Origin of the sequence: Pseudoalteromonas sp. CR1, assembly GCF_019392235.1 — a bacterium.
Classification (GTDB): domain Bacteria; phylum Pseudomonadota; class Gammaproteobacteria; order Enterobacterales; family Alteromonadaceae; genus Pseudoalteromonas.
In genome coordinates this window covers 57,672-115,196 of sequence record NZ_JAHXRM010000016.1, presented here as the reverse complement: position 1 = coordinate 115,196, position 57,525 = coordinate 57,672, and the positions used below count along the sequence as shown (strand labels likewise).

Annotated in this window: 50 protein-coding genes and 1 riboswitch (1 of these 51 cut by a window edge); of the genes, 19 read left to right on the top strand and 31 right to left on the bottom strand. The window is 39.9% G+C overall.

Annotated elements, in window-relative coordinates:
• Positions 1 to 574 precede the first annotated feature (574 nt).
• From nqrM to KZZ04_RS14440, 11 genes are all read right to left on the bottom strand, one after another.
• Entirely contained in the window at positions 575 to 787 is a 213-nt protein-coding gene (gene nqrM / locus KZZ04_RS14490; RefSeq protein WP_058404997.1) for a (Na+)-NQR maturation NqrM, read from the bottom strand.
• A 101-nt stretch (positions 788 to 888) separates the two neighbouring features.
• On the bottom strand, positions 889 to 1,917 hold the full coding sequence (locus tag KZZ04_RS14485; RefSeq protein WP_219423038.1) for an FAD:protein FMN transferase: 1,029 nt from the start codon (positions 1,915 to 1,917) through the stop codon (positions 889 to 891).
• 113 nt (positions 1,918 to 2,030) lie between these two features.
• Positions 2,031 to 3,254: an NADH:ubiquinone reductase (Na(+)-transporting) subunit F gene (gene nqrF / locus KZZ04_RS14480; RefSeq protein WP_058552184.1), complete on the bottom strand. Its 1,224-nt coding sequence runs from the start codon at positions 3,252 to 3,254 to the stop codon at positions 2,031 to 2,033.
• A gap of 17 nt (positions 3,255 to 3,271) precedes the next feature.
• Complete coding sequence (gene nqrE / locus KZZ04_RS14475; protein ID WP_006791490.1) at positions 3,272 to 3,880, bottom strand: NADH:ubiquinone reductase (Na(+)-transporting) subunit E; 609 nt, start codon at positions 3,878 to 3,880, stop codon at positions 3,272 to 3,274.
• A 10-nt stretch (positions 3,881 to 3,890) separates the two neighbouring features.
• On the bottom strand, positions 3,891 to 4,523 hold the full coding sequence (locus KZZ04_RS14470; protein ID WP_006791491.1) for an NADH:ubiquinone reductase (Na(+)-transporting) subunit D: 633 nt from the start codon (positions 4,521 to 4,523) through the stop codon (positions 3,891 to 3,893).
• Entirely contained in the window at positions 4,523 to 5,272 is a 750-nt protein-coding gene (locus KZZ04_RS14465) for a Na(+)-translocating NADH-quinone reductase subunit C (protein ID WP_010556997.1), read from the bottom strand. Before KZZ04_RS14465 ends, KZZ04_RS14470 begins: the two co-directional genes overlap by 1 nt.
• On the bottom strand, positions 5,265 to 6,479 hold the full coding sequence (locus KZZ04_RS14460; protein ID WP_006791493.1) for an NADH:ubiquinone reductase (Na(+)-transporting) subunit B: 1,215 nt from the start codon (positions 6,477 to 6,479) through the stop codon (positions 5,265 to 5,267). Before KZZ04_RS14460 ends, KZZ04_RS14465 begins: the two co-directional genes overlap by 8 nt.
• A gap of 1 nt (position 6,480) precedes the next feature.
• Complete coding sequence (locus KZZ04_RS14455; RefSeq protein WP_219423037.1) at positions 6,481 to 7,824, bottom strand: Na(+)-translocating NADH-quinone reductase subunit A; 1,344 nt, start codon at positions 7,822 to 7,824, stop codon at positions 6,481 to 6,483.
• Between the two features lie 509 nt (positions 7,825 to 8,333).
• The gene (gene fabV, locus KZZ04_RS14450) at positions 8,334 to 9,527 is read right to left on the bottom strand and encodes an enoyl-ACP reductase FabV (protein WP_219423036.1); all 1,194 of its coding nucleotides are present in this window, start codon (positions 9,525 to 9,527) and stop codon (positions 8,334 to 8,336) included.
• A 111-nt stretch (positions 9,528 to 9,638) separates the two neighbouring features.
• On the bottom strand, positions 9,639 to 9,950 hold the full coding sequence (locus KZZ04_RS14445; protein ID WP_058404993.1) for a BolA family transcriptional regulator: 312 nt from the start codon (positions 9,948 to 9,950) through the stop codon (positions 9,639 to 9,641).
• Positions 9,951 to 10,028: 78 nt separating this feature from the next.
• Complete coding sequence (locus KZZ04_RS14440) at positions 10,029 to 10,622, bottom strand: alpha-ketoglutarate-dependent dioxygenase AlkB (RefSeq protein WP_219423035.1); 594 nt, start codon at positions 10,620 to 10,622, stop codon at positions 10,029 to 10,031.
• Positions 10,623 to 10,663: 41 nt separating this feature from the next.
• Here KZZ04_RS14440 and KZZ04_RS14435 point away from each other — a divergent pair, with 41 nt between their 5' ends.
• Genes KZZ04_RS14435 through KZZ04_RS14420 form a run of 4 tightly spaced genes read left to right on the top strand, consistent with a single transcriptional unit; the run spans position 10,664 to position 14,418 of the window.
• Entirely contained in the window at positions 10,664 to 11,806 is a 1,143-nt protein-coding gene (locus KZZ04_RS14435; RefSeq protein WP_219423034.1) for a methyltransferase, read from the top strand.
• 2 nt (positions 11,807 to 11,808) lie between these two features.
• Entirely contained in the window at positions 11,809 to 12,369 is a 561-nt protein-coding gene (locus KZZ04_RS14430; protein WP_219423033.1) for a YajG family lipoprotein, read from the top strand.
• 2 nt (positions 12,370 to 12,371) lie between these two features.
• On the top strand, positions 12,372 to 12,992 hold the full coding sequence (locus KZZ04_RS14425) for a peptidylprolyl isomerase (protein WP_138527562.1): 621 nt from the start codon (positions 12,372 to 12,374) through the stop codon (positions 12,990 to 12,992).
• Positions 12,993 to 13,038: 46 nt separating this feature from the next.
• Positions 13,039 to 14,418: an MFS transporter gene (locus KZZ04_RS14420; protein WP_219423032.1), complete on the top strand. Its 1,380-nt coding sequence runs from the start codon at positions 13,039 to 13,041 to the stop codon at positions 14,416 to 14,418.
• Positions 14,419 to 14,491: 73 nt separating this feature from the next.
• Here KZZ04_RS14420 and KZZ04_RS14415 read toward each other — a convergent pair whose 3' ends face one another.
• On the bottom strand, positions 14,492 to 14,731 hold the full coding sequence (locus KZZ04_RS14415; protein ID WP_006791502.1) for a helix-turn-helix domain-containing protein: 240 nt from the start codon (positions 14,729 to 14,731) through the stop codon (positions 14,492 to 14,494).
• Between the two features lie 450 nt (positions 14,732 to 15,181).
• On the opposite strand from KZZ04_RS14415, the gene KZZ04_RS21260 reads away from it, so the two are divergent.
• On the top strand, positions 15,182 to 15,370 hold the full coding sequence (locus KZZ04_RS21260; RefSeq protein ID WP_058404988.1) for a hypothetical protein: 189 nt from the start codon (positions 15,182 to 15,184) through the stop codon (positions 15,368 to 15,370).
• Positions 15,371 to 15,416: 46 nt separating this feature from the next.
• On the opposite strand, the gene erpA is transcribed toward KZZ04_RS21260, so the two are convergent.
• Positions 15,417 to 15,755 (bottom strand): iron-sulfur cluster insertion protein ErpA, encoded by a 339-nt coding sequence (gene erpA, locus KZZ04_RS14410; RefSeq protein WP_006791504.1) that lies wholly within the window; start codon positions 15,753 to 15,755, stop codon positions 15,417 to 15,419.
• A 323-nt stretch (positions 15,756 to 16,078) separates the two neighbouring features.
• On the opposite strand from erpA, the gene KZZ04_RS14405 reads away from it, so the two are divergent.
• From KZZ04_RS14405 to KZZ04_RS14385, 5 genes are all read left to right on the top strand, one after another.
• Positions 16,079 to 17,761 (top strand): chloride channel protein, encoded by a 1,683-nt coding sequence (locus tag KZZ04_RS14405; RefSeq protein ID WP_058404987.1) that lies wholly within the window; start codon positions 16,079 to 16,081, stop codon positions 17,759 to 17,761.
• A gap of 15 nt (positions 17,762 to 17,776) precedes the next feature.
• The gene (locus KZZ04_RS14400; RefSeq protein ID WP_219423031.1) at positions 17,777 to 18,211 is read left to right on the top strand and encodes a CopD family protein; all 435 of its coding nucleotides are present in this window, start codon (positions 17,777 to 17,779) and stop codon (positions 18,209 to 18,211) included.
• Positions 18,212 to 18,328: 117 nt separating this feature from the next.
• Entirely contained in the window at positions 18,329 to 19,345 is a 1,017-nt protein-coding gene (locus tag KZZ04_RS14395; RefSeq protein WP_006791507.1) for an aspartate carbamoyltransferase, read from the top strand.
• A 33-nt stretch (positions 19,346 to 19,378) separates the two neighbouring features.
• Positions 19,379 to 20,659 carry a glutamate-1-semialdehyde 2,1-aminomutase gene (gene hemL, locus KZZ04_RS14390; RefSeq protein WP_058404985.1) on the top strand — a complete coding sequence of 427 codons (1,281 nt, stop codon included), beginning with the start codon at positions 19,379 to 19,381 and terminating at the stop codon, positions 20,657 to 20,659.
• Between the two features lie 180 nt (positions 20,660 to 20,839).
• Entirely contained in the window at positions 20,840 to 22,681 is a 1,842-nt protein-coding gene (locus tag KZZ04_RS14385) for a methyl-accepting chemotaxis protein (protein WP_219423030.1), read from the top strand.
• A 56-nt stretch (positions 22,682 to 22,737) separates the two neighbouring features.
• Here KZZ04_RS14385 and mrcB read toward each other — a convergent pair whose 3' ends face one another.
• The 4 genes from mrcB to KZZ04_RS14365 all read right to left on the bottom strand — a co-directional run bounded on the left by mrcB (position 22,738) and on the right by KZZ04_RS14365 (position 28,228).
• Positions 22,738 to 25,080, bottom strand: a complete 2,343-nt coding sequence (mrcB, locus tag KZZ04_RS14380; RefSeq protein WP_219423029.1) for a penicillin-binding protein 1B — start codon at positions 25,078 to 25,080, stop codon at positions 22,738 to 22,740.
• A 143-nt stretch (positions 25,081 to 25,223) separates the two neighbouring features.
• On the bottom strand, positions 25,224 to 26,453 hold the full coding sequence (locus KZZ04_RS14375) for an ammonium transporter (protein WP_058404982.1): 1,230 nt from the start codon (positions 26,451 to 26,453) through the stop codon (positions 25,224 to 25,226).
• Positions 26,454 to 26,462: 9 nt separating this feature from the next.
• Positions 26,463 to 26,801 carry a P-II family nitrogen regulator gene (locus KZZ04_RS14370; RefSeq protein ID WP_004587162.1) on the bottom strand — a complete coding sequence of 113 codons (339 nt, stop codon included), beginning with the start codon at positions 26,799 to 26,801 and terminating at the stop codon, positions 26,463 to 26,465.
• 203 nt (positions 26,802 to 27,004) lie between these two features.
• Positions 27,005 to 28,228 (bottom strand): response regulator, encoded by a 1,224-nt coding sequence (locus tag KZZ04_RS14365; protein ID WP_058405100.1) that lies wholly within the window; start codon positions 28,226 to 28,228, stop codon positions 27,005 to 27,007.
• A 398-nt stretch (positions 28,229 to 28,626) separates the two neighbouring features.
• On the opposite strand from KZZ04_RS14365, the gene KZZ04_RS14360 reads away from it, so the two are divergent.
• The gene (locus KZZ04_RS14360) at positions 28,627 to 30,138 is read left to right on the top strand and encodes a S10 family peptidase (RefSeq protein ID WP_058404981.1); all 1,512 of its coding nucleotides are present in this window, start codon (positions 28,627 to 28,629) and stop codon (positions 30,136 to 30,138) included.
• Between the two features lie 74 nt (positions 30,139 to 30,212).
• Here KZZ04_RS14360 and KZZ04_RS14355 read toward each other — a convergent pair whose 3' ends face one another.
• Together KZZ04_RS14355 and KZZ04_RS14350 are read right to left on the bottom strand one after the other, a co-directional pair.
• Positions 30,213 to 30,905, bottom strand: coding sequence for an START domain-containing protein (locus KZZ04_RS14355; protein WP_058404980.1), 693 nt, complete (start codon positions 30,903 to 30,905; stop codon positions 30,213 to 30,215).
• Positions 30,905 to 32,428 carry a CYTH and CHAD domain-containing protein gene (locus KZZ04_RS14350; RefSeq protein WP_058404979.1) on the bottom strand — a complete coding sequence of 508 codons (1,524 nt, stop codon included), beginning with the start codon at positions 32,426 to 32,428 and terminating at the stop codon, positions 30,905 to 30,907. Before KZZ04_RS14350 ends, KZZ04_RS14355 begins: the two co-directional genes overlap by 1 nt.
• Before the next feature lie 214 nt (positions 32,429 to 32,642).
• Between KZZ04_RS14350 and KZZ04_RS14345 the strand changes: the two genes are divergently transcribed.
• A complete protein-coding gene (locus tag KZZ04_RS14345) occupies positions 32,643 to 33,251 on the top strand; it encodes a TIGR04211 family SH3 domain-containing protein (RefSeq protein ID WP_058404978.1) in 609 nt (202 codons plus the stop codon).
• A gap of 120 nt (positions 33,252 to 33,371) precedes the next feature.
• Here KZZ04_RS14345 and KZZ04_RS14340 read toward each other — a convergent pair whose 3' ends face one another.
• The 3 genes from KZZ04_RS14340 to KZZ04_RS14330 form a co-directional block, all read right to left on the bottom strand.
• On the bottom strand, positions 33,372 to 34,436 hold the full coding sequence (locus KZZ04_RS14340) for a DUF21 domain-containing protein (protein ID WP_058404977.1): 1,065 nt from the start codon (positions 34,434 to 34,436) through the stop codon (positions 33,372 to 33,374).
• A 21-nt stretch (positions 34,437 to 34,457) separates the two neighbouring features.
• Positions 34,458 to 35,810: a magnesium transporter gene (locus tag KZZ04_RS14335; RefSeq protein WP_138527554.1), complete on the bottom strand. Its 1,353-nt coding sequence runs from the start codon at positions 35,808 to 35,810 to the stop codon at positions 34,458 to 34,460.
• Between the two features lie 258 nt (positions 35,811 to 36,068).
• On the bottom strand, positions 36,069 to 36,551 hold the full coding sequence (locus KZZ04_RS14330; protein ID WP_058404975.1) for a winged helix-turn-helix transcriptional regulator: 483 nt from the start codon (positions 36,549 to 36,551) through the stop codon (positions 36,069 to 36,071).
• A 168-nt stretch (positions 36,552 to 36,719) separates the two neighbouring features.
• Between KZZ04_RS14330 and putA the strand changes: the two genes are divergently transcribed.
• Positions 36,720 to 40,523 carry a bifunctional proline dehydrogenase/L-glutamate gamma-semialdehyde dehydrogenase PutA gene (gene putA, locus KZZ04_RS14325; protein WP_058404974.1) on the top strand — a complete coding sequence of 1,268 codons (3,804 nt, stop codon included), beginning with the start codon at positions 36,720 to 36,722 and terminating at the stop codon, positions 40,521 to 40,523.
• A gap of 118 nt (positions 40,524 to 40,641) precedes the next feature.
• On the top strand, positions 40,642 to 41,835 hold the full coding sequence (locus KZZ04_RS14320) for an HD-GYP domain-containing protein (protein ID WP_058404973.1): 1,194 nt from the start codon (positions 40,642 to 40,644) through the stop codon (positions 41,833 to 41,835).
• Between the two features lie 47 nt (positions 41,836 to 41,882).
• On the opposite strand, the gene KZZ04_RS14315 is transcribed toward KZZ04_RS14320, so the two are convergent.
• The 6 genes from KZZ04_RS14315 to KZZ04_RS14290 all read right to left on the bottom strand — a co-directional run bounded on the left by KZZ04_RS14315 (position 41,883) and on the right by KZZ04_RS14290 (position 47,317).
• Positions 41,883 to 42,905, bottom strand: a complete 1,023-nt coding sequence (locus KZZ04_RS14315) for a general secretion pathway protein GspB (protein ID WP_138527552.1) — start codon at positions 42,903 to 42,905, stop codon at positions 41,883 to 41,885.
• 11 nt (positions 42,906 to 42,916) lie between these two features.
• Complete coding sequence (locus tag KZZ04_RS14310; protein ID WP_058404971.1) at positions 42,917 to 43,834, bottom strand: ExeA family protein; 918 nt, start codon at positions 43,832 to 43,834, stop codon at positions 42,917 to 42,919.
• A gap of 174 nt (positions 43,835 to 44,008) precedes the next feature.
• Positions 44,009 to 44,524, bottom strand: a complete 516-nt coding sequence (locus KZZ04_RS14305; RefSeq protein WP_219423028.1) for a DUF1566 domain-containing protein — start codon at positions 44,522 to 44,524, stop codon at positions 44,009 to 44,011.
• Positions 44,525 to 44,533: 9 nt separating this feature from the next.
• Positions 44,534 to 46,189: a DUF1566 domain-containing protein gene (locus KZZ04_RS14300; RefSeq protein WP_219423027.1), complete on the bottom strand. Its 1,656-nt coding sequence runs from the start codon at positions 46,187 to 46,189 to the stop codon at positions 44,534 to 44,536.
• Positions 46,190 to 46,254: 65 nt separating this feature from the next.
• Positions 46,255 to 46,587, bottom strand: a complete 333-nt coding sequence (locus tag KZZ04_RS14295; protein WP_010556974.1) for a hypothetical protein — start codon at positions 46,585 to 46,587, stop codon at positions 46,255 to 46,257.
• Between the two features lie 22 nt (positions 46,588 to 46,609).
• Complete coding sequence (locus tag KZZ04_RS14290; protein ID WP_138527549.1) at positions 46,610 to 47,317, bottom strand: DUF2982 domain-containing protein; 708 nt, start codon at positions 47,315 to 47,317, stop codon at positions 46,610 to 46,612.
• Positions 47,318 to 47,564: 247 nt separating this feature from the next.
• Here KZZ04_RS14290 and KZZ04_RS14285 point away from each other — a divergent pair, with 247 nt between their 5' ends.
• The 3 genes from KZZ04_RS14285 (at position 47,565) to msrA (ending at position 52,335) form a co-directional block, all read left to right on the top strand.
• On the top strand, positions 47,565 to 48,617 hold the full coding sequence (locus KZZ04_RS14285; protein WP_219423026.1) for an efflux RND transporter periplasmic adaptor subunit: 1,053 nt from the start codon (positions 47,565 to 47,567) through the stop codon (positions 48,615 to 48,617).
• A 3-nt stretch (positions 48,618 to 48,620) separates the two neighbouring features.
• Positions 48,621 to 51,719, top strand: a complete 3,099-nt coding sequence (locus KZZ04_RS14280) for an efflux RND transporter permease subunit (protein ID WP_219423025.1) — start codon at positions 48,621 to 48,623, stop codon at positions 51,717 to 51,719.
• A 79-nt stretch (positions 51,720 to 51,798) separates the two neighbouring features.
• On the top strand, positions 51,799 to 52,335 hold the full coding sequence (gene msrA / locus KZZ04_RS14275; RefSeq protein ID WP_010556971.1) for a peptide-methionine (S)-S-oxide reductase MsrA: 537 nt from the start codon (positions 51,799 to 51,801) through the stop codon (positions 52,333 to 52,335).
• 45 nt (positions 52,336 to 52,380) lie between these two features.
• On the opposite strand, the gene KZZ04_RS14270 is transcribed toward msrA, so the two are convergent.
• Both KZZ04_RS14270 and KZZ04_RS14265 read right to left on the bottom strand, forming a co-directional pair.
• Complete coding sequence (locus KZZ04_RS14270) at positions 52,381 to 54,207, bottom strand: TonB-dependent receptor (RefSeq protein ID WP_219423024.1); 1,827 nt, start codon at positions 54,205 to 54,207, stop codon at positions 52,381 to 52,383.
• A gap of 32 nt (positions 54,208 to 54,239) precedes the next feature.
• A riboswitch (cobalamin riboswitch) is annotated at positions 54,240 to 54,403 on the bottom strand.
• Between the two features lie 176 nt (positions 54,404 to 54,579).
• Positions 54,580 to 55,062 carry a YajQ family cyclic di-GMP-binding protein gene (locus tag KZZ04_RS14265; protein ID WP_219423023.1) on the bottom strand — a complete coding sequence of 161 codons (483 nt, stop codon included), beginning with the start codon at positions 55,060 to 55,062 and terminating at the stop codon, positions 54,580 to 54,582.
• Positions 55,063 to 55,215: 153 nt separating this feature from the next.
• Between KZZ04_RS14265 and KZZ04_RS14260 the strand changes: the two genes are divergently transcribed.
• Both KZZ04_RS14260 and KZZ04_RS14255 read left to right on the top strand, forming a co-directional pair.
• Positions 55,216 to 55,566, top strand: coding sequence for a VanZ family protein (locus KZZ04_RS14260; RefSeq protein ID WP_058404964.1), 351 nt, complete (start codon positions 55,216 to 55,218; stop codon positions 55,564 to 55,566).
• On the top strand, positions 55,559 to 56,461 hold the full coding sequence (locus KZZ04_RS14255) for a ketopantoate reductase family protein (RefSeq protein ID WP_219423022.1): 903 nt from the start codon (positions 55,559 to 55,561) through the stop codon (positions 56,459 to 56,461). Before KZZ04_RS14260 ends, KZZ04_RS14255 begins: the two co-directional genes overlap by 8 nt.
• Before the next feature lie 46 nt (positions 56,462 to 56,507).
• Here the strand turns inward: KZZ04_RS14255 and thiI are convergent, their stop codons facing one another.
• On the bottom strand, positions 56,508 to 57,525 hold the 3' portion of the coding sequence (thiI, locus tag KZZ04_RS14250; RefSeq protein ID WP_219423021.1) for a tRNA uracil 4-sulfurtransferase ThiI. Its footprint extends 440 nt past the window's final position; only the last 1,018 of its 1,458 coding nucleotides appear in the window; its start codon lies off the right edge, out of view; it ends in the stop codon at positions 56,508 to 56,510.

Sequence of the window (57,525 nt, the reverse complement as noted above, 5' to 3'; positions counted from 1 at the left end):
ATCTTCACACACAATATAAAGATTTTGGTTTTACACTGCGTGGCAATTGTAGGGAAATAAAAACAACCCAAGTTAAGTCACCACCGAACTTGAGTTGCCTTTCACACTGACAACATCTTCACACACAATATAAAGATTCTTTTTGTTAGTAATACACTAACGAATTCTGGCCATTGCCTATAAACACGCTTTTACTACACTAGAGCTACTAATTAAGCCCTTAACTGTGTTTGTGCGTTAACTTTAGAGTTATTACTCAAATTTCACAAGCGATAAAAATAAACCTGATAGATGAAAAAAACTAAACTATAGACCTTAGTCTAATAGCCATGCTTTTAAGTTACTAAATATCTACTTATAAGGTACTAGATAAATCTTTATGTTATTAGGCATAGAACAACTCAACGCTTTAGCATAAATCTAAGTAAGTTATTGTTTTATAACTGTAATTTATAAATAAGCCAGTCTGTTTCTTATTAAATAAAATGAACTTTTCAAATTGAACTTGTATTAGCCTCTGAAAAACAGGCACAAAAAAAGCGCTATAAAAGCGCTTTTTGTTCTAAAAAAATATTTAAATTATTTGGTTTTCTTTCCAAGCTTGCTCTTTAGCTAAGCGCTTTTTACGCTTGTCACAAGGATCATCGCAATCACAGGCTTTGTCTATACCCACCGAACCTAATCCACCACAGCTACTCGCCATTGATTTTTTTTGCACGATCATACCTACAGCCATTGCTGTAACAATTAAAATTAGTAAGCCAAAAGTAAGAAAAAAAAGTGACATTGCTTAGCCCCTATTGATCAGCAATAAATTAAGCTCAAACTATTTTTGAGCAGTTGATATTATATACCCAACCTCTATGGAAATAAACCAGCTTTAAACACTTACAAGTAGGGTTCAAATGCAGGACTTGAATACGTAACTAAGCCATCAGGCGATTTAGCAATCAAATACACAGCCAAATTATTATCTTGTGCATAAGCTTGCGCTTTTTCCATCCCCATAACGGTTAATGCAGTTGCTAAGCCATCTGCGGTCATTGCACTTGGGTGTAATACCGTTACAGAAACTAGGTCGTGCTTCATTGGCATTCCCGTAAGCGGATCAATCAAGTGCGTGTAAGTTTCGCCATCCATAATATAAAAGATGCGGTAATCACCAGAGGTTGCAATTCCCATTGTGCCAGGTAACAAAATACGGTGCACTTCACGCTTACCAGGCTCTGCATCAGGTTGCTCTATTGCTATTACCCATCCTTGACCATTCGGCTTTTCACCAGATATACGAAGCTCACCACCAATTTCAACCATGTAGTTAGTAATACCGCGTCTTTCTAATAATTGCGCAACTTTATCTATGCCGTATCCTTTTGCTGTTGCAGAAAATGATAATTCAAGCCCATCAACTGTTTTTGCTAAGCCTTGTTCATTTAAAACAAGCTTATCTACACCAATGTTTGCAATCATTGCCTGAAGCTCACTATCGGTTGGTCGGTTGGTCGGCTTTTTATCAGGGCCAAATCCCCATAAATCAATTAATGGTCCCATTGTTACATCAAGTGTATTGGTAGATTCACCGATCCGAATTGATTCGCTTATAACAGCCCTGAAGTCTTCACTTATTGGCATAAATTGATTTGCTGGCAAGCGATTAAATGTATTTATCTCCGAGTCTTTAATGTATGTAGACATAGACTGGTTTACGTTGACTAATACAGCATCTATTTGTTCTTGTATTTGAAGAGCAGATATTTCCTCTTGCTCGTCATAGTATTTAATATGATAGGTAGTCCCCATGGTTTTACCTTCTAAATAGGTTTCCTTTGGAACCGATTCTGCGCATCCAGATAACAGTAAAGTCAGCGTAATAATAAATAAGGCGATTATGCCCTGGGGAGTATTTACTTTGTTCATAACAACCCTACTTAATAGGTTAAAAATTAATAAATAATAATAAAAAAGCCTCGTAACACACAGTGCTACGAGGCTGATATTTTAACCAAAACTAATCTGTTTTGATATGCGTGTTAGCCACCGAAATCATCTAATAAGATATTTTCGTCTTCAACACCTAAATCTTTAAGCATATTGATAACTGCCGCGTTCATCATTGGAGGACCACACATGTAGAACTCACAATCTTCCGGCGCTTCGTGCTCTTTAAGATAGTTCTCAAATAACACGTTATGGATAAAGCCAGTATAGCCTTCCCAGTTATCTTCAGGTTGTGGATCTGAAAGCGCTGTGTGCCAAACGAAGTTATCGTTTTCAGCAGCTAGGCCGTCAAAATCTTCAACGTAGAACATTTCACGCTTAGAACGCGCACCATACCAAAAACTCATCTTACGCTTAGAATTTAAACGTTTAAGTTGATCAAAGATATGTGAACGCATTGGTGCCATACCTGCACCACCACCTACAAACACCATTTCAGCGTCAGTTTCTTTAGCGAAGAACTCACCAAATGGACCTGAAATAGTAACTTTATCACCTTCTTTAAGTGACCAAATGTACGATGACATTTTACCACAAGGTAGGCTTAGGTTTCTTGGCGGCGGCGTAGCAATACGCACGTTAAGCATGATGATGCCTTCTTCTTCTGGGTAGTTAGCCATTGAGTAAGCACGAATTGTTTCTTCGTCTACTTTTGACTCCAGGTCAAAGAAACCAAAATGATTCCAGTCGCCACGATACTCTTCAGGAACATCGAAATCTGCGTATTTAACATGGTGAGCTGGTGCTTCTATTTGGATGTAACCACCCGCACGGAAAGGCACTGATTCGCCATCTGGAATTTGTAGCTTCAGTTCTTTAATGAACGTTGCTTTGTTATCGTTAGAGATAACTTCACAATCCCATTTTTTAACACCGAAAATTGACTCTTCAAGTTCAATTTCCATGTCATTTTTAACATTTACCTGACACGCTAAACGACAACCTTCGCGGGCTTCACCTTTAGAAATGTGATCAAGTTCAGTTGGTAGAATATCGCCGCCACCTTCTTTTATGTGAACACGACACTGGCCACAAGAGCCACCGCCACCACAAGCAGAAGATACGAAAATACCCGACTCAGATAGTGCACCTAATAGCTTACTACCTGCTGATGTTTTAATGGCTTTGTCTGCATCGCCATTAATACCGATGATGATATCACCGCTTGCAACTAGTTTAGACTTAGCACCAATGATGATTAGAACTAGTATTACAACGATAGCGATAAAAACACCAACGCCTAAGAAAATATCCATGATTGACCTCGCTATTATTACAGTGAAATACCAGAGAATGACATAAAGCCAAGACCCATCAAGCCAACAGTGATAAAGGTAATACCTAAACCACGTAAACCATCTGGTACGTCTGAATACTTCATTTTCTCACGGATACCTGCAAGTAATGTAATTGCAAGCGCCCAGCCCACACCAGCGCCAATACCATATACAACAGACTCGCCGAAGTTATAGTTACGCTCAACCATAAAAGCTACCGCACCAAAGATTGCACAGTTAACTGTGATCAATGGTAAGAAAATACCTAATGCGTTGTATAGTGGCGGGAAGAACTTATCTAATGCCATTTCAAGAATTTGCACTAGTGCTGCAATAACACCAATGAAAGTTAAGAAACGTAAAAAGCTAAGATCTGCTTCTGGGTAACCAAGCCACTCAAGTGAACCTGGTGCTAATACCGCATGGTAAACCAAGTTGTTAACTGGTACAGAAATACCTAAAACAACAATAACCGCTACACCTAGGCCAATTGATGTAGTTACTTTTTTAGACACGGCTAAGAAAGTACACATACCTAGGAAGAACGCTAAAGCTAAGTTTTCAATAAAAACGGCTTTTACAAATAAACTAATATAATGTTCCACTTATCGCCCCTTACGCTTTAGCTTCTACTTGGTCTTTCTTATAAGTACGAAGTACCCAAATGAATAAACCAATGATGAAGAATGCACTCGGTGGTAAGATCAATAGACCCATAGGTTGGTACCAACCACCATTTTGTACTAATGGAATAATATCAACACCGAATAGTGAACCCTTACCAAATAGCTCACGAATGAAACCAACAGTAAGAAGTACTACAGAGTAACCTAATCCGTTACCAATACCATCAAGGAAAGACATTAATGGTGGCGACTTCATCGCATAAGCTTCAGCACGACCCATCACGATACAGTTAGTAATAATTAGACCAACAAATACAGACAGCTCTTTTGCCGTAGCGTAAGAGAAAGCCTGCAGTACTTGGTCAACTACGATTACTAATGACGCAATAATTGTCATTTGTACGATAATACGTACTGACGATGGGATGTGGTTACGAATAGTCGAGATAAAAAGGCTTGAAAACGCGGTTACCAATGTCAAAGCTATTGACATGATTAATGCATTTTTTAAACTAGACGTTACAGCCAGCGCAGAACAAATACCGAGTACTTGAAGTGCAATTGGGTTGTTAGCGAAAACTGGCCCAAACAGGACCGCCTTCATTTCTTTAGTATCAGCCATTATTTCAATGCTCCATTACGTACTTTAGCAAGGAAAGGGCCAAAGCCGTTTTCGCCGGTCCAAAAATCAACCGCGTGATCAACACCGTTAGATGTTAATGTAGCACCTGAAAGACCATCGATTTTATGCTCATCACCGCCCGCAGTTCCTTTAACGATCTGGATTGGTAACTCTTTACCTTCCCACGTTGCAGTCCACTGTGGGTTTTGAATTTCACCACCTAAACCAGGTGTTTCATTATGCTTGTAGAAGATGATGTCCTTAATTGTTTCGCCATCGCTTTCAAGCGAGATAAAACCGTACATCAAACCCCATAAACCATAACCCTGGATAGGAAGGATAATTGCATCAGTAGAGCCATCGTCTTTTTTAGAGATATAAACAGGCGCACGTTTGGTAATACGTTGAATACCAGCGATGTCCTTAATACCATTCTCTTTTAAAGATTTGCTTAGCTCTGCATCATATTTACTTTTTTCAAAGTCAAAGTCTTCTACAGGGTCTGCAAAATCACCGCTTTGCATATCTATAAAGCGTGTTTCGATTTTAGCTTCAAACGTTTCAGCAACGTTATCAACTTTGCTAATGCCTGCAGCAGCTAAAATATTGCTTTGAATATCTTTTGCCTTATTTGCTTTTTGCAAAGGACGAAGTTGTACAGATGTTAGCGATACAATGACTGCACACACCAAACATAATGAGACAACAACAGCTAGCGTTTTGCCAATTGATTCGTTATTACTAGACATTACGTGCCAACCTCCGCTTGATATTAGCTTGCACTACAAAGTGATCGAATAATGGTGCAAACAAGTTAGCAAACAAGATTGCCAGCATGATGCCTTCAGGGTATGCAGGGTTAACAACACGGATCATGATAACCATAAAGCCAATAAGCGCGCCGTATGCCAATTTACCTTTATCAGTAAATGCAGCAGATACAGGGTCTGTAGCCATAAAGAACATACCAAATGCAAAACCACCTAGCACCATGTGCCAGTACCAAGGCATAGCAAACATTGCGTTAGTTTCTGAGCCAATTGTATTTAGTATTGATGATGTGATCACCATACCTAGGAATACACCTAGTACAATACGCCACGAAGCTATACGAACGTAGATTAAGAACAAACCACCAATAAGCACAGCAAGCGTTGACGTTTCACCCATAGAACCTTGGATAAAGCCGTAGAACGCATTCCACCACATTTGCATGTTAGCGTAACCTAAGTCACCACCTAACGTACCTGCAAATGCTTGACCTAGCATAGTTGCACCAGAGAATGAATCTACTGCTGTCCATACGGTGTCACCTGAAATTTGCGCTGGGTATGCGAAGAATAAAAATGCACGACCTGCAAGTGCAGGGTTTAAGAAGTTACGACCAGTACCACCAAATATTTCTTTTGCGATTACAACACCGAAAGTAATACCTAGTGCAACTTGCCATAAAGGAATTGTTGCAGGCAAAATTAGTGCAAACAGCACTGATGTTACGAAGAAACCTTCATTAACTTCATGCTTACGCACTGAAGCAAACAACACTTCCCAAAAACCACCAACAACAAACGTTGTTGCATAGATAGGTAGGAAGAAACAGGCTCCGTAGAACATTTTTGCGCCCCAACCGGCATCAGCAGTTAAATCACCGCCTAGTAGCTGGAATAAACCTACTTGCCAAATGTTAGCTAGTTCAAAGCCATTACCAAGTGCCATAGCCGCTTGATGACCAATATTGAACATACCAAAGAACATGGCAGGGAACGTCGCCATCCACACTAAAATCATCATACGTTTTAGGTCGATGTTATCGCGAACGTGAGTTGAGCCTTTATTTACATAACCCGGTGTGTAAAAAATAGTCGCTGCTGCTTCATACAGTGCGTACCATTTTTCGTGTTTTCCACCTGGTTCAAAATGCGGCTCGATATCTTCTAAGAAAGTTTTTAAACCCATTTTAGCCTTCCTTCTCGATCGTAGTTAAGCAATCGCGTAGGGCTGCGCCGTACTCGTATTTGCCAGGACAAACGAAGGTGCATAACGCTAAATCTTCTTCATCTAATTCAAGCGCACCTAATGAAATTGCACTGTCTAAATCACGAGACAGTAAGTCACGTAATAATAGTGTTGGCAAAATATCTAGTGGCATAACACGCTCATAACTTCCAAGTGGAACCATGGCACGTTTTGAACCACCCGTAGACGTTGTCATTTTAAATAAACGACTCGGTGTAAGGTGAGACAAGAATGTACGCGTTACAGAGAATTTATCACTACCTGGTGCAATCCAGCCAAACAATTCCTTTTCGCGACCTTCAAGTAAAACAGATACTTGAACATGGTAACGACCTAAGAATGCATGAACACCAGACGACGTAGCACCGGCAAGTACAGAACCAGAGATAACACGGTTATCACCGTCTTCTAATTCACCTGCCACTAAATCATCTAATGAAGCACCTAATTGTGTTTTCACTAAACGTGGATTTTTAACGCGTGGACCTGCAAGAGAAACAACACGATCTGTGTAAATTTCACCACTAAGGAAAAGGTGACCATACGCAATAACGTCTTGGTAACCGATATGCCACACTTGCTTGCTAGCAGATACAGGGTCAAGGTTATGAATATGAGTGCCTACAAGGCCAGCCGGATGCACACCACCAAACTCATGTACTTCTACTTGAGCAATAGATGAGCTAGGAATTTGGCTACCAGCTTGCTTACAAACAAATACTTTTCCGTCGGTCAAACGCGATACAACAGCTAAACCCGCTTCAAACGCTTGCGCATTTTCAGCAATAATCACTGCAGGATCTGCAGCAAGAGGGTTAGTGTCTATAGCGGTTACAAATATAGAGCTAGGATTTGCATCCACAGCCGCTACTTTGCTGAATGGGCGAGCACGTAGTGCTGTCCATTGACCTGACTGAATTAGTACTTCTTTGGCTTTTTCACGGTCTAAGCTTGTAAGCTCAGCCTCAGAGAAAGAGTCAAAGGTGATTTGCTCACTGCCGTTTACTTCAATAACAACAGATTGCAGCACACGTTTAGCACCACGATTTATTTCTTTTACAACACCAGAAGCTGGTGCGGTAAATAGGACGCCTGGGTTCTTTTTATCTTCAAAAAGTACCTGGCCTTTTTTAACTTGGTCATCCATACGAATATGCATGGTTGGACGCATACCTATAAACTCTTCACCTAGCACGGCTACTCTTTTGACGGGTGAACCGTCGTGAATAACTTGCTGAGGTGCGCCATCTAATGGTAAATCCAGACCTTTTTTTATGTTGATCATACGCACTTGCACTACATTAACGGAAAGAAACTGAAAAATCGTACCAACCACGTCGCCATTTAAGCTACCCCAAGTTATTTCAATGTATAAAAGAAAAACTCGCTTTGGTTATTAAACAGGCAGCGCGGTAAAAACTCTTCACATATTGCCTTAATTTTAACACCATTGTGGGTGACTATGCGAGTGTATTTATGAAAATTATACGACTGAAACGCTTATTTGGTTTTGTTAGCTAGATTTAATAAAATTTAAGTTAGACCAAAGTGGTAGCTTAAGCAAAGAATGAGGTTTTTTAATTGAAAAAAGTCGCATGATGCGACTTTTAAATTAGGGTATGATGACTTTATAGGATTAAAGCTTGCTGGATCTTAAGGCGGTACCTGTTTAGCAATAATACTTATTTATGGGCAATAACCACAAAACATCAGCTCTGCATTACCGAAATTCCAAACTGGTTACTCAACATTTTACCAAGAAAGACAACAAGCCCTGACTATTCAATTAATTGACTAATCAATCATATTTGCAATTGTTTGAACTGGCTCTACGTCTTGCTCGTAATCAACTGACTCAATGCCAAAACCAAATAAGCGTAAAAATTCATTATGGTAACCAGCGTAATCTGTCAGTTCATCAATCGTGCTGGTATCTACTTTATCCCATACAGCTTGAATACGTGCTTGAACATCATCTTCAAGTTCTTTGTAGTTTTGGAATAAGTGCCCGCCGTCATCAAAACGCGGCGCTTCACCGTACAGGTTTTCGGTAAATAAACCATGAATTTGCTCAATGGTGCCCTCGTATGTTCCGTCCGCTTTCATAACTTTAAATAAAGCAGAAATATACAATGGCATAATTGGTATAGCAGAACTTGCTTGTGTTACAACCGCATTAAGTGACGAAACATACGCTTGACCGTTTAACGCTTTAGTTGATTCTTTAATCGCAGCCGTTGCGCGGTCTAAGTCTTCTTTTGCTTTGCCAATAGTCGCGTGCCCGTAAATTGGCCACGTTAACTCTTTACCGATGTAAGTATAAGCAGTCGTTTTAAAGTTATCAGCAAGTACGTCGGCTTCTTTTAAAGCGTCAATCCACATTTCCCAATCTTCACCACCCATTACTTTAATCGTGTTATCTATATCGTCTTGTGTGGCAGCTTCTACAGTAATTTCGTCAATTTCACGCTTTGACGTATTTAGATTTTTTGTTGTAACTGCATTGCCAATTGGCTTTAACGTTGAAGAGTAAACTTCACCAGTATTTGGATCGGTACGACGAGGCGACGCTAAGCTATAAATAACCAGATCAACCTTGCCTAAATCTGCTTTAATTGTATCAATTGTTTTTTGTTTTATTTCGTTTGAAAACGCATCACCGTTGATATTTTTAGACCACAAACCGGCTTCGTCTGCTGCATTTTGAAAAGCAGCTGTATTATACCAACCCGCCGATCCTGTTTTGCGCTCGGTGCCTTCTTTTTCAAAGAAGATACCCAATGTTTTAGCACCGCCACCAAATGCTGCCGTAATACGCGATGCCAAGCCGTAGCCTGTAGATGCACCAATAACTAACACATTTTTTGGCGCATTTTTTAATGCGCCTTGTTGTTTTACATAGTTAATTTGCTCTTGCACATGTTCACTACAACCTACTGGGTGAGCGTTTGTACAAATAAATCCACGAATTTTTGGCTTAATGACCATTGATGATCCTATATCTTTACTAAAAAATTAACGCTAGTTTAAAGGCTAATACTTAAAACACTGATCTGATCAGTTAAATACCGGGGTAAATAGCTGTCAAACCTCAATTAATCAATCTAATTTAGACCCACCTAAACAGTTTGGCGACGCAGGTACTTCACTATCATGCTCAGCGTATTCATCAGGAGTGTAAGTATGAATAGCCAATGCATGTATGTCATTTGCAAGTTCATCTTTTAAAATTTCATTAATTTGACGATGACGTTGCAGAAGGCGCTTACCTAAAAACTCTTCGCTGACCACTATAACTTTAAAATGTGAGTCAGTACCCTTGCTATGCATATGACTTTCGTTAATTACGTTTAAATGCTTACACGCTATAGCATTGCTGATTTTTTCTTGGATTTGTTGCTGCATTGACATATCAAACCATTATTTATAGCTAATTTATGAACTTATCATAGCAAGCCGCCCTGCCCGTTGGCTAACTAAATTACGCAACTAACCTTGTTTTATATACCTAAAGGTTAAACTTATGCGTGGATGGGCTAAGGTTGTTTGCTTTAAAATAGCATGCTGAAAATCTCGCTGACTATTGCCACTCATAACCAAACAACTACCACTGTGTAATTTTAGATCCGTTATTTTATTACTGGCCTTATCTTTTAGCTTTAATACTCGCTCTGCCCCAAGTGATATGCACACAATTGTGGGTTGCTGAGCCAACTCTATCTCATCATCACTGTGCCACCCCATCGTGTCGTTGCCATCACGATAATAATTAACTAACAACGAATTAAAAGGCTGGTTTAAATGTGCCTCTAATCGTTTTCGCATTGCCATTAATATACTTGGCCAAGGTTCAGTTATTAACTTACTATTTGAATAGCCGTATTCAATTTCATGATCGCTAATAAAACATTGTAGTCGTGGGATCGGCCCTGTTTTAGCGTAAACAGTGACTTCTGGCTGCTGCCAGTTAAGGTTTTTTTGTAGATAGTAAAATAAATCGAGGCTTTTTTGCGCGCTAAGCGCCTTTGTTTGATAAGAAAAGCCATTTGGTAACTGTTGGGGGTTGGCGTTTTGCCGTTGCATGTTAGAATTTACCTACATTAGTTTACTGATACAAAACCACTATGACGACCCAAGCCCAGCTAGGCGATAAAACTTTTACTCTTGAACGCTTCCCTTTGGATCAAAAAAACCGCAGCTTACAAGCGTGGGATTCGGGCGATGAGTACCTTATCAATTATGTTAACGAACATCATCCTGATTGTCGCTCATTGCTTATTTTAAATGATAGCTTTGGTGCCCTTGCCTGTAGTTTTAATCAATTAACGGTTTGTTCAGTTAACGACTCTTATATTAGCCATCAAGCGGCGGCGTATAACCTACAAGAAAACAAGCTATCTACAACTCAATTTACGCAATTGGATAGCTTATCAGCGTTACCGGAGGGTATTGATTTAGTATTAATAAAAATACCTCGTAATGTTGGCTTTTTACAGTTTCAACTAAGTGAGTTAAGCGAAGTTCTTGCACCAGGCACACCCGTTATTGCTGCAGGTAAAACTAAAGATATTCATAACTCGACAATTAAGGCTTTTGAACAGTTTATTGGTGAAACTAAAACAAGCTTAGCTGTGAAAAAGTCACGTCTCATATTGAGCAGTGCAAAAGGCGGTTATAAAGCCGCTGATTATCCTGTTTCGTGGCAGCTTGAAGGCACCGAGTTTATTATTACAAACCATGCAAATGTGTTTTCACGTGATTCATTAGATATTGGTGCTCGCTTCTTTTTTAACTACTTGCCGCAAACACCAAAAGCTAAGCACATTGTTGATTTGGGTTGTGGTAATGGCGTGGTAGGTGTTATGACCTTGGCACGCTGCCCTAAAGCCTCAGTAACGTTTGTTGATGAGTCATACATGGCGGTTGAGTCTGCACGACTTAACGTAGAGCAAAACATGGCAGAACGATTTGATGATTGCGAATTTATCGAAAATGATTGCCTAACCGGCTTTGAAAAAAACAGTGTAGATATGGTGCTATGTAATCCCCCTTTTCACCAAGCACAAGCGGTTACCGATCACATTGCTTGGCAAATGTTTAAACAAGCTAAGGACACATTAAAAGAAGGCGGAGAGCTACGTATTATTGGTAATCGCCATCTTGACTATCATGACAAGTTAAACCGTATGTTTGGTAACTGTAAGCTATTAGGTTCAAACAAAAAGTTTGTGGTTTTAAGTTCAACTAAAAATAGTGGGGTGTTGTAACAATGACAATAATAAACCGTATATTTGGCTGTGCTGCATTTTTTATTTTAGCAGGCTGTGCAAACCAACCTAGCCAAGTAATACTTAACCCAGTTTACCAAAATGGCCAAGTAAGCACTATAAATAGCAGCCTGAGCACGAGTGTTATTGATGTACGTGGCGATACATCGACCCTCACTCTAGTTGAATCAGACAAAACAAAAACATTTGCTAGCCAAGGTATTACTGAGTCAATTAAAAGTGCTCTAGACAGTGCTCTTAGCCGCAATGGTGCAAGCATTTCAAATTTAGCAACTACTCGATTTGAGCTAGATATAAATACCTTACAAGCAGTGGTTACTGAGACCTTAGTGAGCCATAAAAGTGAAGCTAAAATTGAACTGAGTGTTCGTGTAGTTCGTGCTACAAGTAATTTTACTAAACAGTATAGCGGTAATGCAGCGCTAGAAGGCCCGCTTGGACATGACAGAGCAAAAATAGAAGGTCAACTCAATAAGTTGACTGAACAAATGATAACCCGCATTGTGTCTGACCCTGAATTAATACAGTTTTTAGAAGGTTAACCATGAAACGATTTTTTATACTTTGTTTAGCCCTGTGTTTGAGCGCCGCAAGCCTAGCAGCTCAAGAGGGCAGATTTGTACAAAAAGACAATATGTTTCCACGTGTTGAAATAGTAACGTCGCTAGGCAGTATCATTGTTGAGCTAGACCGTTCTCGGGCCCCTATTACAGTCAATAACTTTTTAACTTATGTTTCAGATAAAAGTTATCAGGGTAGTATTTTTCATCGCGTGGAACGCGACGAAGAAAACGAACGCGACTTTGTTATTCAAGGTGGTGGATATGACAAAGACATGGAAGGTTTACATCAAAACGACCCTATTTTTAATGAAAGCGGGAACGGCCTGAAGAATGATATGTACAGCATTGCCATGGCATACCAAGACAGACAACCGCATTCAGGTACTCGCCAGTTTTTCTTTAACATGGATAACAATGACCATTTAAACCCAGGAAGAGACTGGGGATTTGCGGTATTTGGAACTGTAATGGAAGGATACGAAACCCTAGATAAAATTATGACTGTTAAAACAGTTTATAATGAAAAAATTGGTTATGACTTTGTGCCAGAAACACCGGTGGTTATTTTAAATATTAAAATGATTGAACCAACACCATTATAATTAATGAGGTGCAGTAAAGCTGCGCCCACTCGCCAATGAAGGCCCTATGAGCAATACTCTCTCTTTCAGCGAATACTTTTCGTATTTTAAAGATAAACGTTTAATTAATGTGTTTATTTTCGGTATTAGCAGTGGTTTTCCGTGGGTATTGATTGGCTCTGTAATGTCGGCATGGCTAAAAGATGAAGGCCTGAGCCGAAGCATGATTGGCTTATTTGGTATTGTTTTTGGCGCTTACAGCATCAACTTTTTGTGGTCGCCCTTAATCGACCGCACAAAACTGCCTGTTTTATATAAGTGGCTAGGCCAACGCCGTAGCTGGATTCTTTTTTGCCAAAGCTTTATATTTATTGGTGTATTATTACTCGCAGGGCTTGATTTAAAAGAAAATTTAGCATTAGTAGCTGCAATTTGCTTACTAATAGCAGTAGCCTCTGCAACACAAGACATTGCAATAGACGCCTTTAGAATAGACACACTAAGTGAGAACGAATCCCACAAAGCCACAGCAGCAGCGGCAATGGCCACCTCCGGGTGGTGGACTGGATACGCGTTACTAGGCGCAATTCCATTTTATATGGCGGATATTCCCTCGCTCGATTGGCCGCAAATTTATTACTTTTTAGCCGCAGTAATGCTGCTACTCATGAGTGGAGCTCTATTTGCCAAAGAGCCGGCCTCTAACCGAGAAGCCGTTCACGAAGAACTAGAACGTATATATATCGCAAAACTTGCCACTATTAATAAAACCCCAATTAATAAAGTAGTTGCCTGGTTGGTTGTCACTGTTATTGATCCTTTTAGAACTTTTTTTGCAAAAAACGGCGTTAAAACGGCACTCGCGTTACTTGCTTTTATATTTTTATTTAAAATTGGTGAGGCATTTTTAGGCCGAATGTCGATTGTCTTTTATAAAGAAATTGGCTTCAGTAACAGTGATATTGCAACCTTTTCAAAAGTAGGCACCGCAGTACTTACCATTGCCTTTACCTTTGTAGGCAGCTTGTTTAACCAAAAGTATGGCATTGTAAAAGGGTTGTTTGTTAGTGGTGTAGCCATGGCAGCTTCTAATTTAGCATTCTCTGCTATTGCATTAGTAGGTCCTAACTTAGGTTTATATGCGTTTGCTATCGTAATTGATGGCTTTACTCAGGCGTGGTCTTTAGTTGCTATGGTGGCATTTATATCTATGCTATGTGACAGAGCGTTTAGCGCAACACATTATGCGTTATTGGCATCGCTGGGGAACTTGGGTAGAACATTACTCTCGAGCTACAGCGGTGTAGTGATTGATGATTGGCTAATGGGAAATTGGTCGTTATTTTTTGTTTTAACCGCTTTAATGGTGATCCCTTCTTTACTGTTTTTGTATGCGATAAGACATAAACTGTATGAGCTTGAGAAAAACTACCATAGTAATTATTAGGCTTAATGCATCCATGCATTAATATTTTGCTTAGCACATTTAATATGCCCTAAATGAACTAAGCAATACACTATTAATCTACTTTAAGCAGGCTTAGTGCTTCATGTGGGTCAACTTCAAGCGCAGTACAATAACGAACAAACTCAACCACATCTAAACGGCGTTCTTGATTTTCAATTTTGCCGATAAATGAGTGAGGTGTTCCAAGCACTTGTGCAAGGCTTCTCATTGTGTGGCCTTTTTCATGGCGTTTACTTTTAAGCCATGTTGTTAACTTAGCGTTCTCTTCTGAAGAAACAGTTTTCCCCATCATTTTACATCTCCTACTAGACGATTAGACAACCCCACAAAAGCAGCAGTCATGATCATAGCTGTAGGCAAGTAAGCAGTAACTTATGTTTTAAATAGCAATCTATCGCTTCTTAAAGCACTGGTTGCTACTCACTCCCACCCACATAGCTAAAAAATGACGCTTAAAATGTGGTAAAAGTTTTTTGTTATTAGAATGAAATTTTGCCCGTCTCATTCTTGGATACATTATATACTATTAACACTTTGGTTAAATAGTTAATTGTCTTTTCAACTCAAAATCAACCTAGGCAAACATTTACAAACACTGAATATTTCAGCTAAGTTATCAAAATCATTAAAAATAAATTTAATATTCTTAAAATATTAGCACACAATTTTTATAACAAATTTATTTCATATTAACGTTTTATGTTTAATATTAGACAATAATCAACGCAGAAAAGGTTACATAATGTTCAGGCTTCTTTTTTTATTACCTATTATTTTATGCGCAGGGTGGTACTTTTTCTTGCGTCACAATGGGGTTCCTATTAAGCAAGGTAAGAAAGGCTTTCTATATATTTTAGCGCTGTCGGCATTTGTATTAGGTTTTTTTGTATTAATAATGCAAATAACAGAGTACGCTCCCACTAATTTATAGGCATTAAAAAAGCCGCTAATGCGGCTTTTAATATATTGTTCTGTATTTACACACTGAAGCTTGCGCCACACCCACACGTCGTGGTTGCGTTCGGGTTAGATACAAAAAAGCGCGCGCCTTCTAAGCCCTCAGTATAGTCAACCACACCATCAACTAAATATTGAATGCTCATGGGGTCAACCACTAAAGTTACGCCATTTTTAACAATTTCTAAATCGCCTGGGTTTGCTTTTTCATCAAAAGTAAAACCGTACTGAAAGCCAGAACACCCACCACCGGTTACGTAAACACGCAGTTTCAGTTCCGGGTTTTCTTCTTCGTCGATTAATTGTTTAACACGAACAGCAGCGGCATCGCTAAACTGAATTGGTAATTCTTCTGACATTTTAAAACCCTCAATATCGTAATGGTGTGATTATCCAATACCCGAGTGTTTTAATCAAGTATAGTCAATTAACGCTTTGCTCTAAGTTATATCCATAAATACATTAAAAAAATGTCTGAATATCAGTTATGTGTACTAAAAAATACAGCACTTTAATATGCAACGAGTGGCATATTAAATGAGTAATTATTTTAACTAAAAAGCCTTAGTTTTACTATTTTCCCTAAATAGTTAATTTAAGCTAATAATTTTATAAAATCACAAGGACTTAGTGGTTGGCTTTTGCTAAAATACAGCTGAAAAATGCACTGAGGAAATAATGCATGTGGCTGGAGCAGCTCAGGCGTCGACTCGCACAACCTAAAACATCTGTACAATTATGCCTATTAGGCGTAGTTGCTGGGTTAATTGCTGCATTTTTTATTATTTTATTCCGCCTAACAATTCTTTTTTTTCAAAGCTTATTTTTAGAAACACCAGACGACTTCACAACCTTACCTACACTTGAACGCGTTTTAATGCCTTTAATTGCCGCATTTTTAATTGCTTCATTTGCAGCTTTTACTGGTTTCAAACATTATCGGTTAGGTATCCCATTCGTAATTCATCGCATTAAACGTCACTACGGGCAAATGCCTTTATACAATACGCTCAACCAATTTGTTGGGGGTGCTCTGGCATTAATCAGTGGCTTTTCGGTTGGACGTGAAGGTCCATCTGTTCATATGGGAGCGACTGGAGCCAGTATTTTAGCCGATAAACTCCACCTGCCTCACAATGCCATGCGTACATTAAGCGGCTGTGGTGTTGCTGCGGGTATTGCAGCATCCTTTAATACACCTCTTGCCGCCGTTATTTTTGTTATGGAAGTGGTGTTAAGAGAATATAAAGTTCATATTTTTGTGCCTATTATGCTTGCTGCAGTAACAGGCGCGCTTGCTACTCAGTTCGTCTTTGGCGAAGGGTCAGAGCTTGCACTCATAACAATTGCTCCTTTGAGCGGCTGGCACTATCCATATTTAATTTTATGCGGCATGGCACTAGGTGCGATAGCATACAGTTTTAATCAAAACTTAATGTTAATTATTAAAACCTTTAAACCTTTAAGCATGTTCCCTCGTTTACTCATTGCAGGTTGTATTGCAAGTTTGATTGCTTATGCCGTTCCTCAAGCTATGGGCTCAGGTATGAGTGCAATCGCTATAGCGGTGGAGTCTCCTGATAACGTTCAGCTACTTACCACTATCTTGATTGCAAAATTACTAGCCACGCTATTTGCGATAGGTTTAGGTATTCCGGGTGGTTTAATTGGTCCCGTTATTGGTCTAGGCGTTTTAGTAGGAACGATGATGGCATTTTTTGCCCAGTTTATTAGCCCAGGTACTGATATCGCTGGTACCTACGGTGTATTGGGCATGGCAGGATTAATGGCCGCGACATTACATGCTCCACTTGCCGCGTTAACAACAGTGATGGAGCTTACATCGTCGCCTGAAATAATAGTACCGGCCATGCTTGTTATAACAACGGCGTATGTAACCGCATTACAAGTATTTGGTAATCGCTCTATATTTTTGCAGCAACTAGATTTTCAGGGCCTTCCCTATCATGTTTCGCCCGCCACTGAGGCACTACAAAAGGTGGGGATAATGGATGATATGGATGAAAACTTTAAATTGCTTTTTTCAAACGACAAAGAGCAAATAAAAAATACGCTCGACGCTATGGATAGCCAAACACCGCTCATTGTGTTTGACGAAGAAAACGGTTATCGCCTCGCGGAATACGATTTAAGCTTAATGTCTGACCAAGCAATAAATCTTAACTATGTAAATTTACAAGGTATAAGCAGTCAAGCAACGTTAGCTGATGCCTTTGATATGCTAAAAGACAAGCGAAGTGGCGCTTTGTACGTGCATAATCTACTAGATAATCAACAAATAATGGGCTTATTACGTTGGGATCAAATTCATCATATTTTGACCATTCGTAACAGCTTACTATAAATAATAAGGGTTACTATGAGCGCATTACTGATTTATAAAACGCTGCATATATTTTTTATGATTGCATGGTTTGCAGGCATTTTTTACTTACCGCGATTATTTGTTTACCACGCAATGAGCCAAGAGCGTGCATGTAACTCTATGCTAAAAGTAATGGAACGCAGGCTCCTTTATTTTGTAACGCCATTTGCTATTTTAACGACCCTTTTTGGTGTACTGACAATTGTTGAATATGGTCGTGAATGGTTTAAATACAGCATGTGGCTGCACTACAAGCTTGTACTGGTCATTATTTTATATTTGTATCATGCGTACTGTTTTAAATTATTAGCCGACTTTAAACACGACAGAAATACTAAAACAGATCGTTTTTACCGAATTTTTAATGAATTACCTGTTATCGCGCTGCTTATTATAGTTGCACTGGCAGTAATTAAACCGAGCCTTTAAGCGCTTTGGTACAACCAAATACCATATTAATTACATACTATTTAAAATCTAATATGCGCGATTGCGTGCCCCATTTTATGGATTATCGCGCCCTTTTGAAAAATTAGGAATAACCCCATGTTAAGTTTCCAAGGTGAACATATTCTGTCTGTTAATCAGTTAGACAGAGACTGCATTGAACGTATTTTTGCAGTAGCAAAAAAGATGGAGCCTTACGCTAAAAAGCAAAAGCAAACAACGGTACTTGAAGGCGCTATTTTAGCTAATTTGTTTTTTGAACCTAGCACACGTACACGCGTTAGCTTTGGTACTGCGTTTAACCTGCTCGGTGGAGGCGTGCGTGAAACAACCGGCATGCAAAGTTCAGCCCTTGCTAAAGGTGAGTCTTTGTACGATACAGCGCGTGTTATATCAGCTTATGCAGATGCAGTGGCAATGCGCCATCCAGACGCAGGTTCGGTTAGTGAATTTGCCGAAGGCTGTACCGTCCCTGTTATCAATGGCGGTGACGGCCCAAATGAACACCCTACTCAAGCACTGCTCGACCTACTAACGATTGAACGTGAGTTACATCGATTTGATCAAAACATTGATGGCATGCACATCGCTTTGGTTGGCGATTTGAAATATGGCCGTACTGTTCATTCACTATCAAAACTATTGTGTCATTACAAAAACGTTAAATTTTCAATGGTGGCACCCGATGGCTTGCAAATGCCAACCAGTATTTTAGATGCAGTAGAAAACGCTGGCCATAAAATTGAACTAGTTAACAAAATGGAAGGGAATTTAGCGGCTGATATTGTGTATCAAACACGTATTCAAGAAGAACGCTTTCCATCTCAAGAAGAAGCAAACAAATACCGTGGCGGATTTAGAATTAGCCAGTCAATTTACAACGCACACTGTAAGCCTAATTCGGTGCTTATGCATCCGCTTCCTCGTGATAGTCGAACTGAAGCTAACGAGCTTGATAACGACTTAAACAGCAACGACAATTTAGCTATATTTCGCCAAGTACAAAACGGCGTATTAATTCGTATGGCATTGTTTGCTTTAACGCTCGGCGTAGAAAATAAAGTTGAGCAATATGAAGTAGACGTGCCTTGGTTTAGCCGCAAACGCGACAGCTAACCTTTTTTTAAGTGACAATTTATAGGATTTTTCATGACAATTAGCCAAGACTTATTTGAACGCGCTCAAACCTCTATTCCTGGTGGCGTAAACTCACCAGTGCGCGCTTTTAATGGCGTAGGTGGCACACCACTATTTATTACAAAAGCAGAAGGTGCATTCACGTTTGATGCCGATGGTAATCGTTATATTGATTACGTAGGTTCGTGGGGCCCAATGATCATGGGGCACAATCACCCTGCTATAAAACAAGCGGTTCATGAAGCAGTTGAAAACGGCCTAAGCTATGGCGCGCCAACTGAAGCTGAAATTTTAATGGCTGAGAAAGTAAAAGCACTTGTACCGTCAATTGAAAAAGTGCGCATGGTTAGTTCTGGTACCGAAGCAACAATGAGCGCAATTCGCCTAGCACGTGGATTTACAAACCGCGATAAAATCCTAAAATTTGAAGGCTGTTACCACGGCCATGCCGATTCGCTTTTGGTTAAAGCGGGCTCGGGGGCTCTAACTATGGGCGTGCCTAATTCACCAGGTATTCCTGAAGATTTTGCTAAACATACATTAACGGTATCATTTAATAATATTGAAGAAGTAAAAGCAATTTTTGAAAAATACGCAGACGAAATTGCCTGTATTATCGTTGAACCTGTAGCGGGTAACATGAACTGCATTCCACCTGTTGAAGGCTTTTTAGAAGGTCTACGTGCAGTATGTGATGAATACAAGTCGGTACTTATTTTTGATGAAGTAATGACAGGTTTTCGCGTAGCATTAGGTGGCGCGCAAGCATATTACAACATAAAGCCAGACTTAACCTGTTTAGGTAAAGTTATTGGCGGCGGCATGCCGGTCGGCGCATTTGGCGGTAAAACCGAGATTATGGATTACATTGCGCCTGTTGGCCCAGTATATCAAGCAGGCACACTGTCGGGTAATCCAATTGCTATGGCTGCAGGTTTAAAATCATTAGAGCTATTAAGTGAACCGGGTTTACACGATAAACTGGAAGCGATTTCAAAAGCCATATGCGAAGGCTTTGAAGCAGGCGCTAAAAAAGCGGGTATCGCTCTTACAACAAACTACGCGGGCGGGATGTATGGCTTTTTCTTTACTGACGCAGAAAAAGTAACCACTTACAAACAAGCGACTGAGTGTGACCTAGAGCGTTTTAAACGCTTTTTCCATCTTATGCTTGAAGAAGGTGTATACCTTGCACCGTCAGCATTTGAGGCTGGATTTGTATGTGCTGCACACACAGAGCAGGAAGTACAAAATACTATAGCCGCAGCTGAGCGTTGTTTTGCTAAACTTTAATCGTTAACGCTGCCAAAAATATTTTATTTATTCATATTTAAAATTGGTTGTTCAAGCTAAAGATTGAAAAAAGCCCACTAAGGGCTTTTTTTTATTTGTAAAGTAACATAATTGAATGATAATTAAGCGTAACAAGGTCTAGTTGTCTTCACCCTACTTTATTAATTACAAGAGAATCTTATGTCTGGATTACGGCAGTTTGCTGCGCCTGCAACGCGATTAATGGCAAACCTAAAATACAAAGCAAAAATAAGTATTACATTTGGTATTCTCTTGATCCCACTTGCACTGAGCATGTTTTTTCTTGTGTCGTTGTTGAGCAAAAGTATTCATGTATCAAAAATGGAACAACAAGGCTTAAAAGGCTATCAGGCAATACTCACTAACCAAATAAAGGGTGAAACGGACAAAAACATCAATATAGCAAGAGCACTAGGCTTCAAAATAAATGACAATAAAGCCGAAGATGTTCTTGAGCTTGTGTCAATTCAATCTAATTTAGCGCTTGATAGTCAACTGGCCAGTGCCTATTTAAATCGCGCGTTGGTAACCCGTGTCCCTGCTTTTATCACTCAAATAAACCTAACCGCCGCGAGCGCAAATACAGTAATGAACAATAACCAATTTACCCCAGATACCTTTATTGCACTTTCAAACCTAAGTAAATCGTTACCCCAATTTGAGCAGCAACTTTTGAAAACACTCGCTATTGCAACGTCAGCGGATAAATCGGTAAATAAAGTGCTTTCTCCCACTTTAAATGAACTACAAAAATCAGTCTCAGCATTTAAGAACGCGATAGATAAAAAACTACTTGTACCCGACGACATAGAGTTAACTCAGCGTGAATTTTCAGCACTCACTGACAATGTTCAAAAAAATATTAGGGCTTTAATCAACACAAGTATCCCAACTTTAGAGTCGTTAATTAGCAATAAAATAAAAGGTCAGCAGTGGACCCGAAACACCGTATTAGTTGCCTCAATAATGAGTTTATTATTTGCACTTTATTTAATGGTTGGATTTTATTTTGCAGTCGTTGATACCATCAGTCGATTCTCCAAAGCAGCCACTAAGGCCGCTAACGGTGATCTAAATTCAACTCTTAACTTACATGGTAATGACGAAATGAGTGTTATTGCTGAGCAGTACAACGCCCTACTTAGTGCCTTTTCACATTTACTTTCAGATGTTAAAACCAGCACAAAAGCACTCTGCGATGCCACTAAGTCTCTTTCGCATGCCAGTAGCCAAACTAGCGACGACGTAATAAAACAGCAAACGCGGGTAAATGCAATTAGCCATGCATTAAGCGATATGGCGCAAACTGCACATGCAATTGAAGAATCGGCTCATCAAGCAACCCTCACCGCTCAAAATGCCGCAGAGCATGTAAAACAAGGGTCGAGTAATACCATGGAGCTTGCTCAATATATGCAAGACTTAAAAATGGAGTTTACCGAAAGCCAACAAGCACTCGACCGACTAGCCCAAGATAGCCAAGAAATAAGCAAAGTCAGTAAAGGGATCAGTGAAATTGCCGACCAAACAAACTTATTAGCGCTAAATGCAGCAATTGAAGCGGCCAGAGCCGGTGAACACGGACGAGGTTTTGCGGTAGTCGCAGATGAGGTAAGAACACTTGCGTTACGTACTCAAACACAAACACAAGAAATTCACCAAATTATCAGCTCTTTGCAAAAAGCATCTGACGATACACAAGTGAAAATGCGTTCAAGCGTTGAAAAAATGGAGTTATCTGTTGAAGCCGCAAACCAAACAAATACGGTACTGCAAAGTGCGGAAAGTAGTATGGGTGATATAAAGCATCAAGGCGAGGTAATCGCTGAACGAGTTAAACAACAAGCCAATGCGACAACTCAGGCTCTAAATGACTCGCAAGAAGTAAATAACTTGGCTGACCATACACTCGTCTCAGCACAATCAACGCTGCAAGACGCAGAGGAGCTCTCACGCTTATCGAACGACTTAACAACGTCAGTGCGCTTTTTTAAATCTTAGTTATTAATATCTATAAACAACACAGCCGCTAAATACCGGCTGTGTTGTTTGGGTTGTCATTTTATACAGCGCGGCCTTGGCTCAAACTCACTCACTCTTAATGGAAGTTGGATCACTTTGCCACATCCTGGCGGAGCTTGTTTACCTGTGTGTTCGTTTACAAAAGCCCAACGAATTGAAGATGGGCGAGTATCAGCAATAGCTTGTGGGTTAAGTGGTTTTAAATAACGAATATAAGCCTCTAGCGCCCCTACGCTGCCAGTTAAACCTGTGCTTTTATTATCATCGCGGCCAAGCCATGCAACAGTTACCGTATTTTGATCAAATCCAGCAAACCAGCTATCGCGCAAATCGTTGCTGGTGCCTGTTTTGCCAGCTAATTGAATAGACGGAAAGTGTAAATTTAAACGCTTGGCTGTGCCGTCTTTTGTTACGCGTTTCATTGCATACTTAGTCATGTATACAGACGCTTTATCGAAACGAGGCTCTGCACTCACCTGATGTTGATATAGTACGTTACCTACAGAGTCGGTTAGTGCTGAAATAGACGTCAACTTCTTATACTCACCGTCATTTGCGATAGTAGTGTAAAGCTGAGCTACATCAAAACTCGATAACTCCAAAGCTCCTAAGAGTAAAGATGGGTATTCATCTATTTGATCATCCACACCGAGTGATTTAAGTGTATTTGCAACTTTATCCACTCCTATATCTAAGCCTAAGTTAACAGCAGGTATATTAATACTATTACTAAATGCTTGATAAAGCGGTATCGCACCACGGTATTGACGATCAAAATTTTCAGGCTGCCATACATTACCTTCTTCATTGGTTACCTGTAACGGCGAATCATCAAGTAATGTGGCCAAATTATAATTTGGTGATTGCAGCGCTGTTAAATAAACGGCGGGCTTAACTAAAGATCCTATATTCCTCTTTGTATCCAGCACTCTATTAAAGCCTGAATATCGAACGTCGCGCCCTGCTACAAGGGCCGATACACCACCCTTATCTGAGTTTACAGAGATCATAGCCACTTCAAGTTTATCTGTTTTAGGGCGTCTCTCTAAATACGGTAAGCTTTTCTCAACCGAATTTTCCATTGCTGTTTGTTTTTGTAAATCAAAGTAAGTAAAAACCCTAACACCAGCATCTAATGTTTGCTGATCGGGTAGTAATTTATTTAATTCACGGTTCACCAATTCTAAATACCCTGGGTATGATTTTTGTAAACTTTCTTTCATTGGCGCAATGTCTATTGAGCGCTTAAGCGATGCTCGGTATTCTTTTGTACTTATTAATTTGTTTTCTACCATAAGGCGAAGCACTAAATCGCGACGCTCCATAGTGCGCTCTTTATAACGGCGAGGATTGTAATAAGACGGGCCCTTTACCATCGCCACTAGCAGCGCTATTTGGTCGTATTCAAGCTCATCAACGGGTTTTGAAAAATAAAACTCAGACGCCAAGCCCATTCCATGCACGCCTTGGTTATAGGATTGCCCTAAATAAACCTCGTTTAAGTAGGCCTCTAATATTTGGTCTTTTGAGTAACGATAATCCAGAATAAGCGCTATAAACGCCTCATTTATTTTTCGCAATAGCGAACGTTCACGGGTTAAATATATATTTTTAGCGAGTTGCTGCGTTAATGTACTACCGCCTTGTACTGTTCGCCCTGCTCTAATATTGGTATACAAAGCGCGTAAAATAGAAAAAACAGATACACCGTGGTGCTCATAAAAATTACGGTCTTCCACCACTAGCAAAGTGTCTTTTAACATAGCAGGAAACTTATCAAGGGGCACAAATTCCCTATCTTGCTTAGAATCGTTACCAATGCGGGCTATTTGAACAGGCTCTAAGCGAGCATTATTCAAGCGCCTACCAAATTTATCTTTTACAGAGGCTACCTTTTGTCCTGCAAAACGCAGCTCAACAATCCTAGACTCCTCCAGCCCATCATAAAACTCAAACTCACGTCGATAAATTTTAATGCTATCGGCCGTTTTAACGTATTGGCCGGTGCGGCTAAGTCGATTAACCGACGAGTAATTTAGACGTTCAAGTTCAAATTCCACCTCTTGACTTGATAAAAATTGCCCTGGATAAAACTGCATTGCACGCGCATACACTTGTGCTGGTAGTTGCCATTTATTGCCCTCAAATACACGTGTTGTTTTTGAGTCTAAATAAATAAGGTACATGGCCATAGCAATAAAAACCGCCAAGCTTAGCTTCCAAAAAACTGACCATGTTTTTCTCATAAATGAGCGTTTAACCACAGTTTTTGCCGCTTTTTTTGTTGATTTGGGTTTAGTTTTACGTGGCGAACTGCTTGCTTTCGATGCACGCTTAGAAGGGGTTTTACTACTGGGTGTTTTTTTATTATCAGCCATGTAAGTGTAATGTGTTCCAACGGTTTATTTACAAAGGAGAGCTTAGCATATTGGTCATAACCCTAACACCTGAAAAATTAACCTTCCCTGAAACGAAAAAAGCTCTACCTAAAGTAGAGCTTTGATGAACACACTATATAAATTTAGTTATTACGAACAGATACAAACTCAGGGTAAGCTTCTACACCACAGTCGTGTTGATCCATACCGTTTAGCTCTTCTTCTTCTGTAACACGTATACCCATTGTGTATTTTAATATAGCCCACACAATGAACGATGCTACAAAAACAAATGCCAAGATAGTTACTAAACCGATTAACTGGTTAACAATGCTCGCATCACCGTTTGAAAGCGGAACTAGCATTATACCTAATGCACCACACACACCGTGTACAGAAATAGCACCTACTGGATCATCAATCTTAATCTTGTCTAAAGCTATAATGCTAAATACAACTAATGAACCGCCTAATAAACCAAGTAAACAAGCCATTAATGGAGAAGGTGAAAGAGGGTCTGCAGTAATAACAACCAAGCCCGCTAACGCACCGTTAAGTACCATTGTTAAATCTGCTTTGCCCCATAATACTTTACATACAAATAGTGCTGCAATTGCACCCATTGCCGCAGCCGCGTTAGTGTTAAGTAAGATTTGACCTACAGCCGTTGCGTTTTCTTTATCTGATAGTAATAACTGCGAACCACCGTTAAAACCAAACCAGCCCATCCACAAAATAAATGTGCCTAAAGTTGCAAGTGGCAAGTTAGAACCTGGAATTGGGTAAACTTCACCGTTTTTACCGTATTTACCTTTACGAGCGCCTAACAAAATAACACCTGCTAGTGCTGCTGCTGCACCTGCACCATGAACAATGGCAGAACCTGCAAAATCAACAAATCCCATTTCAGACAAGAAACCACCGCCCCATGTCCAGTAACCTTCCGTTGGGTAGATAAAGCCAGTTAAAACAACAGTAAATGCTAAGAAAGCCCATAGCTTCATTCGCTCAGCAACCGCACCCGATACAATTGACATAGCTGTTGCAACGAAAACCACTTGGAAGAAAAAGTCAGACTCTAAAGAGTGATCGGCATCAGCAGCTTGCGTACCAATTAACGCACCCAGTGATGGCATGATTCCGCCCTCAGCGTTGTCTACATACATGATGTTGTAGCCAACTAACAAAAACATGGTACATGCGATTGAATAAAGCGCGATGTTTTTAGTTAAAATTTCAGTGGTGTTTTTAGAGCGAACTAAGCCTGCTTCTAACATGGCAAAACCTGCTGCCATCCACATTACCAATATACCCGATATCAAAAAGTAAAATGTATCGAGTGAAAATTTAAGTTCTACAATTGTATTTTCCATAAGCCCCTCTTAAATTGCTTCTTCGTCAAGTTCGCCAGTACGGATACGAACAATTTGATCTAAGTCGTACACAAAAATTTTGCCGTCACCAATTTTGCCTGTTGATGCAATTTTAGTGATAGCTTCAACTACGCGTTGGCAATTTTCTGTACGAGTTGCAATTTCAAGTTTGATCTTTGGAATAAAATCGACTTGGTACTCTGCACCACGGTATAACTCTGTATGACCTCGTTGACGTCCAAAACCTTTAACGTCAACTACAGTCATCCCCTCAATTCCTAAATCAGCGAGCGCTTCACGCACATCGTCTAATTTAAATGGTTTTATGATTGCACTAATCATTTTCATAGCGGCCCCCTCGGACTCTTTATTGTTATCCTGTTGAGTTACATAATCCAACCTTTGTGCCACTATTTAATCTAATTTAAAAACAATAACTTAATTAAAATACTTTGCTTTACCACAAAAAAAACGCACCATTTAGGTGCGCTTTTTTAACAACTTAGCTACATTGGTGCACATGTAACACTGCACCAAAACTTAACACGTTTTTATCCTATGCAATTTCTACCTTTACTTTTTGCTTCATATAACGCTTTATCGGCAACGCGCATCGCATCTTTTAAATTCGTATTTTGAAACTCTGCAAGCCCAATGCTCGCCGTTATCGTGCATGGCTTGTCACTAATAGAAAAATCGTAACTCGCCATTTTTTTTCTAAATGCTTCAAGGTACTCGCGAGCTCTCGCTAAACCTATGTCTGGTAACACAATGGCAAACTCCTCTCCACCGACTCTTGCTACCGTAAATTTTGCAAAGGTTGAGCGAATAAGTGAGCCAACCTGTTTAAGCGCCTGATCGCCGCCTTCGTGACCAAATGTATCGTTTATATTTTTGAAAAAATCCACATCAAGTAACGCAAGCGTATTGTTTTGATCTTTGTTTTTTAATAGCTTTTCAGCATATTGATAAAAGTAACGTCGATTATATAAACCCGTTAAATGATCTCTAAATGCACTTTCTTTTATATCTGCAATCAGCGATAACTGCTCCATAGTTTGCAGTACACGACAATGAAACTCCTCATTCATAAACGGTTTAGTTAAAAAATCGTTTGCACCATATTTTATAAAACGTGCTGATAAACCATGTTTACCTGCGCCAGACAATCCAATGACGGCTAAATCGTCTCGCCCTCTAAAATTACGAACGGCTTTAACTAGCTCAAAGCCATCCATTGTAGGCATAGCGTAATCAGTCATAAGTAACTTTATATCTGCATCAGCTTTTAGTATTTCAAGTGCCTGCTGTCCATCATTCGCGGTTGTCACATCAAATAATTGCTTTTCGAGCATTTGTTTCATTAATGAACGGCTCAACATAGAATCATCGGCAATTAACGCTTTACAGCCTTGGTTTCTGAGAAGTTGTGATACTAACTTAACAGCATAATGATAAGAATCACGGTTATCTTTTATAACGTAATCAACCACACCATCTTCTAGCATTTGCTGGCGTTTGTACTCGTCTATCTTTGATGTAAGCACAACCGTTGGAATTGCTTTAGAAAGTGTGTATTTGGCAACTTCGCCACTTGGGGCATCTGGAAGTGTTAAGTCAACAAGCGCTAGGGAATAGTCGTACTTTTCTACGTAAGCCTTGCACTCAGCTAAAGACCAAGCAAAATCAACGGCAACATCTAAATACTGGGCGGTTAAGTGGCGTAAAACCTGCTGCACTACTTTGCTGTCTTCAACCACTAATACTCTTTGCATAGACCTTCTCTTTGTTCTCATTATTTTTGCAACATTTGCTGCAAATGCAAAATAATAAAACTTACCGGTACTACGCTTTACGCAGCAAAAATAAGTAAAAATAAGTAAAAAACATCCAGAGTCATTGTTATTGAACGCTTTAAATATTAAAGCACATTCCATTAAGTAGCTTGTAAATCGACAGATATAATAAAAAAACAAACCTACAAGCAAATATACCTGATTTTAATTATTAGCTAAATAATTAAACAAATATTTAAACCATTAATAATCGTTTTATCTACTTACCAGCTAATTTTAATTAACTTAACCACTTATATCGGCAGCTAGTCTCATTACCTTTGTTATTTCACTCATTTTTATCTTTAATGAGTTATTAAATATAATAAGGATACCTCATGAAGCTTAGTCGTATTTTACCAATCACGGTTTTTGCATTAATGCTCAGTACCCATGCTAATGCTGATAATCAACGCCGTATTGATGTAGATAGTAAAGTTATCACCCAACACAAAGCTAAAATTAATGGTCAACGCTTTAATTATACGGTTGCAACAGGCACTCAACCCGTATGGGACGACAAAGGCGATGCCGTTGCTACACTGCAATACACCTATTACACACGCGATAAAGTTGATGATAGAACCAAACGTCCATTGCTCATTTCTTTTAATGGTGGCCCTGGCTCAGCCTCAGTTTGGATGCACTTAGCCTACACCGGCCCACGTGTATTAAAAATTGATGATGAAGGCTACCCTATTCAACCCTATGGTGTTAAAGACAACCCATACTCTGTACTTGATGTTGCCGACATTGTTTATGTAAACCCTGTGAATACAGGTTATTCGCGAGTTATTGAAAACGAAAAAGGCGAAAGGCTTTCTAAAGCTCAACAAAAAGAGATGTTTTTTGGCGTTAACGCCGACATTAAATACCTTGGCGAGTGGCTAAATACCTTTGTAAATAGAACAGAGCGTTGGCGCTCTCCAAAGTTTTTAATTGGCGAAAGCTATGGCACAACACGCGTATCGGGCCTTGCACATGAGCTACAAAATAGCCAATGGATGTATATTAACGGTGTTGTATTAGTGTCACCAACAGACATTGGAATTAAACGCGAAGGCCCAGTTAAAGCGGCAAATCGTTTGCCATACTTTGCAGCCACCGCGTGGTATCACAAAGCACTAAATGCCGATTTACAAGCAAAAGATTTAGACGAACTCCTTCCTGAAGTTGAGCAATTTACTTTAAACGAATTAATACCAGCTTTAGCAAAAGGTGGCTTTTTAGCGCAAGACGAAAAGCGTCGTATCATTAAAAAAATGGCTGCGTATGCTGGCCTTTCAGACACGTTTGTCGATCAAAACAACCTTGATATCCCTACGCAATACTTCTGGAAAGAATTATTACGTGATAGAGGCCAAACAGTCGGTCGTTTAGACTCTCGCTACCTAGGCATAGACAAACGCGATGCAGGAGATTCACCTGACTACTGGGCAGAGCTGACTTCATGGTTACACTCGTTTACACCTGCAATCAATTACTACCTGCGCGAAGAGTTAAACTATAAAACCGACATAAAATATAACTTATTTGGTAACGTTCATCCTTGGGATAGAAGTGGCAATAATACCGGTGAAAACCTTCGCTTAGCAATGGCTCAAAACCCTTACTTAAATGTAATGGTACAGGCGGGTTATTTCGATGGTGCAACCAATTACTTTGATGCCAAGTACACAATGTGGCAATTAGATCCAAGTGGAAAAATGAAAGATCGTTTGAGTTTTAAAGGCTACAGAAGTGGGCACATGATGTACCTTCGCCATGCTGACTTAGAAAGTTCAAATAACGACTTAAGAGAGTTTATTCAAAACTCACTACCTAAAGAGTCTAAATCAGCCAAATATTAAAATACTGAGCAATCACCTATAAATGGCTTAACTGAGTCATTTATAGGTGTAATCCCTTGCTGTTTTGTAATGACTTATTTAGCTGTCATTTCGCGTAAATTACAAGCGCCAGCTTTAATAACCGGTTCGCGTGCGTTGTAGCTTTTAGTTTCTAGCATTGTCCGTAAATTCACCAGCGTTTTAAAGGTACTTTTAAGTCCCACCTTATTGTATAGCCAGGTTGGAATATTTCCTCCAGGTAAGGCGTAAACCTGATATTCAATATTTAAATCTTCGTCTTTTTGTGTCAGAAACCAATGTGCATTAAGCGTTTTAATTCTTACTACACGCTTAGTTAATGGCAATTCTTCTGGACGCGATTCAATAGAAAGCTTAGTTTGCTGCGGAGATAATCTTGAATAACACGAATAGGTAACAGCATCTCGGTTTGCAACAGGCCAAGGAGAGTCGATATAGCTATAAACGAGGTTTTCTGAAGGGCTAAGTGCTTTAATTAAAAGTACTTTAGACGTGTTTTCAAGCCAACTTGACGCAATACGCGTATCACTTAATAAATCTAAGAAGTCATTTGCTGTTACATCTTCAATATTAAGCTGGCCTTTTACAACAAACGTATCATCAGAAAATTGCTGATACTCAATGCTTACTCCTTGCTCGTTTTTGTATAATAGCCAACGAGGCTCAGAGTAAACGTTAAAGCTTAACAAAATAATTAGGAAGCAAATGCACTTTTGCATTGGGATTAAATTGCAAAAGTGCTTGATCATCATTTTTGCCAATAAGGCGCTATGTCAAACGAAGCAAGCCGACTTTGCTCCATTGCACTGACTAAGTATTCCGATTTTTGCTCTAACCAAGATTGAATTTTGGCTAGTTGCTCATCTTCTTGGCCAGCACATAATTGCTTTAAATACTCAAGGGTACTGAGTTCATAAACACCATGCGAAATATCTAACCACGGCAATCTAAACTCAAGACGCTCTTCTTTATCGAACATCGATCCTAAGCAATTACCGCTTAGCAAACTGTTTTCAAGCTGCATTCGTAAATTAAGGTAGTCAGCTACGCCTAGCGTTTGCTCTTTTGGCAATAACTGGTGCAGGTTTTTCCAGTCTTTATTAAACAATCTTTCAGCAATTGAAGACACTGGATTTTCTGCAGCTTGGAGCTCTACCTGCCCCCAATCTTTTCGCCATTGCTTGTCAATCAACCATGTTGTTAACGAGAGCAATAAACGATTATACCGGGCACTATGAAACAGCGCATTAATGTCATCAATACTTGGCTGCAGCTCTTTTAAGTCGTTAATAACTTGCGCCAAAGCGGGCGCTGCATTTATTTTTTTATAAAAGGCATGACGTTTTGACGTATAAGTTTTTAACTGAATTGCATTTTCTACCCATGCTAACTCGCTCAAAAGCCACTTAAGCTCGGTGCGTAATTGTTCGGTGCTGTCTTTAGAGACTATATCGTCAAACAACCAAAAGGTATGACGAATTAAACTAATACCGTCAGTCACCCTTTTTAAGGTTTTTAAACTCGGTTTATCGAAGTAACACTGCTCATGCTTTTGCACAAACCGAATACCAAAGTTCATTGCTTCTTTTAAAGCGTTTTCTTGGGTTGCAGAGCGAGGAAGCTTAACAAATCCAATCGACTTACTAGGCTTAAGTGGATTATCGTCGGCTAAACGATAGCCACGCGCTGCTTTTGAATACAAACCAAGTCGAATACAGTTTTGGCTAACTAAAATATCGGCCAAAGCAAACAGTTCATTGCGGCTGCCTTCGATTAATTCTATTTCCAGCTCGCTGATCATCTCAACTTGCCCAGAAGCAGCAATCTCGCCCTTATCAAGCACGACCTCTATTTTTGCACCGCCTTGCGTTTCAATTAACCACGTACGACGAATAAAATTAGTGCTAAAAATAGGAAATAAATTTTGTGAAATCGCATCTACCTGCATTCCATGAGGCCAAATGTCAGCACTAAACGCCATCAAGTTTGGGCGGCTGGAATCAATAGGTAAGTTATATTCTGGGCGCTGATGAAGGCCACCTACCACTTCGCCAGCAAGCTTAATAGTTTGTTCGCACTGATTGTCAGAACAACGGGTTCTAAAACCAATATCAAGGGCTCTTAATTCACGGCTAGGCGTATCGTAATAAGCATTTTGCAAACTACGTGAAGGCTTATTAATAACCGTTTTTGCAAATTGAGTAATTAATGAGGGGATCAGTGGGACAACGGCATCTGATACCAAAAATTTCAGTTCTATCTCAGTATCCATTCGGTTTGCGGATTACCTTTAAAATAAATAAGTGGTCAAAATAAACAAAGCGCTCTAACAATGCAAATTTTTTAGCTTTTTTGAGTGGTTTAATCATGGCAGGGTTACAATATCAGCCTTGCTTTTAAAAGGCTAAATCCCTACTATCTTGCTTTATATGTGAATTAAAAAACCATGTTCATAACGGACTCAGTAAGAACAACAAGGTAGATAAATGCTAAAATATTGTTTATTCGGGCTACTTTTAACAGCCACTACGTTTATAAGCTACGCACAAGATGAAGCAACAACAGCGAGTTCATCAGATGCAAATACCGCTTATATCATCGACAATTTATATACATTTATGCGTTCAGGGGCGAGTAAAAATTATCGACTACTAGGCTCTGTAGACGCAGGAACAAAAATAACCGTACTGTCTGGCGAAGAAAACGGCTTTATTAAAATAAAGGACGACAAAGACCGCGAAGGTTGGATTGAAACTAAATTTATTTCTACTACGCCTGGGTTACATCAACAATACCAAACCTTAAGCAGCGAAATGAGCACCATGCAGGAAAATTTACGCCTTGCTCAAATAGAACTACCGCAGCTACAAAAGCAAAATCAAACCTTAACCGATCAAAACCTGCAATTATCCGCGCAAATTACAAGCCTGCAAACAACACTCGCGCAAGAGCGCACGCAAAAAGAAGCCGCTAGTTCAAAAGAAAAACGACAACTACTTACCTACGGCGGTGCGATTGCATTTTTAGGGTTATTTTTGGGAATTATTTTAACCATTGTTTTGTCGCGCCGTAAGCGTTACGAAGGTTGGGCATAAATGAATTGAATGAATGTTGTTCAATAAAAAAGCCGCTATTAGCGGCTTTTTTATTCGCATATCAAATATTGAGCTATGCATATATAGCACTGGCTTAACTATAAAAAATAGATTAACTTACTATTTTGCCAGCGGCTGTACTTCTTTATTTTCGTTCATCTCTAACTTTGGCGCATTCATTCCCTTTAATAAACGACCGAATATATCAGCACCAGTAATAATGCGCTTCTCATCACCCCATACCAACACAACGTCGTGATCAATAGCACCATCAAACGATTTATCGAGCGAATGATTTGCGCGTATTTTTAAAATAACTTCACTTAAACGCAGTGTTTCATCCGTTACAATAATAGGTCTGTGGCAAAAATGGTAAGGGTCAAAAGTATCTGGCTCAAATAATGCTGCTCGTAAAAAACCATCGGCATCAACCACTAATAACGGCCACCCATCGTTGTTAGTCAAAATTACCCAGTTATAGCCCGATTTGTGTAATTTACGTAAAAAGTCATTATCGGCTGATAATGTCAGTTCAGGAAAAATAGGTAAATCAAGTTTAGTAGGTAAAGAGATTATAGAATCTGGATCAATTATTTCCCCTTCTTTAGTTACACTGATTTCGTCTAAGCTAAAAAAGTTAAGTGCACCAATACCTTCAACATGTTGCACATCAGCTTCTTCCGCCTCAATGTGTTTTCGTATTATTCCTCTAAGCTCGCTTTCAGCAAAATAGGTAATACCTTCTTTGCCCAGCCATGCATCAAGTACCAAGGCCGTTGGTTTAGCAACAACATAAAACAAAACTTGATAAAACTTTATTAATGGTGAAAGCATACTCGCCATTTTTAATGCATTACGAGAAAAATAAGCTTGAGGTGTTATCTCACCGATTATCGTAATCGCAATCGTTGAGAATAAAAACGAGCTAGCGCCCATTAACACAGAATCAGAGAGCAACGTGAGTAAAACGTTAATACCCACGTTACCCCACAAAATGGTTGCTAGTAAAAAGTTAGAGTCGTTACGAAGTGCCATAACCTTAATTGCCGCTTCGTTTCTTTTTGAACTTTCCATTTCAAGCTGTAATCGGCTTAACGAAAAGAACGCCAAATTCAAGCCCGAAAATATTGCCGATTGCGAAATACACAGAGCAATAGCACACCAAATCATGACATCAAACGTCATTTTATTTTCCTATTAAAAAGTTTATAGCAGCAACAAACTGCCTAAACCTAAAAAGGTCACAAACCCAACAATGTCGGTAACCGTTGTTAAAATAACAGAGCCAGATAACGCTGGATCTATTTTCATTTTGTCTAAAATCGATGGTATTACAACGCCCGCGAGCGAGGCCGCTACTAAGTTTAATAAAATAGCGACTGTAATCGTTACACTTAACATCAAATCGTTAAACCATAAGTAGGTGAGTAAACCAATTACAAATGCCCACACTAAACCGTTAACAGCCCCGACTCTTAGTTCTTTTTTAAGTAACGCATTGCGGTTTGAATCAGTCACCTGCCCCAAAGCCAAACCACGCACGATAACGGTTAATGTTTGGCTACCCGCAATTCCTCCCATTGAGGCTACAACCGGCATAAGTACCGCTAAAGCAACCACTTGTTCTATAGTAGCGCCAAATAAACCAATAAACCACGATGCTAAAAATGCCGTTGCCAAGTTTATACCTAGCCAAATACCACGGTTTTTAGCACTTTTTCGTACACTGGCAAATAAATCTTCGTCTTCTCGTAAACCACCGGCCTTTGCGGTAGCTTCATCGGTTATTTCTTGGCGAAGTTCGTAAGCAGAGGCAATTGTTAATCGCCCTAATAATTTATTATCTGAATTTACAACCGGCATAGCCATTTGCTCAGAGTGAATTACGACTTCAGCAGCTTCATATAAATCATCGTCTGCATGCAACGATGAAAAATCATGATTTGCTAGTGTCATTAAATTATCGTTATTGTGTGCTTTAATAACATCGTTAATGGCCACTTCACCAATTAAACTGCCTTTTCGGGTCACTAAATAAATAACTTCGCTGTATTGCGGTACACCTTTGAATAAAAGCTTTTTTGCACCACCAGCTGTTAACTTGTCTGACACTTTTAAAATATCAAAACCTAGCCAGTGACCGAGTTGTTCTGGTGGGTATTGCTGTGCTAGCTCGTACTGCTTGGTTTGCGCTTCATCTAATTGCTTTTTTGCATAGTCGACAAACCGCTCTGGTATAACTTCTTCTAACTCGAGTAGCTCTTCTACATTTACTTCATCAAGTAATTTAAATGCATCACTGTCATCAAGTGTTTGCAGTAACCATAAACAACTATCAGGGCTTAAATTTACAAAAATTTCATGCTGTGTATCTTCGTCAAGTAATTGCCAAATTTCGAGCCGCTGCTCTTTGGGTATTGCTTCAAACAATAACGATAGATGCTCTGTAGAAAGTGTGCTTTGTGCGTCGATCAACAGTTTATTCTTACGTTCTGTGGTGTCGCATTGCAGTAAGTCGTTTATGAGTTGTGGGAGTTGATCTACCGGATACTCAATCATTAAAAAAACCTTAAAATTAAAAAGCACATTATTGACAGTTTACCTTCTCAATTAAAAATTGCAGAAAAAACGGTATTTTATTAAAGATGTGCATGCTATTTTTCGCATTGTATGGGCAAAACAAAGGCAGTACTAATTATTTCTTTATAAATTAAAAATATGAAATTAAGGTATTAGAAAACAATAAGGGAAGGAAGCTGGGCAACTATGAATACTAAAGCATACAAGCATTATTATGTATGCTTTAAATGTGTGGGATTAAATTTCGATTAATAACCCTTTATCTTTTTTTACTTTTTCAATAACCATATAAGTATGATGTGTGCCTACACCGGGGATATCAACTAAGTCTCCCAACACTTGCCTGTACTCTTCCATGTTAGATACACGTATTTTTAATAAGTAGTCGTAACCGCCTGCAACCATGTCACATTCTACAACTTGTTCCATTCTTAATATGTGTTCTTTAAATACTTTAAATACAGCAGTATTTGAAGTGACCAACGACACTTGAACATGAGCCACTAAGCTTTGGTTTAACTTAGCTTCGCTTAATTTAGCATAATAACCCTCAATATAGCCTTCTTGCTCTAATCGCTTTACGCGATCAAGGCATGGGCTTGGGCTTAAATTAACTTGTTTTGCTAAGTTAACGTTAGAAATTCTGCCGTTTTTTTGCAAAACGTCTAAAATTGCTAAATCAATGCGATCTAGCATGCGTAATCTATTTGGATTTGTCATACAGAATTTTATGCGGATAAGTTAAATTTATGCCCTGTAAATTATCGTAAATCGACAAATTTAACCAGCATATTCTGCTGAATTTTATTTAGAATGCACTCTCAATATCACTGGTATTTTATTGGTAATTAAATTTACTTTAAATCTTAACACTGCTAAGGGTTGCTTATGTTATTCAACGGCGATTTAACAACTGACTGTCCTATAAGACAAAAAATCCGTGACTTTTACCGCATAGACGAAAATGCGGTTATCGATCATATTTTACCGCTTGCAGAAGTAGGCGTTAAAGCACGAAGCCGTGCCTGGGAAAGAGCCCGCCAAATTGTTTTAAACATCCGTAAAGAACAAGATGGTCAAGGCGGTGTAGATGCGCTGCTCAATGAGTTTTCGCTTTCAAGTGAAGAAGGCGTAGTGTTAATGTGTTTAGCCGAAGCGCTGCTTCGTGTACCAGACAAAGAAACCCAAGAAGCCCTTATTCGCGACAAGTTAGCAAAAGGTGATTGGAGCTCTCATTTAGGCAGTAGCGACTCTTTATTTGTAAATGCATCATCTTGGGGCTTATTAGTAACCGGTAAAATGGTTAACTACACAGATAAAACCAAAGACCAACAGTTTGGTATGCTTAAAAAGACCATTGGTCGTTTAGGTGAGCCAGTTATTCGCAAGTCTGTAAACTTTGCAATGAAAATTATGGGCAAGCAATTCGTTATGGGTCGTACCATAAACGAAGCAATTGAACGTGCTGCCGACACAGAGCAAAAAGGCTATGTATATTCTTACGATATGCTTGGTGAAGGCGCGCGTACAAGTAAAGATGCTAAACGCTACTTTGACAGCTACATGAATGCCATCCACTCAATTGGTAAAGCGGCAAATGGCCGTGGTCCGATTAAAAGCCCGGGTATTTCTGTAAAGCTTTCTGCTATTCATCCGCGTTATGAGTTCACTCATAAAGATCGAGTAATGGCAGAAATTGTACCTAAGCTAAAAGAGCTTGCTCTAGCTGCAAAACAGTATGATATTGGTTTTACGGTAGATGCTGAAGAAGCTGACCGTTTAGATATTTCACTGGATATTATCGAAGCCGTATTTAGCGATAAAGAGTTGGATGGCTGGCAAGGGTTTGGCTTAGCTGTTCAAGCGTATCAAAAACGTGCGATTTTTGTTATTGAATGGCTAACAGAGCTTGCTACGCGTGTAGGTCGTAAACTAATGGTGCGCTTAGTTAAAGGCGCATACTGGGATACTGAGATTAAAACTACACAACAAGATGGTTTGGATCACTACCCTGTATTTACCCGCAAAGCCACAACAGACGTATCATACAAAGCCTGTGCAATTAAAATGCTAGAAGCACGTGATGTGCTATACCCACAATTTGCAACGCACAATGCATACACTGCAGCAACTATTTTAGAAGTGGCTAAAGGCGATAACACAGGGTTTGAATTCCAGCGTTTACACGGTATGGGTGAGTCACTATTTGACCAAATTGTAAGTGAAGAAAAAATTCAATGTCGCGTGTATGCCCCGGTTGGCCAACACGAAGACCTACTGGCGTATCTTGTTAGACGTTTGCTAGAAAATGGTGCAAATTCGTCGTTTGTAAATGCCATAGTTGATACCTCTAAACCGGTAGAAACATTGCTGCCAGATCCGGTAGAAACGCTGCAAGGACTTCGTAACAAATACAATACGCAAATTAAAATGCCAATTGATTTATACGGCGAAGAACGCGCCAACTCTAAAGGCATGGACTTGACCGATATAAACGTGATTACCCCGTTTAAAGAAAACCTAGACAACTGGTTTAACGAACATCGAATAGATCAAAGCCAAGTCCCTGATGGGTCACTTGCTGTTAAAAACCCAGCAAACCATAAAGAAATCATCGGCCATGTAAAACTACAAAGTGGCGATGAAATGAAAACACTACTTGCTAATGCAGAAGCAGCGTTTGAATCATGGTCGCAAACCCCTGTAAAAGACCGTGCTAATTTATTACGCCGCATTGCTGATATTTTGGAACGTCATCACGACGAACTCGTTGCTATTTGTATCAAAGAAGCGGGTAAAGTAGCACAGGATGGCATAGATGAAGTACGTGAAGCAGTCGACTTTTGTCGTTACTACGCTGCACGAGCCGAAGAACTCTCAGAAGATGAGCGCTTTGAAGCACGAGGTGTAATCCTGTGTATTAGCCCATGGAATTTCCCACTCGCTATATTTTTAGGCCAAGTGGCTGCTGCTATTGTGACGGGTAACACCGTTATTGCCAAACCGGCTGAACAAACAAGCTTAATTGCTCTACGTACCATTGAACTTATGCTATCGGTTGGCTTACCTGAGCACGTTGTACAGCCTGTTATTGCACGCGGTAGTGAAGTGGGTAAAACAATTGTTCCTGATGAACGTATTCAAGCAGTTATGTTTACAGGTTCAACTGAAACCGGCACATTAATTTCTCAAACGCTTGCAGCACGAAACGATATACAAGTGCCATTAATCGCCGAAACAGGTGGCCAAAACTGTATGATTGTTGACTCAACAGCACTGCCTGAGCAGGTCGTTGATGATGTTATAAGTTCTGGTTTCCAAAGCGCTGGTCAACGCTGTTCAGCTCTACGTGTATTGTTTATTCAAGAAGACGTGGCCGACGGCATCATTGAAATGCTTAAAGGTGCTTTGGCTGAATTACATATTGGTGATCCGTCATTGTTATCTACCGATGTAGGGCCTGTAATCGATGAAAAAGCACTTAAAAACTTAACTGAACATGTTGAGTATTTAAAAGGCAATGCAACACTTCATTATGAATGTAAGATTCCGGACAACAGTGAAAATGGTGCGTACTTCTTTGCTCCTCGTTTATACGAAATAAAAGATCTTTCTGTACTTAAGCGCGAAGTATTTGGCCCATGTGTTCATATTGTTCGGTTTAAAGCGAATCAACTTGATGACGTAATCGATCAGATAAACAATACAGGCTACGGCTTAACAATGGGTGTCCATTCACGTATTGAAGAGCGTTGCGAGTACCTTGCTAAAATGTCTCGTGCTGGCAATGTATACGTAAACCGCAATATGATTGGCGCAATTGTTGGTGTGCAACCATTTGGTGGCCGAGGTTTATCTGGCACGGGCCCTAAAGCCGGTGGTCCAAACTACCTACAGCGTTTGGTGAAAGAAAAAGCATCACCAGAAAACGTGCAAATGACGAACCTAACGCCTGATGAGCTTGATTTACACCACTACAGCGGTGCAAATGCCCAAGTAGAAAAGCTAATGGCTAACTCAATGCGCGATGAAAAAATTTGGCGAGCAACCCCGCTTAATGACCGTGTATCTGCTGTTCGCCAGCTTCTTGCCAAAATTGCTACGGTAGAGATTATTGATGACTTAGCTGACGATTTAGCATTAACGCTAGCCGATGCGCGTGCGCAGCTAAACCGCCTTGAGAAGCACATGCGTAAATTTACAACGCTGCCTGGGCCAACGGGTGAGTCTAATACTCTTCATTTAGAAGCACGCGGCTGTGTTGTTTGTTATGCCGATAAGAGCACGTCTTTTAACTTTTGGGCGTTATCTATCATTACTGCCTTGGCCGCGGGTAATACAGTAATTACAGTTGCCTCTGAAATGTTTTACGAAGAAGCCGAAGCATTCAGAGAGAAGTTTATTGCTACAGGTGTTGCCGAAGGGGTATTCCAAGTAGCTAAACCTAATCAGTTACAAGCGATTTTGGGGCATCCTCATTTAGCCGGCGCAGTTGTTGCAGCGCGTTCGTCTCGTTTAGGTTACTTCAGCCAACAACTTGCGCAGCGTAAAGGCGCTATATTACCGGTGATCAGTTCTGAGTATTACGACACATTAATCAAACGTCTTATCACTGAAAAAACAATTAGTGTAGATACAACGGCATCGGGTGGAAATACATCATTGATGACGTTAGTTGAAGATGATGATTAATTGAGCTAATACTAATTACTTAATAAATATATAAAAGGCACTGTTAAGTGCCTTTTTTCTATTTAAAACGCGTAAAGTTTGTTACATTTAATACAGATTTATTAGTTAAGCAGTGAAATTGAAAAAGCTCCCAGTTTCTAAATTACTCCCTGGAATGTTTGTGCAAAGCGTTACAAAACAAACGGGCAGAGTAAAAATTAAAAGCCAAGGTTGGGTAAAAACCCAAACCAGTATTGATAAGCTAATTAAAGCGGGGATTTTAGAAATTGAAATCGACCCAGACAAAACACTGACCCAAGAAGTCCCTAAAAAAGAACCAATCAAAGCTCCTTCTGCAAAAATAGAACGCGACCCCTGGCAAAAAACGCATAGCGCAGCACAAGAAATGAATAAAGCTAAAAAGCTTTATGACGAAGCTAAAACACTGCAAGTAAAAGCATTTAAAGATATAAAGTCAGGCTTGAATATCGATATAGCCCCATTTAGAGAGCTTGCTAGTGGGTTTATGGATTCAGTTTTTAGAAACCAAGATGCCCTAGCCTGCCTGACGCAAATGCGCCAAAAAGATGCCTACTTGCTAGAGCATTCTATAAACGTATCTATTTTAATGGGTATTTTTGCAAAACACCTTAATATTGAAAAAGACATTATTGTAGAGCTTACTACCGGTGCGCTACTGCATGATATTGGTAAAATAAAAACGCCAGATGAAGTCCTCAATAAACCTGGGCGTTTAACCGAAGCAGAATTTGAAATAATGAAGCAGCATGCGGTTTACTCAAAACAAATTTTAGAAGAGTCAGGTTTAACGGGTATTGCAGTAGATATTGCGGGTATGCACCATGAACGTATAGACGGTACTGGTTACCCTTTTGGTAAAAAAGGAAATGAAATAAGCCAGTATGTTCGCATGGCCTCTATTGTTGATGTATATGACGCCCTTACTGCAGAGCGAGTTTATAAATCGGGCATGGAACCCATCAAGGCATTTAAAATATTAAAAGATGGCTGCCCAGATAGCTTTGACGGCGCTTTACTAACTAAGTTTATTCAGTGTATTGGAATTCACCCAGTGGGCACATTAGTAAAGCTTTCAAGCCAAAAAGTTGGGCTTGTGACAGAAAGTAATCCAGCGATGCCATTAAAGCCGATTGTTAAAACGTTTTATAGTGCAAAACACAGCCGTTACACCGAAGTGCTTGATATTGATTTATCAAACAAAAAAATTGTGGACTCACTCGAATCAACCGTAAAGGCCGGCGATTTCAATATTGATTTAGAGCGCTTTTACAAAAACTCTGTATTACCTTAAATTGTCAGTATAAGCCCAGTATTACTCACTGAGCTTATACTTGTTTGTTACTCCGGCCAGTCTTGCAGGGCTTTTAAGCTAAACTCGTAACCGTCAAAATCAATCACGCTTTGCTCTGGTGTAATTTCTTTAACCATTAATGCACCTATGCTATCACCTTCGTGAAGCTCTCGCCCATTTAGCTTTATCCAGCGTTTATCTGCACTTGATGAATAAATATGTGCTTGGTATTTAATACTTGGTAGCATTGCTTGAAGGCCGTCTGGTAACAATTCGATAGGCTCTACCCGAGATGACGATTTTGAGGCTTGAGTTACCTCATAATCTTGGTTTTTATCGACATCTTGCACTGCCTGCGCAAACGCATTTTTAAGTGTAGTTGGCACAGCATCAAGCTCAGGATCGCTTTTAGGTTCAGCTCGCGCTGCACCACTAATTGGCTTACCCAACACTTTATACTTACTCATATCAATACTTGTCGAAGACGTATTTTGAGTTTGCTTAACATTGCCTTGGTTATACGTAAACTGTGGGGGTGGATTCGGTTGACCTTGGTTTAGCTGATTATAATTTTGCGTATTTAAAAGCTGAGGCTGATTATAAACTTGTTGAATGCCGTTAGCTGCACCTGTTGATGGCATCGGAATATACTGCCCCGTAGGCGTTAATAGCATTTGCTGAATACCCGTGGGTGTTTGCACGTGCACTAATTGCCCTTCAATAGTTGCGGTGTTGCTTGGTAGCTGTTCAGGTTTAGGCTTTTCATTCACTTTAGCTTGTTGAGTGACGGGTAATGCTTCTGTTTCTAATTGGGTCGTTACTTGTTCATTACTTTGACTGCTAACTACATTAGAGGGTTCAACAGAGCCTGATGATTGCATCCACTTACCAAAAGTAAATCCGGCTGTTATCGTAACAAAGGCTGCTAAGCTGCCTCCCAAAATAAAAGCGATACGGCGGTAACGAGCCAGTGCTTGTTGCTGTTTTAACTGCTCTGACTGTAAATCGTACTGCTCGGCACTCATATCAGCTTGTTGAGATTGCTTTAATGCATCTAGTAAATAAGACATAAATCACCTAACTATAAAATAAAAGAAAGCCCAATACCTGAGGCAAATAGAGCGCAAAAGGCAAAGCAATAGATTAAAATGGATGACGATTTTTCAGGCTTATTCGTTGTCGCAACAAAGTCGGTAGGTAATGACTCTTGTGCAGATTGTTTTACTATATCGGCATTTACAACGAGTTGCTGCTTAGAGAACGTTCCCACTAAAGCACGTTCACATACTAAATTCATTAACCGTGGTACACCGCCTGTCATTTTATGAACCATCTGCATTGCGTCCATTGAAAATAAACCTTTGTCACACCCCGCAATGTGTAACCGGTGCTTGATATACGCGACTGTTTGGCCTTGTGTTAAAGGTAATAAGTGATAACGTGCTGTGATCCTCTGAGCAAGCTGTCTCAATTCATTACGCTTTAGTAAATCTTGAAGTTCAGGCTGACCCACTAGCACGATTTGCAACAGTTTTTTATGGTCGGTTTCTATATTAGTTAATAAACGAAGTTGCTCTAGCACATTGGGGGCAAGTAGCTGCGCCTCGTCAATAATTAAAATAGTATGGCCACCCGCTTTGTTATTACTCTCTAAATGCTTTTTTATTATGTCTGTTAAACTTTTAAGTGTCGCATTTTGTGCGTCATAACTAATCTTCAATTCATCACAAATACTAGCTAACAGCTCTAGTTCTGATAGCGCAGGATTATGAATCATCGCTACTTGTGTATTTTCAGGTAATTGCTCTAGCATGCTGCGGGTGATTGTTGTTTTCCCGGTGCCTACTTCACCCGTCAGTAATACAAAACCACCATCTTCTCCCAATCCATAGGTTAAGTGTGCTAAGGCTTCTTTATGGCGCTCGCTTAAAAATAAATAATGAGGGTTAGGCGAAATCGAAAAAGGTTTTTCGTTAAGGCCAAAATAGCTTAAATACACCGCGATGTTCCTTCGAAATTAAATCACCGTCTATAATGGCAAAAAAACGCGCACAGTAACATCGTTGTGAGCGCTTTATTGTTGAAATAAAGTAAATTTATGTAAAAACAAAAAAAGCGCAGATTCGGAATTTACTTCCAATAACGGCGCTTTTTAATCAAACTTATTTAGTATTTATTTTTCGTAGCGAACGAGGCGCAAATAAACATCACTGGTTTTAGGGCGTAAACTATTTAGCCCACTGTCAAACTGATAAACCCAGGCCGAACTCATACTACTAACACCCGATGTGCTAGACCAATAGTTTTGAGATTTAGTGCCTAAAAAAACAACCTCATTTATACTTGGCTCTGTACAACTGTGCTCTAGAATACTGGCTAGCTCTTTAATATTAGGCACCTGCCAATCATCATAGTTTGCAGTTGTATCGTTAGTCGCTCCTCGTAAAGCTTCCTGCCACGTCACTGCAGGTGTGGATCCTTCACACTGAAGTGTTTCTGTATTATAGGTTTGAGAATAACTACAACGCTGCCACATTAAGCCGGTTTCAGTGTCAGATACTGTCCCATCGGTATTAACAGTAAACCTATCAGTTGGGGTTGTTGTGTCGGCACCGCCGTAACATGTTTGCGCCGCCACATTAAAACTAAAGCCAAAAACTATAAACGTATTTAATAATTTTAATTTCATAACACTCTCCTATCGGCTTCTGACTAAACGAACATACGCGTTGTTCTCTTTTGGATAGGCAAGATCATTACCGTTACTCATATCAATAATATAAGCCTGCGATAAACTGGTGCCATCCGCAGCAGTTTGAGATGTCCAATAAGGTAAATTAACATTATCAATAGCACCCGCTTCTGGCATATTTGGGAAAAAAGCCGTGTCAATTAATACGCTTTGCCCTTGCTTACCATAATCAATTAAACCAAGAAGCTCTGTATAAGTAGGGACTCGCCAATTTGTTCCCCCACAAAAATCGATGGCATTAACTGCATTTACATAGGTTTGTAGGCCACAACTTGTGTCGTTAGGGCATGTTGTATTTGCTGTACTATCTGCATCGGTAGTTGTGTCGCCAATGTCCCAATAATAGCTGTTTTGCGCATCCCGTAACGTTGTATTTGGTAAAGTACCAGAGGAAGGGGATTTAACTTCCCAAACAAGCCCAGTTACATTGTCACGAATACAGCTAAATACTTCACTGGAGTCATCAACCTCGTCGGCAAACTGATTAAGCTTGGTATAATCAAATGCGAGATTCCCTATGCCTGCTTTATCTATGCGGTTAGCAAAGCTGTCACGACCGAGTTCTGCATCCTGCTCAGGAAAATCATCACTGTCGCAATTTATACGCTGCGTATTGTTGTAGCATTCTCCCATACCACTGTCGTTTATCAGGCCAAGCGCTTTTGGCGTTATATCAATAAACACCGTATCGGTATCGGTGCGTCCTTTCGAATCGGTAACGGTTACTTCAAAGCTAAGCGTAGTGTTGGTGTCTACATCGGAGGCAAAAAAGGTAGATACACACTGTTGGCTATCGCTCAGTGTTTCGGCATTCCCGGTTAATTGTTGCCAATCGCACTGATATGTATCCGAGACTGTTTCGCTATTGCTTGCGTCTAGTGTTACCTGGTCAAATTCTTCAACATTTTGATCATCCCCTGCATTTGCGGCAACTAATTCATTGGTTTTATTAAGGCTCATTGTGAATTGAGTACTGGCTTCACCACCCTCATCGTCAGTAACTGTTAAGCGCCAAAGTAATGTTGTGTTTGCTTCTAACAAAGGATGAGTAAAGCTTAATGTCGAATCATGAAAGCCAGAAATATCTAAGTCAGGGCCTGATATAAGTTCCCAAAAATAGCCATTTACTATTCCATTTTCATCAGGATCACTTGAGTCTAGAGCACTTAATATAATGGTATCTTGGTATACAGAAGGAAGCGTAGCTGGCGCTGTTTGGGTTATTACAGCTAGAGGCAGTTGATTGTTAGAACTAACCGAAATTAAAACGTCGTCACTTACTGCGCTATTGCCAGTGCTTTGATAACTGACCCTTAATACAATTTCGCTATCTGCTTTTACATCAGGTGCAGTCAGTGTTTGCTCAGCGCCTTCAAGTGGAAAACCATCTATACTTGGTCCGCTAACTTGTTGCCAAGTAAAAGTTCCATCCGCTGGAGAGCCTTGTGCAGTGATTGTAAAATCAATTTTTTCAATAACTTGTATATCTGAACCCGCATTCACTGAGGCTTCAATATTTGTGGTGCTGTCACTACCGCCACCACCGCCGCAGGCCGTGATAAAAATGCAGGAAAAAAGAGGGATTAACGCTAACGCTTTCATTCGTAGCACCTTGTGTCAAATAATTACTATAACGCAATCGTAAGCAATAAAGGTGCCACTAAGCTTTACATATAAGCATCTTGATGAATACGAACAAACAATTTAGTGCCAATTTTACTGTAATCAACTTTATATTCACGCCCATCTAACGACTGAATAAAAAGTAACTGCTTTTCTTCACCAAATACTTCGGCACTACTTATATATACCATTTCTAGGTAACGGTCTTTTGCATCGCGTCTATTTTTTGGTAACTCTTCTTTAAAGGGCTCTAAGCCGTTTTGAGTTACTTTAATTCGTGGGTGTATGTCAGAGTTAACAACCACTAAATCAAGTTTTTTGTCTTTATGTATTATGGTATTTCGACCACTTTTTAAAAAGGCTCTTTCTTGGCTCATTGTCTTTTCCTACAACCGCAGTTTAATCTTTAAGCTGCGACGCTATAAACTGATGTGGCTCGCGCTTCCATTTATTTAAATTAGCGCTAAAAGCCCAAATATCGGTGTCTAGTACACTGGCAGGTAGTAATAAATCATACCCCGTTAGCAACTTAAGGTGCTTGGTTCTGTTTGCAAACATAGCTATTAAACCATTATAGCTAATTCCGCGCGCAGATCGATGCTGTGTATCTTCTACTAACCATTCTGATGGGCAATTGCCATTTTTGCAATGATTTTGAACAACCTGCATAAAAAAATGTCGTTGTTCTATAAGTAATTTACCCGCAATTCTAGGGGTTATACTCATTAAAAACTCATCAATATCATTTAGTTTTAGCCCAACCGCGTTTAGCTCTAAATGCTTTAAGCCTTTTTCTACTTTTGGAACACCGCAAGAATGAAAGTTTTTATGAGATAGGCACCAACGGCCATATTTATGCCTATACTCTATAGCAGATTCGCTCAAAATTAAGCTGTAATAAGGTTCTTGAGTTTTTAAAAAACCCACAAAAATAGCCCCAAGGCAGGCACTGACTAAAAAAATTTCAACAATGCTAATAGTGCCTGATCTTAGTAAATTAAATGCCATAATAAAGACTAAACCAATAGCGCCCACAATGAGGATTTCAATTCCATTTCGTGAACCTTGCGCACGGTATTTAATGCGTTTTTTAGTGTGTTTATCCATACTGATAAAAAACCATATAAAATATAAACATAATAATAGCCCATAAAATTACTTTTCTGGCTGTCATGCAGGCCTTACAAGATGTTTTAAAATTCATATATTTATCGCTTTAATTAAACAAAAACCGGTACACACCTTTAATATTACTTACTTTTACGCCTAACGCACAAAATTATGAGACACATAACAGACTTTATCCGGTCTTATTTCGTACAATACTTATAATTAATTTTCAGGTATGAAAACGATGTACTCTAGACAATCAGGTAAAGCTCTTTTTCCATTCATTATTACACTACTTTTAATATTTAGTGTTTACTTATATTTACCCTCAAGCCATGGCGAACAGGCTAATTTCTCTAACTTGTCTACACAGGTTTCTGCACATACAGTAACTTCGCAAGAAAACGCTGTAATGATAGAAGCAATTGGTAGCGCACGCGCAAATCAAGCTATTTACATTAAAAGCGCACAAAACGACTATGTTACCGACATATTTTTTAAAGATGGTGATTTAGTGAGTAAGGGCCAAAAACTTGTGCAATTGCAAAGCAGACAAGAAGAGTTAGCCGTTGAAGAACTCAGCATTAATTTACAAGAAGAAAAGCGTCAGCTTAACCGCCTTACAGAACTTTCACGTACACAGTCTACAGCTAAATCGTTGCTCGAAGAGCAATTATCTGTCGTAGACGCGACCAAGTCACAATTAGAAAGTGCTAAAACAACGTTAAGCGAAATGACCATTCGTGCACCTTTTTCTGGCTTATTAGGAAAACGCGAAATATCTACAGGCGCTTATGTTAATAATGCAACCATACTCACCACCCTTGATGATATTAGTATTATAAAAGTAGACTTTAAAGTCCCTGAAAAATATTTAGCGCAACTGGCCATTGGCATGAAAGTATTAACGCAAAATGACGCTTACCCTGGCCAAACATTTACAGGCAAAGTCACTCATATTAGCTCACGTATTGACGCCGTTACACGCAGCATTGAAGTAACCGCTAGTTTTGCCAACAAATCTGGCTTATTACGTCCAGGCATGCTGCTAAATACCGCACTTGAGTTAAGTACAAGCCAAGCACTTATGGTGCCAGAAAAGGCCGTTATACCACTGCAAGATAAACACTACGTGTTTAAAATTACAGATGGCGTAGCAAATAAAATAGAAGTACACGTTGCAAGCAGAAATAACGGTTGGGTAGCTATTGATGAGGGCTTAACTGATGGCCAGCAAATTATTACTGAAGGGCTGATTAAAATTCGCTCGGGCAGTAAAGTTAGCGTTAAGGGGTAATACGTGAAAATTACCGACACTAGCGTTAAACGCCCCGTTTTTGCGATTGTAATTAACTTATTGCTACTAACCTTTGGTTTAGTGGCATTTAGCATGTTACCGCTTCGCGAATACCCCGATATAGAGACACCGATTGTAAATATTAGCACCACATATACCGGGGCATCAGCGGAGATAATCGAAACTAAAATAACCCAAGTTATCGAAAACCGAATATCCGGTATTGAAGGTATTAAAAGTATAAACTCATCAAGCCGTAATGGCCGCTCAAACATTACTATTGAGTTTAATATAAGTCGCGATATAGATGCGGCATCTAACGATGTACGTGAACGTGTTGCAAGAGCACTCGACAGTCTCCCAGAACAAGTACGTCCGCCTGAGGTATCTAAGTCAAACAGTGATGAAAGCCCTATTGCTTGGTTTGTACTAAATAGCGAAACCATGGACTCGTTGCAACTTTCTGATTATGCGCAGCGCTTTATAGTTGATCGCTTAGCAGTTGTAGATGGGGTATCTAATGTTCGAATTGGCGGAGAGCGCCAATACGCGATGAAAATTTGGCTCAACCGCCAAGCCATGGCTGCACGCGGAATTACCTCAAGCGATATAGAAAACACCCTGCGCACAGAAAATGTTGAACTACCCGCAGGTGAAATTGAATCAATTGATCGCGACTTTACCGTTCGCACAGCCCGAAGCTACAAAGATCAGCGCGACTTTAAAAATTTAGTTATTAAACGCGGAGAAGACGGCTATTTAGTTCGCCTTGGCGAAGTAGCCGACGTTCAACTAGAGGCCGCCGACGACGAAAGTTTATTCCGTGGTAACGGCCGCAACATGATTGGCTTGGGTATTGTAAAACAAGCCAAGGCAAATACTTTAAACGTGGTAGATAACGCACGGAGTGAGCTTGAAAAAATCAAACGTAACCTACCAGAAGGCACAACAATTCAAGACAGTTACGACTCGTCTGTATTCATTAAAGAGTCGATTAGCGAAGTATACAGTACGCTTGCCATTTCTATGGGGTTAGTTGTTTTAGTTATATTTTTGTTTTTAGGCAATATTCGTGCAACGCTTATTCCTGCGGTTACCGTACCCGTAGCCTTGGTAGGCAGCTTTATGTTTTTGCTCGCTATGGGGTATTCAATCAACTTATTAACCCTACTTGCGTTAGTACTTGCCATTGGCTTGGTTGTTGATGACGCCATAGTAATGCTTGAAAACATTCACCGCCGCATAGAGCTTGGCGAGCCACCATTACTTGCAGCGTACAGAGGCGCACGAGAAGTAGGTTTTGCAATTGTAGCAACAACATTGGTGCTTATTTCGGTGTTTGTTCCTTTAATATTTATGGATGGCCGAATAGGCGCGTTATTCACCGAATTTGCAATGGCTGTCAGCGCGGCGGTATTTTTCTCAAGTGTTACCGCGCTTACCCTTGCACCAGCATTGTGTTCAAAAGTTCTAAAAAGTGCCGACAAACCTAATAAATTTAGCCAATGGATGGACCGCCAGTTTACTAAATTAGAGCGCAGTTACCGTAATTCACTTTCAACCAATATGACAAAAAAGTGGGGCTTGTTAGTCAGCTTAGTATTAGCGGGTTTTGTGAGTTATTCATTATTACTGCAAGTACCTTCAGAGCTAACACCTAAAGAAGACCGCGGCACCTTTTTTATTATGATGAGCGGGCCTGAAGGGGCTAGCTACGAAAACAATGCTGCCAATATGGCAAAAATTGAAGAGCGCCTTATGCCTTACTCTGAGTCTGGCGAGCTAAGTCGCGTGCTTGTTCGTGTTCCAGGCTGGGGCGGTAGCGGCGGTGTTGCTATTGTTGGTATGGCTGATTGGGACAAACGCAAGCGCTCTACGTGGGAAGTGATGGATGAAATTAGCGGCAAAATGCGCGAAGTTACCGATGTACGTGCGTTTGCTATTATGCGCCGAGGCATTGGCGGCGGCGGTTCATCTCGCCCTATTGAATTTGTTCTGCAAGGTAATGATTATGCTCAACTTGCCGATTGGCGTGACCGCATTATTAAACGTGCTGAACAAAACCCGGGCCTTGTCAGAATCGATCACGATTACAAAGAAACATTCCCACAGTTTTTAGTCAGCATCGATAAAAATAAAGCAGCTGATTTAGGGGTGTCTGTGTCTGATGTTGGCCGTACACTCGAAACAATGCTGGGTCAGCGTCGTGTAACAACCTTTATAGATAGAGGTGAAGAATACGATGTGATTTTGAAAGGTACAAAAGAAGACTTTAACAACCCAACCGATATTTCAAACATATACCTTAAATCACGCAGCGGTGAGCTTGTTCCGCTAGACAGCCTAATAAGCTTAAAAGAAGAGGCTACAGCCTCGCGTTTAAACCGATACAACCGTATGCGTTCAATAACATTGAGCGCAAATTTAGCCGATGGTTACACACTTGAACAAGCACTTAACTTTTTAAATGAAGTAGCCGCGCAAGAAAACGACATTGATGGTGCCGTTGACTACAAAGGGGAATCTCAGCTTTATTACGAAGGCGCATCAGCAATGACCTACGTATTTGTTTTAGCGCTAACAGTCACCTTTTTGGTACTGGCTGCGCAATTTGAAAGCTTTATGCACCCATTTGTAATTATGCTTACAGTACCGCTTGGTTTAATGGGCGCGATGTTTGGCCTTTGGTCTACAGGACTTACGCTTAATATTTACAGCCAAATTGGTATTGTAATGCTCATAGGGTTAAGCGCTAAAAACGGGATACTCATTGTTGAATTTACCAACCAATTACGCGACAAAGGTGTTGAGTTTAGCGAAGCAATATTACAAGCGGCTACACAACGTTTACGTCCAATAATAATGACATCATTAACTACGGTTATGAGCTCAGTGCCATTGGTATTAGCATCAGGCCCTGGTGCTGAAAGCCGTATGGTAATTGGTGTTGTGGTATTCACCGGTGTTATTGTTTCAACGCTACTTACCTTATTTGTTGTGCCAGCAGCGTATTATGCGCTTGCTCGCAACACACAGTCACCTGAGTATTTACAACAAAAACTTAATAAACAAGCAGCCGCAAAACCGCTTGAAGAGATCTAAGCAAGCTAACGCGTCGTAACCTTGTTACGACGCTAGGCTTTATGTTTTGCGTGACCTTTGTTTAATATTAGGAATAATTATGAGTTCAACAACGCAAGTAGCAACCTTTGGCGGTGGCTGTTTTTGGTGTATTGACGCAGCATTTAGGCGTGTAAATGGCGTGTCGGATGTAAGCTCGGGTTATACCGGTGGCAATACTGACAATCCAACATACAAATCAGTATGCAGTGGTACAACGGGCCATGCCGAAGTAGTAAAAGTTGAATTTGATAGCACCATTGTAAGCTTTGAAACCTTGCTCGCTATGTTTTTTACTTTGCACGATGCTACGCAGTTAAATCGCCAAGGTAACGATATTGGCACACAATACCGCAGTGTTGTTTATTACCATAATGACGAACAACTTGCGCTTACTAATACTATGATTGAACAGTTACAAACTCATGTTAGTGAGCCAATTGTAACCGAAGTAAGCCCGGTAACAACTTACTATCCTGCTGAGCACTATCATCAAGATTACTACAACGAAAACCCGCAACAGGGCTATTGCAGTATGTTAATCGCGCCAAAATTACACAAGTTTGAAACCGTATTTAAAGAGTTTTTAGCTGAGTAAAAATACAAAAAAGCCCGGCAAAACCGGGCTTTCTGTTTAGATTATTTAAAACTGGTAATCTATACCAGCAAAAAAGCGGCGCTCTGGCGTGTTGTAGTAATACACCTGCCCTGTTGTAAAATCAGCGTTAGAATCGACTGCGTTGTACTCTTTATCAAATAAGTTTTCAATACGAAGTGATACCGTAACCTCATCGTTTACTTGGTAATTGCTCGCTAAATTCCAAAGCGTATAAGACCCTAATTGTGAAACAGCCCCTGCTCGCTCACCGCGATATTGCATTGCTAGGCTTGTATCAAATGCACCAAACTGTTTTGCAAGCTCCCAATTAAGCGTTCGCTTAGCAACGTTTCTAAGCGCTTCGCCAGTTTCTTTATCTTCTGCACTTAAGTAAGCAAAATTCACATTACTATCAAAGCCAAAAATTTGATTAATCAGGCTAAACTCTACACCTTCATATTGAGCCTCATTAATATTGGTGAGTGCAAAATTAGTATCGTAAGCAATTTTATCTTCAATTTCATTTCTAAAAATAGCGACATCAATACGTGCAGTTTCAAAGTCAATGTTTAAGCCAAGCTCGCGATTTACTGACGTTTCGGGTTGAAGGTTAGCATTGCCGTAAAGTGGAAAATATAAATCATTAAAAGTAGGCGCTTTAAAGCCCGTGCTTTGGCTTATTCTAAATGTAGCGTTTTCGGATAAGTGATAACCTGCCGCCGCGGTATACGTTGTTTCATTACCAAATTGCTCATCGTCATCTTGACGAACGGTTAAATTAGCAAGCAACTCATCCGCATCGTAATATGCGCCAACAAATACCGCTAATACATCGCGCTCTTGCACTTCAAACGTGGTGGAGCTTTGTGACACGTCATCGTTGTACCAATTAATACCACCACTAATGTTTAACGTGTCGTTTAAGCGATATTGGCCGTTGTAATCAATTTGTGAGCGCTTAGTAATAAAAGTACTTGTTGTTGGCCCTTGAGAAAAATCAACATAACGGTTGTCTGAATCATCCGTTGCAAATGCAATATCAATGCTGTGTGTTTGATTGTTATAGTCTTTATTCCAACCAGCCGAAAGCTGGTAATTTTTAAAATCACCTCGCTCAATCGTACTATCGGCAGGACTAAAGCGGCTGTCGTAATCAGCAAAGCCTTCACTGTATTGCCCTAGTAACTTAAAGTCGCCGTAGTGCGCATCGGTATAATTTACTTTAAAGCCAAGGTTTTTGTTTTCAAAGCCGTCTTCATCGGGGGCAACACCTTGCAGTACATCAAAGTTATCTGTTTTTTCAAACCCAGCATTAAAAGCCGTTGTCAGCTCACCTGTTTTTATAGAGCCAGCAAGCTGGTAGTCTTGATATGAATCAGACCCAAACGTAGCACTAACAGAAAGGTTATCTGACTCGCGCGTTATAATATTAATAACCCCCGCTAGCGCATCAGAGCCATACACTGCTGCACGTGAACCTTTTATTATTTCAATGCGCTCAATACTGTTTAATGGCACATTGCTTAATGCTTTTTGACCAAGCGTTGCCGAACCGGTGCGTACACCGTCTATTAAAATTAGCGTATCACCTGACCCCGTACCGCGCAGTGAAACACCGGCATTTTGACCAAAACCGCCGTTAGGGTTAACCTGAAAGCCAACTTGAGAGGTTAATAGCGTTGGTAAGTCGCGAACATTACTGGCTTCTATATCATCACGAGTTATAACATTTACGCTCGCTAATACATTAGTAATTGATTGTTCAAACTTATTAGCGGTTACCGTAATGGTTTCGATTGATTGCTCTGCAGCAGATACAGATAGTGACAGCGCAGCAGTAATTGCAACGCCAAGAGTTGTTTTATTTAACATGATGTTCCCCTTCTTTGCCCACCGCAAAGAACTAAGTAAGATTACATCAAGGCCGGTCTCCGGACTCAGTAAGTACATAGCTTTATGCATTACTTTACCGTTGCGGGGGCAGTGTTGGGATTGTAGTCATCATGAAAACGCACCAACTTCCCGATTATCTTATTAAAAAAATCAAACCATTGAAAAAATTAATAAGCACCTTGAAAATAGGCCGCTATTGTGAGGAGTTTAATAAAAAATGTCAATGGACGTCTATACAGCTAAAAAAGATTTAGCATATTTAAACGAATTTAAATAGCTCATAAAAAAGCCAAATAACTATCGCGGCTATTTGGCTTTTTACTTATAAAGCGCCCAAAAAGGCCTTTATAATTAATCGCGGAAGTTTTTAAACTGAAATGGCTGACCTAAATCGGCAGTACGCACCACTTGCATCGCAGCTTGTAAGTCATCACGCTTTTTACCCGTTACGCGCACTTCTTCGCCTTGAATAGCCGCTTGCACTTTTACTTTAGAATCTTTGATGGCTTTAACTATTTTTTTAGCCATATCTTTTTCAATACCTTGCTTAAGCGCAACGTTACGAAAAACATTTTTACCCGCACGGCTAATGTCTTGAAGCTCTAGGCTAGCTACATCCATACCACGCTTAGAAACTTTACCGGCTAAAATATCAAACAACTGCATAACCTGTGAATCAGCTTCAGCTTTAAGTTTAATTGTTTTGTCGTTTAGCTCAATAGATGCATCAACACCTCTAAAGTCAAAGCGAGTCTCAAGTTCACGGTTTGCGTTATCAACCGCATTTTGTGCTTCGTTCATTTCTACTTCAGATACAATATCAAATGAAGGCATTGGTTTTCTCCTAACTATTCAATCTTAATTTTTATGACGCAATTATAACGCTAAAACTATAAATCTTTACATTTTTCTGCATCTTGTTCAGGTGCGATACTCATTTAGTTTGATATACTCAAGTTTCTTTTTTAAGCGACTCTAGGATTTTACGTGACAAGGCGTGTTTACCAAGCAGTTTTTTTGCTCAGCATCGTGGCGTTTACTTTTTTATTTGCCAAAGAAATAAAAGGCGCAGCTAACCTATTTCCACACATTGATAAAGTAGCCCATTTTGGGATTTTTTTTGTGCTTGCCGTTATTATGGATAAAGCGTTTAAGCTTCCTTTATACGCACAAGTTTTATTATTAGCCGGTTACGGTGCATCAATTGAAATAATGCAAGATGCACTTCCCTATAGGCAAGCCTCTATTGGCGATTTTATAGCTGATTTTGCGGGTGCTGCTAGCTACTTTTTACTAAGAGTAATTTTTACTCCTCGCAAAAAGAATCCCTATGACTAACATTTTAATTATAGGTGATGGCGCTATAGGCCTATTAATGAGTCACTTTTTAAGTAAAGAAAATACGGTACATGTTTTAACACGCAAGCCAACCTGCAATACCCGTTTTTATAGCCGTAAAAATGCCCCGTCACATAAAATTAATGCACGCTTTATTAATTTAGGTGAACTGGCGCAGCAACCTAGTTATGATATTGTTATTTTTACGGTTAAAGCTTTTCAGGTTCAAGACGCGTTTGCACAAGTAAAACCTTATCTTGCTGCAAATTCAATATTAGTAATTTCTCATAATGGGATGGGAAATATTGAAGAGCTAATGCCTCAGTTACACACTCAGCAAGCACTTTACTTTTTAACCACCAGCATGGCCGGATTTAAGTCTAATCCGTACATTGTGCAACATACCGGTGAAGGGCAAAGCGTGATTGGTGGCTGTAACAACCTCGCAGTTAAAAACCCACAATGTATATCACCACTACTCCAAGCAATCCCAAACTTAAAAGTAGTTAATAACATTGAGCAGCTTCGCTTTGAAAAGCTACTGGTTAATGTGGCTATTAACCCGCTAACTGCGCTTCATAATATAAAAAATGGCCAATTACGCGCTCCTATATTTAGCGCAACTATAATGAGCTTGCTCTATGAGGGCTGCAGAGTTGCTAACGCGCAAGGGTTAAATATCGCTTTAGCTGATGCGTTAAATAATGCTTACACCGTAATGGCACTTACCGCTGAAAATTATTCGTCAATGCAACAAGATATTGCTAATAACAGACCAACAGAAATAATGGCCATTTGTGGGTATATTAGCGAGCAAGGCAAACGCTACAACATTAATACCCCTACAAATAATGAGCTACTTGCTAAAATTCAGGCAAAAAAAAGCGTGGTATAAACCACGCTTTCATAAACTATTAACCCGTAACTTACTAACTTATTTCTTAAGGGCGATACACTTTAACTGCTGTAAATCCTTGCTCGTGTAAAATAAGCGCTTGCAACTGGCTCATTACACCTCTATCGCAATACAGGTAATAGTCTTTATCTTTTGGTAGATCGCCAAATTTAGTAGCTAAGCGGAAAAACGGTAAGTGGATTACTTCAATACCTTCAATTTCAAGCGGCGCGGCGTCTTCTTCTTCTGGTGAACGAATATCAACAACCACAGAGCCAGGCGGTAAATCGGCAACCGATTCAGCCTCTTTTAGCTCTTGCTTGGCTTCTACGTCGATATCACGAACATCCATAACACGCGCATTATCTATAACGGTATCAAGTACATCAAAGTCGAACTTTTCTTCTTCGCCTTTAATCACGTCTATTTTTGCTTTTACCGTTGGCTTTTTAGATATAACACCACAGTATTCTGGCATAGTTTCAGCCATTTCAGCGGTACCAATTTGGCGCGCAATATTAATAATCTCTTGCTTATCGTGCTGAATAAGCGGGCGTAAAATAAGCGTTTCGGTTACGCGGTCAATAACACTTAAGTTAGCTAACGTTTGGCTAGACACCTGCCCAATACTCTCACCCGTTACAAGTGCTTGAATATTTAGCTTTTCAGCCACAGCGCTACCCGCACGCATCATCATACGTTTAAGGACAACGCCCATTTGGCTGTTTTCAACATTTTCTAAAATTTCGGCAACAACAGGTTCAAAGTCTACCGTTATAAATTTGACTTTGTGGGTAGAGCTGTACTTTTTCCATAAAAAGTAACTGGCTTGTTTAACGCCAATTTCATGGGCAGCACCACCTAAGTTGAAGAACAAAAAGTGCGTACGCGCACCTTTTCGTATCATTTGATAACTAGCAACACCGGAGTCAAACCCACCCGACATTAACGACAGCACATCTTCTTGAGTTGGCAAAGGAAAACCCGCCATACCTAAATGTGTTTGCGTAACAATATAGGCTTTATCGTCTTTGACTTCTAGGCGAATAGTCACTTCAGGGCGG

Excerpts from the sequence above, each read along its gene's own strand:
- mrcB (WP_219423029.1), bottom strand. The coding sequence starts at position 25,080 with ATGGCTGATAATAAAAAAACACCCAGTAGTAAAACCCCTTCTAAGCGT.
- KZZ04_RS14350 (WP_058404979.1), bottom strand. The coding sequence starts at position 32,428 with ATGGATACTGAGATAGAACTGAAATTTTTGGTATCAGATGCCGTTGTC.
- KZZ04_RS14290 (WP_138527549.1), bottom strand. The coding sequence starts at position 47,317 with ATGGATAAACACACTAAAAAACGCATTAAATACCGTGCGCAAGGTTCA.
- KZZ04_RS14300 (WP_219423027.1), bottom strand. The coding sequence starts at position 46,189 with ATGAAAGCGTTAGCGTTAATCCCTCTTTTTTCCTGCATTTTTATCACG.
- KZZ04_RS14485 (WP_219423038.1), bottom strand. The coding sequence starts at position 1,917 with ATGAACAAAGTAAATACTCCCCAGGGCATAATCGCCTTATTTATTATT.
- nqrF (WP_058552184.1), bottom strand. The coding sequence starts at position 3,254 with ATGGATATTTTCTTAGGCGTTGGTGTTTTTATCGCTATCGTTGTAATA.
- KZZ04_RS14315 (WP_138527552.1), bottom strand. The coding sequence starts at position 42,905 with ATGTCTTATTTACTAGATGCATTAAAGCAATCTCAACAAGCTGATATG.
- KZZ04_RS14470 (WP_006791491.1), bottom strand. The coding sequence starts at position 4,523 with ATGGCTGATACTAAAGAAATGAAGGCGGTCCTGTTTGGGCCAGTTTTC.
- KZZ04_RS14375 (WP_058404982.1), bottom strand. The coding sequence starts at position 26,453 with ATGGAAAATACAATTGTAGAACTTAAATTTTCACTCGATACATTTTAC.
- KZZ04_RS21260 (WP_058404988.1), top strand. The coding sequence starts at position 15,182 with ATGTTCAGGCTTCTTTTTTTATTACCTATTATTTTATGCGCAGGGTGG.
- KZZ04_RS14305 (WP_219423028.1), bottom strand. The coding sequence starts at position 44,524 with ATGAAATTAAAATTATTAAATACGTTTATAGTTTTTGGCTTTAGTTTT.
- KZZ04_RS14355 (WP_058404980.1), bottom strand. The coding sequence starts at position 30,905 with ATGATCAAGCACTTTTGCAATTTAATCCCAATGCAAAAGTGCATTTGC.
- KZZ04_RS14445 (WP_058404993.1), bottom strand. The coding sequence starts at position 9,950 with ATGTCAATGCAGCAACAAATCCAAGAAAAAATCAGCAATGCTATAGCG.
- KZZ04_RS14415 (WP_006791502.1), bottom strand. The coding sequence starts at position 14,731 with ATGATGGGGAAAACTGTTTCTTCAGAAGAGAACGCTAAGTTAACAACA.
- KZZ04_RS14395 (WP_006791507.1), top strand. The coding sequence starts at position 18,329 with ATGTTAAGTTTCCAAGGTGAACATATTCTGTCTGTTAATCAGTTAGAC.
- KZZ04_RS14460 (WP_006791493.1), bottom strand. The coding sequence starts at position 6,479 with ATGGGTTTAAAAACTTTCTTAGAAGATATCGAGCCGCATTTTGAACCA.
- KZZ04_RS14270 (WP_219423024.1), bottom strand. The coding sequence starts at position 54,207 with ATGTTAAATAAAACAACTCTTGGCGTTGCAATTACTGCTGCGCTGTCA.
- KZZ04_RS14340 (WP_058404977.1), bottom strand. The coding sequence starts at position 34,436 with ATGACGTTTGATGTCATGATTTGGTGTGCTATTGCTCTGTGTATTTCG.
- KZZ04_RS14425 (WP_138527562.1), top strand. The coding sequence starts at position 12,372 with ATGAAACGATTTTTTATACTTTGTTTAGCCCTGTGTTTGAGCGCCGCA.
- KZZ04_RS14285 (WP_219423026.1), top strand. The coding sequence starts at position 47,565 with ATGTACTCTAGACAATCAGGTAAAGCTCTTTTTCCATTCATTATTACA.
- KZZ04_RS14400 (WP_219423031.1), top strand. The coding sequence starts at position 17,777 with ATGAGCGCATTACTGATTTATAAAACGCTGCATATATTTTTTATGATT.
- KZZ04_RS14295 (WP_010556974.1), bottom strand. The coding sequence starts at position 46,587 with ATGAGCCAAGAAAGAGCCTTTTTAAAAAGTGGTCGAAATACCATAATA.
- KZZ04_RS14345 (WP_058404978.1), top strand. The coding sequence starts at position 32,643 with ATGCTAAAATATTGTTTATTCGGGCTACTTTTAACAGCCACTACGTTT.
- KZZ04_RS14385 (WP_219423030.1), top strand. The coding sequence starts at position 20,840 with ATGTCTGGATTACGGCAGTTTGCTGCGCCTGCAACGCGATTAATGGCA.
- KZZ04_RS14265 (WP_219423023.1), bottom strand. The coding sequence starts at position 55,062 with ATGCCTTCATTTGATATTGTATCTGAAGTAGAAATGAACGAAGCACAA.
- KZZ04_RS14255 (WP_219423022.1), top strand. The coding sequence starts at position 55,559 with ATGACTAACATTTTAATTATAGGTGATGGCGCTATAGGCCTATTAATG.
- fabV (WP_219423036.1), bottom strand. The coding sequence starts at position 9,527 with ATGGTCATTAAGCCAAAAATTCGTGGATTTATTTGTACAAACGCTCAC.
- KZZ04_RS14430 (WP_219423033.1), top strand. The coding sequence starts at position 11,809 with ATGACAATAATAAACCGTATATTTGGCTGTGCTGCATTTTTTATTTTA.
- KZZ04_RS14370 (WP_004587162.1), bottom strand. The coding sequence starts at position 26,801 with ATGAAAATGATTAGTGCAATCATAAAACCATTTAAATTAGACGATGTG.
- KZZ04_RS14420 (WP_219423032.1), top strand. The coding sequence starts at position 13,039 with ATGAGCAATACTCTCTCTTTCAGCGAATACTTTTCGTATTTTAAAGAT.
- hemL (WP_058404985.1), top strand. The coding sequence starts at position 19,379 with ATGACAATTAGCCAAGACTTATTTGAACGCGCTCAAACCTCTATTCCT.
- msrA (WP_010556971.1), top strand. The coding sequence starts at position 51,799 with ATGAGTTCAACAACGCAAGTAGCAACCTTTGGCGGTGGCTGTTTTTGG.
- KZZ04_RS14330 (WP_058404975.1), bottom strand. The coding sequence starts at position 36,551 with ATGACAAATCCAAATAGATTACGCATGCTAGATCGCATTGATTTAGCA.
- KZZ04_RS14465 (WP_010556997.1), bottom strand. The coding sequence starts at position 5,272 with ATGTCTAGTAATAACGAATCAATTGGCAAAACGCTAGCTGTTGTTGTC.
- KZZ04_RS14360 (WP_058404981.1), top strand. The coding sequence starts at position 28,627 with ATGAAGCTTAGTCGTATTTTACCAATCACGGTTTTTGCATTAATGCTC.
- KZZ04_RS14435 (WP_219423034.1), top strand. The coding sequence starts at position 10,664 with ATGACGACCCAAGCCCAGCTAGGCGATAAAACTTTTACTCTTGAACGC.
- nqrM (WP_058404997.1), bottom strand. The coding sequence starts at position 787 with ATGTCACTTTTTTTTCTTACTTTTGGCTTACTAATTTTAATTGTTACA.
- KZZ04_RS14335 (WP_138527554.1), bottom strand. The coding sequence starts at position 35,810 with ATGATTGAGTATCCGGTAGATCAACTCCCACAACTCATAAACGACTTA.
- KZZ04_RS14405 (WP_058404987.1), top strand. The coding sequence starts at position 16,079 with ATGTGGCTGGAGCAGCTCAGGCGTCGACTCGCACAACCTAAAACATCT.
- KZZ04_RS14365 (WP_058405100.1), bottom strand. The coding sequence starts at position 28,228 with ATGCAAAGAGTATTAGTGGTTGAAGACAGCAAAGTAGTGCAGCAGGTT.
- KZZ04_RS14440 (WP_219423035.1), bottom strand. The coding sequence starts at position 10,622 with ATGCAACGGCAAAACGCCAACCCCCAACAGTTACCAAATGGCTTTTCT.
- erpA (WP_006791504.1), bottom strand. The coding sequence starts at position 15,755 with ATGTCAGAAGAATTACCAATTCAGTTTAGCGATGCCGCTGCTGTTCGT.
- putA (WP_058404974.1), top strand. The coding sequence starts at position 36,720 with ATGTTATTCAACGGCGATTTAACAACTGACTGTCCTATAAGACAAAAA.
- KZZ04_RS14455 (WP_219423037.1), bottom strand. The coding sequence starts at position 7,824 with ATGATCAACATAAAAAAAGGTCTGGATTTACCATTAGATGGCGCACCT.